This window comes from Diaphorobacter sp. C33 (assembly GCF_030503915.1).
GTDB lineage: Bacteria > Pseudomonadota > Gammaproteobacteria > Burkholderiales > Burkholderiaceae_C > Diaphorobacter > Diaphorobacter nitroreducens.
The window spans coordinates 2,856,244-2,912,138 of record NZ_CP129980.1 but is presented as its reverse complement, the minus strand read 5'-3'; the positions used below and the strand labels follow the sequence as shown (position 1 = coordinate 2,912,138).

At 69.1% G+C, this 55,895-nt stretch carries 49 protein-coding genes (2 of these 49 only partly in view); 20 read left to right on the top strand and 29 right to left on the bottom strand.

Translation table 11 applies throughout. The features are described 5' to 3' along the window. Positions 1–1,135, bottom strand: partial view of an aminoglycoside phosphotransferase family protein gene (locus tag QY917_RS13655; protein WP_123675454.1) — the 5' portion only. It extends 29 nt beyond the left edge of the window; only the first 1,135 of its 1,164 coding nucleotides appear in the window; it begins with the start codon at positions 1,133–1,135; the stop codon falls past the left edge of the window. 86 nt (positions 1,136–1,221) lie between these two features. Between QY917_RS13655 and QY917_RS13650 the strand changes: the two genes are divergently transcribed. Genes QY917_RS13650 through rsmA form a run of 3 tightly spaced genes read left to right on the top strand, consistent with a single transcriptional unit; the run spans position 1,222 to position 5,894 of the window. Further along, positions 1,222–3,675, top strand: coding sequence for an LPS-assembly protein LptD (locus tag QY917_RS13650; protein ID WP_123675455.1), 2,454 nt, complete (start codon positions 1,222–1,224; stop codon positions 3,673–3,675). 45 nt (positions 3,676–3,720) lie between these two features. Then, a complete protein-coding gene (locus QY917_RS13645; RefSeq protein ID WP_123675580.1) occupies positions 3,721–5,136 on the top strand; it encodes a peptidylprolyl isomerase in 1,416 nt (471 codons plus the stop codon). After that, positions 5,133–5,894 carry a 16S rRNA (adenine(1518)-N(6)/adenine(1519)-N(6))-dimethyltransferase RsmA gene (rsmA, locus tag QY917_RS13640; RefSeq protein ID WP_123675456.1) on the top strand — a complete coding sequence of 254 codons (762 nt, stop codon included), beginning with the start codon at positions 5,133–5,135 and terminating at the stop codon, positions 5,892–5,894. Before QY917_RS13645 ends, rsmA begins: the two co-directional genes overlap by 4 nt. A gap of 294 nt (positions 5,895–6,188) precedes the next feature. On the opposite strand, the gene QY917_RS13635 is transcribed toward rsmA, so the two are convergent. The 10 genes from QY917_RS13635 to QY917_RS13590 all read right to left on the bottom strand — a co-directional run bounded on the left by QY917_RS13635 (position 6,189) and on the right by QY917_RS13590 (position 17,237). After that, a complete protein-coding gene (locus tag QY917_RS13635; RefSeq protein ID WP_011807186.1) occupies positions 6,189–6,614 on the bottom strand; it encodes a barstar family protein in 426 nt (141 codons plus the stop codon). 139 nt (positions 6,615–6,753) lie between these two features. Continuing rightward, a complete protein-coding gene (locus QY917_RS13630) occupies positions 6,754–7,158 on the bottom strand; it encodes a ribonuclease domain-containing protein (RefSeq protein WP_011807185.1) in 405 nt (134 codons plus the stop codon). A gap of 154 nt (positions 7,159–7,312) precedes the next feature. Continuing rightward, complete coding sequence (locus QY917_RS13625; protein ID WP_123675457.1) at positions 7,313–9,622, bottom strand: NADP-dependent malic enzyme; 2,310 nt, start codon at positions 9,620–9,622, stop codon at positions 7,313–7,315. Between the two features lie 166 nt (positions 9,623–9,788). Beyond that, the gene (locus tag QY917_RS13620; protein WP_123675458.1) at positions 9,789–11,255 is read right to left on the bottom strand and encodes a M81 family metallopeptidase; all 1,467 of its coding nucleotides are present in this window, start codon (positions 11,253–11,255) and stop codon (positions 9,789–9,791) included. Then, positions 11,252–12,508, bottom strand: coding sequence for a Zn-dependent hydrolase (locus QY917_RS13615; protein WP_123675459.1), 1,257 nt, complete (start codon positions 12,506–12,508; stop codon positions 11,252–11,254). The genes QY917_RS13620 and QY917_RS13615 overlap by 4 nt, the downstream gene beginning before the upstream one ends. 80 nt (positions 12,509–12,588) lie before the next feature. After that, positions 12,589–13,296 carry an ABC transporter ATP-binding protein gene (locus QY917_RS13610; RefSeq protein WP_123675460.1) on the bottom strand — a complete coding sequence of 236 codons (708 nt, stop codon included), beginning with the start codon at positions 13,294–13,296 and terminating at the stop codon, positions 12,589–12,591. Continuing rightward, positions 13,293–14,072 (bottom strand): ABC transporter ATP-binding protein, encoded by a 780-nt coding sequence (locus QY917_RS13605; RefSeq protein ID WP_088888031.1) that lies wholly within the window; start codon positions 14,070–14,072, stop codon positions 13,293–13,295. The genes QY917_RS13610 and QY917_RS13605 overlap by 4 nt, the downstream gene beginning before the upstream one ends. Then, positions 14,069–15,076: a branched-chain amino acid ABC transporter permease gene (locus tag QY917_RS13600; protein ID WP_123675581.1), complete on the bottom strand. Its 1,008-nt coding sequence runs from the start codon at positions 15,074–15,076 to the stop codon at positions 14,069–14,071. Before QY917_RS13600 ends, QY917_RS13605 begins: the two co-directional genes overlap by 4 nt. 11 nt (positions 15,077–15,087) lie before the next feature. Beyond that, positions 15,088–15,948, bottom strand: coding sequence for a branched-chain amino acid ABC transporter permease (locus QY917_RS13595; protein ID WP_088888032.1), 861 nt, complete (start codon positions 15,946–15,948; stop codon positions 15,088–15,090). Between the two features lie 83 nt (positions 15,949–16,031). Further along, positions 16,032–17,237, bottom strand: a complete 1,206-nt coding sequence (locus tag QY917_RS13590; RefSeq protein ID WP_015914667.1) for an ABC transporter substrate-binding protein — start codon at positions 17,235–17,237, stop codon at positions 16,032–16,034. 245 nt (positions 17,238–17,482) lie between these two features. Here QY917_RS13590 and QY917_RS13585 point away from each other — a divergent pair, with 245 nt between their 5' ends. Next, entirely contained in the window at positions 17,483–18,355 is an 873-nt protein-coding gene (locus QY917_RS13585) for a FadR/GntR family transcriptional regulator (protein ID WP_302077347.1), read from the top strand. A 103-nt stretch (positions 18,356–18,458) separates the two neighbouring features. Here the strand turns inward: QY917_RS13585 and QY917_RS13580 are convergent, their stop codons facing one another. Beyond that, positions 18,459–19,976, bottom strand: a complete 1,518-nt coding sequence (locus QY917_RS13580) for a CoA-acylating methylmalonate-semialdehyde dehydrogenase (RefSeq protein WP_123675462.1) — start codon at positions 19,974–19,976, stop codon at positions 18,459–18,461. A 68-nt stretch (positions 19,977–20,044) separates the two neighbouring features. Further along, positions 20,045–21,403: an aspartate aminotransferase family protein gene (locus tag QY917_RS13575; protein ID WP_123675463.1), complete on the bottom strand. Its 1,359-nt coding sequence runs from the start codon at positions 21,401–21,403 to the stop codon at positions 20,045–20,047. Positions 21,404–21,489: 86 nt separating this feature from the next. Between QY917_RS13575 and QY917_RS13570 the strand changes: the two genes are divergently transcribed. Further along, positions 21,490–22,428 (top strand): LysR family transcriptional regulator, encoded by a 939-nt coding sequence (locus tag QY917_RS13570; protein ID WP_011807181.1) that lies wholly within the window; start codon positions 21,490–21,492, stop codon positions 22,426–22,428. Between the two features lie 54 nt (positions 22,429–22,482). Next, positions 22,483–22,788 carry a flagellar basal body protein gene (locus QY917_RS13565; protein WP_123675464.1) on the top strand — a complete coding sequence of 102 codons (306 nt, stop codon included), beginning with the start codon at positions 22,483–22,485 and terminating at the stop codon, positions 22,786–22,788. Positions 22,789–22,958: 170 nt separating this feature from the next. On the opposite strand, the gene QY917_RS13560 is transcribed toward QY917_RS13565, so the two are convergent. After that, positions 22,959–23,225, bottom strand: coding sequence for a DUF2061 domain-containing protein (locus QY917_RS13560; protein WP_011807179.1), 267 nt, complete (start codon positions 23,223–23,225; stop codon positions 22,959–22,961). Positions 23,226–23,384: 159 nt separating this feature from the next. On the opposite strand from QY917_RS13560, the gene QY917_RS13555 reads away from it, so the two are divergent. From QY917_RS13555 to QY917_RS13535, 5 genes are all read left to right on the top strand, one after another. Further along, positions 23,385–24,446 carry an SPFH domain-containing protein gene (locus QY917_RS13555; protein ID WP_123675465.1) on the top strand — a complete coding sequence of 354 codons (1,062 nt, stop codon included), beginning with the start codon at positions 23,385–23,387 and terminating at the stop codon, positions 24,444–24,446. A gap of 82 nt (positions 24,447–24,528) precedes the next feature. Further along, entirely contained in the window at positions 24,529–26,025 is a 1,497-nt protein-coding gene (locus QY917_RS13550; protein WP_123675466.1) for a DUF4178 domain-containing protein, read from the top strand. A gap of 49 nt (positions 26,026–26,074) precedes the next feature. Beyond that, positions 26,075–26,296 carry a DUF350 domain-containing protein gene (locus QY917_RS13545; protein ID WP_011807176.1) on the top strand — a complete coding sequence of 74 codons (222 nt, stop codon included), beginning with the start codon at positions 26,075–26,077 and terminating at the stop codon, positions 26,294–26,296. A gap of 157 nt (positions 26,297–26,453) precedes the next feature. Then, positions 26,454–27,986, top strand: a complete 1,533-nt coding sequence (locus tag QY917_RS13540) for a polyamine aminopropyltransferase (protein ID WP_302077337.1) — start codon at positions 26,454–26,456, stop codon at positions 27,984–27,986. A 100-nt stretch (positions 27,987–28,086) separates the two neighbouring features. Beyond that, positions 28,087–29,817 carry an FAD-dependent oxidoreductase gene (locus QY917_RS13535; protein ID WP_302077335.1) on the top strand — a complete coding sequence of 577 codons (1,731 nt, stop codon included), beginning with the start codon at positions 28,087–28,089 and terminating at the stop codon, positions 29,815–29,817. Positions 29,818–29,863: 46 nt separating this feature from the next. Here QY917_RS13535 and QY917_RS13530 read toward each other — a convergent pair whose 3' ends face one another. After that, the gene (locus QY917_RS13530; RefSeq protein WP_123675468.1) at positions 29,864–32,443 is read right to left on the bottom strand and encodes a cation-translocating P-type ATPase; all 2,580 of its coding nucleotides are present in this window, start codon (positions 32,441–32,443) and stop codon (positions 29,864–29,866) included. A 327-nt stretch (positions 32,444–32,770) separates the two neighbouring features. Between QY917_RS13530 and QY917_RS13525 the strand changes: the two genes are divergently transcribed. Beyond that, entirely contained in the window at positions 32,771–33,238 is a 468-nt protein-coding gene (locus tag QY917_RS13525; protein WP_123675469.1) for a hypothetical protein, read from the top strand. A gap of 36 nt (positions 33,239–33,274) precedes the next feature. On the opposite strand, the gene QY917_RS13520 is transcribed toward QY917_RS13525, so the two are convergent. From QY917_RS13520 to QY917_RS13495, 6 genes are all read right to left on the bottom strand, one after another. Next, positions 33,275–33,592 carry a hypothetical protein gene (locus QY917_RS13520; RefSeq protein WP_123675470.1) on the bottom strand — a complete coding sequence of 106 codons (318 nt, stop codon included), beginning with the start codon at positions 33,590–33,592 and terminating at the stop codon, positions 33,275–33,277. Positions 33,593–33,694: 102 nt separating this feature from the next. Further along, positions 33,695–34,678, bottom strand: a complete 984-nt coding sequence (locus tag QY917_RS13515) for an FAD:protein FMN transferase (protein WP_123675471.1) — start codon at positions 34,676–34,678, stop codon at positions 33,695–33,697. Beyond that, positions 34,659–36,836, bottom strand: a complete 2,178-nt coding sequence (locus tag QY917_RS13510; RefSeq protein ID WP_123675472.1) for a PepSY domain-containing protein — start codon at positions 36,834–36,836, stop codon at positions 34,659–34,661. The genes QY917_RS13515 and QY917_RS13510 overlap by 20 nt, the downstream gene beginning before the upstream one ends. Before the next feature lie 14 nt (positions 36,837–36,850). Next, a complete protein-coding gene (locus tag QY917_RS13505; protein ID WP_047349248.1) occupies positions 36,851–37,333 on the bottom strand; it encodes a DUF2271 domain-containing protein in 483 nt (160 codons plus the stop codon). Positions 37,334–37,372: 39 nt separating this feature from the next. Then, positions 37,373–37,792 (bottom strand): PepSY domain-containing protein, encoded by a 420-nt coding sequence (locus QY917_RS13500; protein ID WP_123675473.1) that lies wholly within the window; start codon positions 37,790–37,792, stop codon positions 37,373–37,375. A 20-nt stretch (positions 37,793–37,812) separates the two neighbouring features. Beyond that, positions 37,813–39,195: a ferric reductase-like transmembrane domain-containing protein gene (locus QY917_RS13495; protein WP_123675474.1), complete on the bottom strand. Its 1,383-nt coding sequence runs from the start codon at positions 39,193–39,195 to the stop codon at positions 37,813–37,815. 147 nt (positions 39,196–39,342) lie between these two features. Between QY917_RS13495 and QY917_RS13490 the strand changes: the two genes are divergently transcribed. From QY917_RS13490 to QY917_RS13470, 5 genes are read left to right on the top strand one after another with little or no spacing between them, the layout of a single operon-like run. Next, complete coding sequence (locus QY917_RS13490; RefSeq protein ID WP_284466492.1) at positions 39,343–39,672, top strand: PepSY domain-containing protein; 330 nt, start codon at positions 39,343–39,345, stop codon at positions 39,670–39,672. Further along, positions 39,672–40,343, top strand: coding sequence for a response regulator transcription factor (locus QY917_RS13485; RefSeq protein WP_011807163.1), 672 nt, complete (start codon positions 39,672–39,674; stop codon positions 40,341–40,343). The genes QY917_RS13490 and QY917_RS13485 overlap by 1 nt, the downstream gene beginning before the upstream one ends. Beyond that, positions 40,340–41,722 (top strand): sensor histidine kinase, encoded by a 1,383-nt coding sequence (locus tag QY917_RS13480; protein WP_123675475.1) that lies wholly within the window; start codon positions 40,340–40,342, stop codon positions 41,720–41,722. The genes QY917_RS13485 and QY917_RS13480 overlap by 4 nt, the downstream gene beginning before the upstream one ends. A gap of 47 nt (positions 41,723–41,769) precedes the next feature. Next, positions 41,770–42,486, top strand: coding sequence for a riboflavin synthase (locus QY917_RS13475; protein ID WP_015914639.1), 717 nt, complete (start codon positions 41,770–41,772; stop codon positions 42,484–42,486). Next, entirely contained in the window at positions 42,483–42,983 is a 501-nt protein-coding gene (locus QY917_RS13470; protein WP_123675476.1) for a GNAT family N-acetyltransferase, read from the top strand. The genes QY917_RS13475 and QY917_RS13470 overlap by 4 nt, the downstream gene beginning before the upstream one ends. A gap of 106 nt (positions 42,984–43,089) precedes the next feature. Here QY917_RS13470 and QY917_RS13465 read toward each other — a convergent pair whose 3' ends face one another. Together QY917_RS13465 and QY917_RS13460 are read right to left on the bottom strand one after the other, a co-directional pair. Then, a complete protein-coding gene (locus QY917_RS13465) occupies positions 43,090–45,186 on the bottom strand; it encodes a TonB-dependent copper receptor (protein ID WP_123675477.1) in 2,097 nt (698 codons plus the stop codon). Between the two features lie 100 nt (positions 45,187–45,286). After that, the gene (locus QY917_RS13460) at positions 45,287–45,673 is read right to left on the bottom strand and encodes a hypothetical protein (protein WP_123675478.1); all 387 of its coding nucleotides are present in this window, start codon (positions 45,671–45,673) and stop codon (positions 45,287–45,289) included. Positions 45,674–45,776: 103 nt separating this feature from the next. Here QY917_RS13460 and QY917_RS13455 point away from each other — a divergent pair, with 103 nt between their 5' ends. Further along, complete coding sequence (locus tag QY917_RS13455; RefSeq protein ID WP_123675479.1) at positions 45,777–46,262, top strand: NUDIX hydrolase; 486 nt, start codon at positions 45,777–45,779, stop codon at positions 46,260–46,262. A gap of 145 nt (positions 46,263–46,407) precedes the next feature. Here the strand turns inward: QY917_RS13455 and QY917_RS13450 are convergent, their stop codons facing one another. The 4 genes from QY917_RS13450 to QY917_RS13435 all read right to left on the bottom strand — a co-directional run bounded on the left by QY917_RS13450 (position 46,408) and on the right by QY917_RS13435 (position 51,273). Next, positions 46,408–47,385 (bottom strand): tripartite tricarboxylate transporter substrate binding protein, encoded by a 978-nt coding sequence (locus QY917_RS13450; protein ID WP_123675480.1) that lies wholly within the window; start codon positions 47,383–47,385, stop codon positions 46,408–46,410. Positions 47,386–47,469: 84 nt separating this feature from the next. Next, positions 47,470–48,696, bottom strand: a complete 1,227-nt coding sequence (gene tcuB, locus QY917_RS13445; RefSeq protein ID WP_123675481.1) for a tricarballylate utilization 4Fe-4S protein TcuB — start codon at positions 48,694–48,696, stop codon at positions 47,470–47,472. Positions 48,697–48,701: 5 nt separating this feature from the next. Then, complete coding sequence (gene tcuA / locus QY917_RS13440; protein WP_123675482.1) at positions 48,702–50,141, bottom strand: FAD-dependent tricarballylate dehydrogenase TcuA; 1,440 nt, start codon at positions 50,139–50,141, stop codon at positions 48,702–48,704. A gap of 157 nt (positions 50,142–50,298) precedes the next feature. Then, positions 50,299–51,273 carry a LysR substrate-binding domain-containing protein gene (locus QY917_RS13435; RefSeq protein ID WP_088888058.1) on the bottom strand — a complete coding sequence of 325 codons (975 nt, stop codon included), beginning with the start codon at positions 51,271–51,273 and terminating at the stop codon, positions 50,299–50,301. 149 nt (positions 51,274–51,422) lie between these two features. Here QY917_RS13435 and mnmA point away from each other — a divergent pair, with 149 nt between their 5' ends. After that, positions 51,423–52,535: a tRNA 2-thiouridine(34) synthase MnmA gene (gene mnmA, locus QY917_RS13430; protein WP_123675483.1), complete on the top strand. Its 1,113-nt coding sequence runs from the start codon at positions 51,423–51,425 to the stop codon at positions 52,533–52,535. A 238-nt stretch (positions 52,536–52,773) separates the two neighbouring features. After that, positions 52,774–54,435 (top strand): L-lactate permease, encoded by a 1,662-nt coding sequence (locus QY917_RS13425; RefSeq protein ID WP_088888060.1) that lies wholly within the window; start codon positions 52,774–52,776, stop codon positions 54,433–54,435. Between the two features lie 107 nt (positions 54,436–54,542). Here the strand turns inward: QY917_RS13425 and ssb are convergent, their stop codons facing one another. Next, complete coding sequence (gene ssb / locus QY917_RS13420; RefSeq protein WP_123675484.1) at positions 54,543–55,085, bottom strand: single-stranded DNA-binding protein; 543 nt, start codon at positions 55,083–55,085, stop codon at positions 54,543–54,545. 134 nt (positions 55,086–55,219) lie between these two features. Beyond that, positions 55,220–55,895, bottom strand: the 3' portion of a protein-coding gene (locus tag QY917_RS13415; protein ID WP_302077305.1) for an MFS transporter. It continues 581 nt past the right edge of the window; only the last 676 of its 1,257 coding nucleotides appear in the window; its start codon lies off the right edge, out of view; it ends in the stop codon at positions 55,220–55,222.

Here is a 55,895-nt window from a genome sequence, read left to right as displayed (position 1 = left end):
CGGCCTGGGTGCCTTCCAGTTCGTCCACCAGCCGCAGCAGCGGCGACAGCTCGCGGTAGCGGCCGGCCGTCTGGCGGATGTAGGCGATAAAGCGCGGCGCGTCGGCCAGGTACTTGGGCTTGCCGTCGCGCAGCGTCAGGCGCGCGAAGATGCCGGCCACCTTCAGGTGGCGCTGCAGCGCCATGAAGTCCACCGCGCGGTAGAAGTCGCCGAAGTCCGCACCCCAGCCGCTGCCGCTCGCGGCGCCGAGAATGCCCGCACGGCGGGCCTTCTCCCAGTAACGCACGGTAATGTCGATGACGAAGTCTTCTTCCCAGCTGATGAAGGCGTCGCGCATCAGGCTGGCGATGTCATAGGTCACGGGGCCGTAGACCGCGTCCTGGAAGTCCAGCACGCCCAGGTGCTCGTCCGTGCCCACCATCAGGTTGCGCATCATGAAGTCGCGGTGCACGTACACGCTGGGGGCCGCCAGGTTCTGCGCCACGATCGCGTCGAAGGCGCGGGCCAGCGTGGTCTGCTGCGCATCGGTCAGCGTGGCCTGGCGGTGGCGGGCGATGTACCAGTCGGGAAAGAGCTGCAGCTCGCGGCGCAGCAGCGGCTCGTCGTAGGCCGGCAGCACGCCGGGGCGCGAGGCGCGCTGCCAGTCGATGAGCAGGTCCACGGCCTGCAGGTACCAGGCGTGTGCGGCGGCCGGGTTGGCGGGGTCCAGGCGTTCGATGGCGGTCTGCGCGCCCAAGTCGGACAGCAGCATGAAGCCGTGCGCCTCGTCCCAGGCTTGGATCTGCGGCACGCGCAGGCCGGCGGCCTGCAGCAGCGCCTGCACTTGCACGAACGGGCGGCAGTCTTCCTTGTCGGGCGGCGCGTCCATGACGATGCGGCTGGTGCCATCAACAGCGTCCAGGCGCAGGTAGCGGCGAAAGCTCGCGTCCGCGGACGCCGGGCGCAGGGACTCGGGCCGCAACTGGAGCGAGGCGGCCAGCGGGGCCAGCCAGGCGTTGAAGGCTGCCAGGCGGGCCGGGTCGGTCCAATGCACGGCGCTCGCATGCACGGCGCGCGTATGCACGGCGCCCGTGTGCACGGCGCCCGTGGCCGGCTCGGATGTGCCCGCCGGAGTGGGGGAAGAGGGGTGGCTCATGGATAATCGGATTCTACAAACCCGGCCTTCCCCGGCGGGGTGGCCCGCGGTGCCCGTGCCCAGCGGCCCGCCGTCCGTCGCAATCCATGGATCGTCTCCCCTTGCCCCACGCCCTGCACGTCCCGACGCACCGCCCATTCGCCGCGCCCCTGCCTCCGCGCCGCATGCTGGCGCGGCTGGCGGCCCTGATGCTGTGCGGCGTGCCACTGGCCGTGCTGGCCCAGGCACAGCCCGCGGCGGACGCTGTCCCGACCGAGCCTGCACCGGCGCTGCGCTCCAGCCCGCGCCTGCAGGAGGTGCTGCCCTACGGCATCCGCCAGCAACTGCCGGTGTTCGTGCGCGGAGACCGCGTGACGGGCCAACCGGACATCCAGGCCACGATCGAGGGCAACGCCGAGCTGCGCCGCGGCGACACGGTGGTGCATGCCGACCGCATGCAATACGACGTGGCCGATGACCGCGCGCGCGCCAGCGGCAACGTGCTCATCAACCGCGCGGGCAACCGGTACGAAGGCTCCCAGCTGGACTTGCGCGTGGAGGCCTTCACCGGCTTCTTCAGCGACGCGCGCTATCGCTTCCTGGAGACCGCGGCGCATGGCGAGGCCTCGCGCGTGGACTTCCTCGACCGCGACCGTTCCGTGGTGCACAACGCCACCTACACCACCTGCGAGCGCACCGACGAGGCCAGTTGGCAGCCCGACTGGATCCTGCGCGCCGAGCGCATCCACCTGGACCGCGTGGAGGACGTCGGCACGGCCGAGAATGGCGTGCTGGAGTTCAAGGGCGTGCCGGTGCTGCCGATTCCGCACATCACCTTCCCGCTATCGGACCGGCGCAAGTCCGGCCTGCTGCCGCCCACGCTCGGGCTGGACAGCGTCAGCGGCTTCGAGTACGCGCAGCCGTACTACTGGAACATCGCGCCCAACCGCGACGCCACCATCACGCCTACGGTCATGACGCGGCGCGGCGTGGCCCTGGGCACGGAGTTCCGTTACCTGGAGCCGCGCTACAGCGGCGAGCTGACGGCCGACTACATGCCCAACGACCGGCTGCGCGACCGCGACCGCTGGGCCTATGGCATCAAGCACCGCGCTACCTTTGACACGCCCGCAGGCGGCGTGGGTCTGGGCATCGACATCAAGCGCGTGAGCGACGACAACTACTGGCGCGATTTTTCCCAGCGCAACAGTGGCCGCAGCGGCGTGAACGACCAGCTCACCCAGCGCCTGCTGCCGGGCGACGCGACGCTGAACTGGGCGCGCGGCGAGCATTCGCTGCTGCTGCGCACCCTCAAGTGGCAAACGCTGCAGGACGTGAACGCGCCCATCATCCCGCCCTACGACCGCATGCCGCAGCTGCGCTGGGAATACCGGCCGCTGCAGCTGGCCGGCGGGCTGGATGCGAGTGTCGAGGCCGACTACACCAGCTTTCACGCCGACCGCGCCTACACCGGCCAGCCCAACGCCAAGCGCAGCTACACCATGGCGCAGGTCAGCCGGCCGTTCCTGGCGCCGGCGGGTTTCATCACACCGCGCGTGCAGTTGCACAGCACGCACTACGAGTTCGATGCGCCGCTGGCCAACGGCCAGCGCACCGCCAGCCGCACGCTGCCCACGTTCAGCTTGGACAGCGGCCTGGTGTTCGAGCGCGACGCCCGCTATTTCGGCCGCGACTTCCTGCAGACCCTGGAGCCGCGCGCCTTCTATACCTACACCCCGTACCGCGACCAGCGCCTGCTGCCGATCTACGACACCGCGGTGAACGACTTCAACTTCGCGTCGATCTACACCGAGAACGCCTTTGGCGGACAGGACCGGCTGGCCGACAACAACCTGCTCACGCTGGGCGTGACCACGCGCCTGCTCGACCCCGACACCGGCGCCGAGGCCGCGCGCTTCGGCGTGGCACAGCGCGTGCGCTTTTCCGACCAGGAAGTCACCATGCCCGGCGGCTCGCCGGTGAACGAGCGGCTGTCGGACGTGCTGCTGGGCGCGGGCATCAACTGGACGCCGCAGTGGGGCTTCGACTCCACGGTGCAATACAACCCCAAGACCGGCCGGTCCCTGCGCACCACGGTGGGGGCGCGCTATTCGCCCGGCAACTACCGCACGGTGAGCGCGGCCTACCGCATGCAGAAGGTCACCGGCCTGATCACCGAGCCCAGCGAGCAGATCGACGTGGGCTGGCAGTGGCCGCTCAACGACCTGTGGGGCGATCGCGGCGACAAGCCTTCCTCTGCCGGGGGGCGCTGGTACAGCGTGGGGCGGCTGAACTACAGCCTGCAGGACCGCAAACTGGTGGACACCGTGGTGGGCCTGGAGTACGAGAGCTGCTGCTGGATCGGCCGCGTGGTGCTGGAGCGCCTGCAGCGCAGCGTCACGTCGTCCAACACCCGGCTCATGTTCCAGATCGAGTTCATCGGCTTCTCGCGCCTGTCGCTGGGCTCCAACCCGCTGTCCAGCCTCAAGCAGAATGTGCCGCGCTACCAGTTCCTGCGCGAAAGCGTGTCCACCCCCAGCCGCTTCACCCAGTACGATTGATCGCCTTGCGCGCCGCCCCGCTTGGGCGACGCGCCGCCTTGCACCATGAATTTGCACCACGCCATGAAACACCGTGCCTTGACCCTGGGCCTGGTCTGCCTGACCGCCGTCGCACCGCTGGTGCCCATGAGCGCCCATGCGCAGGGGCTGCGCCCGTCGGCCTCCGGCCAGCCGCGGCTGCCCTCCGCGGCGACGCTGCTGCCGCCGGCCGGTGCGACGGCCTCCAATGCGCCGCGGCAGGCGGATTACATCGTCGCCGTGGTCAATTCCGAGCCCATCACCAACAACGAGGTGCGCCAGCGCACCGAGCGCGTGGTGCAGCAGATCGCCAGCCAGGGCGGCAAGGTTCCGCCGCAGGAGCTCCTGGCCAAGGAGGTGTTGGAGCGCCTGATCCTGGAGAAGATCCAGGTGCAGCAGGCCAAGGAGACCGGCATCAAGGTGGACGACTATGCCGTCAACCAGGCCGAGCAGTCGGTGGCGCGGCAGAACAGCATCAGCGTGGACGAAATGCACCGGCGCCTGGCCGCCGATGGCATCAGCAAGGAGCGCTTTCGCGAAGAACTGCGCAACCAGCTGCTGGCGCTGCGCCTGCGCGAGCGCGACGTGGAGTCGCGCGTGCGTGTGAGCGACCTGGAGGTGGACCAGTACCTGCGCGAGCAGCGGCAGGCCGCCGGCCCGGGCAAGCTGGAACTCAACCTGGGCCACATCCTGGTGAAAGTGCCCGAGAACGCCGGCCCGGACGAGGTGGCCCAGCGCTCGGCGCGCGCACAGGAGGCGCTGGCCAAGGTGCAGGCGGGCGGCGACTTTGGCGCCGTGGCGCGCGAGTATTCCGATGCGCCCGAAGGCGCCAACGGCGGACTGCTGGGCCTGCGCCCGGCCGACCGCTATCCGGAGTTGTTCGTGAACGCCACGCAGCAAGCCAGCGTGGGCAGCGTGGTCGGCCCGGTGCGCTCGCCTGCGGGCTTTCACATCCTGAAGGTGGTGGACAAGACCCAGAGCGGCGTGCCCACCACGGCCGTGCAGAGCCACGCGCGCCACATTCTGCTGCGCACCAATGCCAACCTGTCGGAACGCCAGGCGGCCGAGCGGCTGGAGGATCTGCGCGATCGCGTCGCGCGCGGCGGCGCCGACTTCGCGGCGCTGGCACGCGAGTATTCGCAGGACGGCAGCGCCAAGGACGGCGGCGACCTGGGCTGGGCATCGCCCGGGCGCTACGTGCCCGAATTCGAAGAGGCGCTCAATGCCCTGCGCCCTGGCGAGATCAGCCGCCCCGTGGTGTCGCGCTTTGGGGTGCACCTGATCCAGCTGCTGGAGCGCCGCGAGGCCAAGCTCACCCAGCGCGAGCAGCGTGACATGGTGCGCGACACCGTGCGCGAGAAGAAGCTCGACGAGGCCTTCGCCACCTGGATCCAGGAAGCCCGGGGTCGGGCCTACGTGGAATACCGCGACGCTCCGCAATGAAGCACATCCCGCGCAAGCGCTTCGGCCAGCACTTCCTGAGCGACCAGGGCATCATCGATGCGATTGTGCGCGCCATCGCGCCCGAGCCCGGGCAGCCCATGGTGGAGATCGGCCCGGGGCTGGCGGCGCTGACCCAGCCGCTGGTCGAACGCCTGGGCCGGCTCACGGTGGTCGAGCTGGACCGCGACCTGGCCGCGCGGCTGCGCCAGCACGGGCAGCTCGATGTCATCGAGTCCGATGTGCTGAAAGTGGACTTTGCGCAGGTAGCGCAAGCGCTGAATGCTCCCAAAATAAGAGTAGTAGGCAACCTGCCCTACAACATCTCCACGCCCATCCTGTTCCATCTGCTGGCGCACGTGCGGGTCATCGCGGACCAGCATTTCATGCTGCAAAAGGAAGTCATCGACCGCATGGTGGCCGCGCCGGCGACCAGCGCCTATGGCCGGCTGTCGGTGATGCTGCAATGGCGCTACGCCATGGAGAACGTGCTGTTCGTGCCGCCCGAGAGCTTCGATCCACCGCCGCGCGTGGACAGTGCGGTGGTGCGCATGGTGCCGCACGAAGCGCCCGAGGCGCTGTCGGTGCCCGTGCTGGAGGAGTTGGTGCAGGTGGCCTTCAGCCAGCGGCGCAAGCTGTTGCGCCACACGCTGGGCCGCTGGCTCGAAGCGCGGCAGTTTGCCGGCACGTTCGACACCCAGCGCCGGGCCGAGGAGGTGCCAGTGAGCGAGTACGTCGCATTGGCGCAAAAATGCTCCTGAAATAGGAGCTGCTCGCGCTTATCAGTAGGGTGCTAGCGCCCGATTTGTTTCAAAGCGCAAAACCGTGACCGGCCGGGGCAGGACAGCGGCCGGTGACGCTTCATCACGCGGCCGTGAGCCAGTAGCCAGCGTTGAAGGGGCTGCTCATGCGCAGCGCCATGGGGGAGACGTCCACCAGCTTGTCGGTGGGCATCTTCTCGCCCACGGGATCGATCGCGATCTCTATGGCCTGGGAGGCGGCACTGCCGTGCTCCTCCTGCGCCCGTTCCGCCTGGCCGGCGGTTGCAGAACGGGCTACAGAAAAGAATAGAAGCAGCGGAACGGGATCTTGCGGTCGCCCCAGTAGTCGGCGGCATCGCGGAAGATGTCCAGCAATTGCTCGCGGGCTTCCTTGTCGAACTTGGCCGTGATCGGGATCTGCTCCAGCACCACGATGAAGCCCGGCTGCGGGCCCGACTTGTGCAGTGGATCGGTCATGCAGTCGTACAGCGCGTCGAAGTTCTTGCCGAAGTGCGCCGGGAAGGTGAACTGCGTGGCGATCAGGTCCAGGATGTCCTGCTTGGACTGCGCATGTGCCAGGTTGGCATACAGGAAGTGGTGGCCCATGGCGCGCGCCGTGTCCTGCAGGTCGTGCACCCGGAAGGCACGGATCGACTGCACGATATTGGGGCGCACACCGCGCAGAAGCGTTTCCTGGTCTTTACGAAGTGGCGTTTCCATCTCCGTTGCTCTTTCTTTTAGAGGTCCACGAATAGAAGTATCCGACAGCCTGGCGAAGGCGGCTAGCGGAAGAAAAACCGTTGGTGCGATGCATCAGGGGCCTTGCCAGGGGATTTGCCGCAAGGGGCATTCCTGGCGTTCATTCCCTGATTTCTCGAAAGCTCGCGTAATGGTCGCTGGTGAAATAGCAGGCGTCCGGTGTGCGGGGAGCGCCCCCGCACACGATGCGCCGCGCTCCCCGGTGGCGCACGCCGGGCGTGCGCACCGTGTATTCGCGGTAATAGCCGCGTTTCTTCAGGGGGAGCAGACGCTCGCGGTTGCCGAATACCGAACCATCCTTGTCGTACGGGAACGGCCCACCCTCATGGATCAGCGCATAGGTGGCCCGCCCCTGCGGGGGGAGCTCAGCCAGCGAGATGGGAGGGTTGGCGGCAGTGTCAGGGAGCTGCCGCGCGGACACCACCACGGGCGCAAGCGTGACCGCAGCACCCAGAACGCACGCCCCCATTGCCTTGTACGCCCGGATGGCGACAGCCTGCAACATCCACTACACCTTTCAGAAACTACGGGTTAACCCGAAATTTCGACCCGCTAGTGTGACAAAAAGGCGCACATAAGGCAAGCGCCTGCCCAAAAAATGGGCAGGAACGAAGGGCAATTGTCAGCGCCCACTCGTAGAGCGGCGCTTGTCATGGCCGTTATCGGGCCGCGTTGGCATCCGCCACGGTGAGGGCGGTCATGTTGACGATGCGGCGCACCGTGGCGCTGGCGGTGAGAATGTGCACAGGCTCAGCCGCGCCCAGCAGCACCGGGCCAATGGCGATATTGCCGCCAGCGGCGGTCTTGAGCAGGTTGTAGGAGATGTTGGCCGCGTCGATGTTGGGCATGACCAGCAGGTTGGCGTCGCCCGCCAGCGTGCCATGGGGCATGAGGGCCGAGCGGGCCTTGCCGTCCAGCGCCACGTCGCCGTGCATTTCGCCGTCCGCCTCCAGCCAGGGCGCCTGCACGCGCAGCAGGTCCAGCGTCTGGCGCATCTTCACCGCGCTGGGTTGGTTGCTGGACCCGAAGTTGGAGTGCGACAGCAACGCTGCCTTGGGCTTGATGCCAAAGCGCATCATCTCCTCGGCCGCCATGATGGTGATCTCGGCGAGCTGCTCGGCCGTGGGGTCGTAGTTCACATGGGTGTCCACCACGAAGACCTGGCGATCGGGCAGCAGCAGGCCGTTCATGCAGGCGTAGGTGTTCACGCCGGCGCGCTTGCCGATCACCTGGTCGATGTACTGCAGATGGTGCGATGTGTGGCCCCAGGTGCCGCAGATCAGGCCGTCCACCTCGCCCTTGTGCAACAGCATCGAGCCGATCAGCGTCAGGCGCCGGCGCATCTCAATCTTGGCGATGGGCACCGTCACGCCCTTGCGCTCGGTCATGCGGTGGTAGGTCTGCCAGAAGTCGCGGTAGCGGTGGTCCTGCTCCACGTTGACCACGTCGTAGTCCTGGCCCTCTTTCAGGCGCAAGCCGAATTTCTCGATGCGCTGGGCGATGATGGCCGGGCGGCCAATGAGCGTGGGGCGCGCGATCTTCTCGTCCACCACGATCTGCGCGGCGCGCAGCACGCGCTCTTCCTCGCCCTCGGAGAAGGCTACGCGCTTCTTGGGAGCCACCTTGGCCGCCGTGAAGATCGGCTTCATCGTCGTGCCGGAGGCGTAGACGAAGGTCTGCAGATGGTCGCGGTAGGCGTCCATGTCGGCCACGGGGCGCTGCGCCACGCCGCTGTCGGCCGCGGCCTGCGCCACCGCCGGCGCGATCTTCATCATCAGGCGTGGGTCGAACGGCTTGGGAATCAGGTAGTCCGGGCCGAATGCCAGCGGCTCGCCGACATAGGCGGCAGCCACCACTTCGCTCTGCTCGGCCTGGGCCAGCTCGGCGATGGCATGAACGGCGGCGATCTCCATCTCGGTGGTGATCGTCGTGGCGCCGCAGTCCAGCGCGCCGCGGAAGATGTACGGGAAGCACAGGACGTTGTTGACCTGGTTCGGATAGTCGGTGCGGCCGGTGGCGATGATGGCGTCGTCGCGGACCGCCTTCACGTCTTCGGGCGAGATCTCGGGGTTGGGGTTGGCCAGCGCGAAGATCAGCGGGCGCGCGTTCATCTTGCGGACCATGTCTTGCTTGAGCACGCCGCCGGCCGACAGGCCGAGGAACACGTCGGCACCCTCGATCACCTCTGCCAGCGTGCGGGCGGACGTCTTCTGGGCGTATTGCACCTTGTCCTCGTCCATGAGCTCGGTGCGTCCTTCGTAGACCACGCCGGCCAGGTCAGTCACCCAGATGTTTTCCCGTGGAATGCCCAGCTTGACCAGCAGGCCCAGGCAGGCCAACGCGGCCGCGCCGGCGCCCGAGGTCACGAGCTTGATCTTCTTTGGGTCCTTGCCGGCCACCTTCAGGCCGTTGAGGATGGCGGCGCCTACGACGATGGCCGTGCCGTGCTGGTCGTCATGGAACACCGGAATGCTCATGCGCTCGCGCAGCTTGCGCTCGATGTAGAAGCAGTCTGGGGCCTTGATGTCTTCTAGGTTGATGCCACCGAACGTGGGCTCCAGCGAGGCAATGATCTCGATGAGCTTGTCCGGGTCCTTCTCGTTGATCTCGATGTCGAACACATCGATGCCCGAGAACTTCTTGAACAGGACGCCCTTGCCTTCCATCACCGGCTTGCCGGCCAGCGGGCCGATATCGCCCAGGCCCAGCACGGCCGTGCCGTTGGTCACCACGCCGACCAGGTTGCCGCGGGCGGTGTAGCGGAAGGCAGCGGCGGGGTCCTTGACGATTTCTTCACAGGGCGCGGCCACGCCGGGGGAATAGGCCAGTGCCAGGTCATGCTGATTGACCATCTGCTTGGTCGCAGCAATCGTGATCTTGCCGGGCTGGGGAAACTCGTGATATTCGAGTGCGGCACGACGCAGCAGGGCGCGCTTGTCGGTAGGGTTGTGGGCCGTGTTGTCGGACATCAAGCGTCTCCAATCGTCAGCGAAGGCATGGCCGACGTGGCGGCATGCGAGCACTGCGCCCCGTCGGCGATATGTAAGGGGAGCCGATTGTAGGACGCGAGGCTGTCAGTCTGCCGTCAAGTGAAACACTTGTGATCGCAGTGCAGGCAGTTCCATGTGCCGGTGTTCACGCCGGATCGAGCGGGTATACCGGCCGGCGCACCCGCTTGAAAGGGAACCGCGCATAGTCCGATGTGGTTACGCCCGGGCTGTCGCACTCGACGAGGCCCTCGGAAAGGGGCGTGAACACGGGCCGGCAGTACATCCGTGACTTGAGCAGCAGGAACCGGAAGCGCGTGGGATCCAGCCCCACGCAGTGGAACACACCGAGGTCCCACGGCTCATGGGTCTGCTCGGACACCACGATCTGCGCGCTACCGGTATCGAACAACACCGTGCGCCCCATATGGCAGCGCTGGCCCGTGTAGATCGGGCCCGTGACGGTGTAGCTGCCATCGCTCACGGCGCGCACCGTGCCGTGCAGGCGCAGTGGCTTCTTGTGCAGGCCGATGCGGTCGAGTGGCACCTTGTTGCCAAGGTCGACGTCCACCTCGCCACCCTCGCCGGCTGCGATGAGCCGGGCCACGGCCTCCGGGTCGCACAGAGGCCCCATGGCGATGCCGGTGAGGCCCCGCTCCAGCGCGGCCTGCAGCACGTCCATGGTGTCGCAGGTGCCGCCCGACATGCAGTTGTCGCCGTGGTCGAGCAGCAGCACGGGGCGGGTGGCGCCTTGTGCCATGTCCTGCGCGCGGCGCAGAGAGTCTTCCAATGGGTCGCTGCGGTAGACATATTCCGTCCGCCGCTGCCATATCTGCCGCGCCAGCCCGTCTACGGCATCCTGGGTGGCGGCCGCATCCTCCGCGCGGCAGGTGGCGACGACGCTCACGCAGGGTGCCTCGATGTCAGCCAGCGAGAAGCCGCCGAACACGGAGACGGCGGGCAGCCCGCTACGTTCGAGGCCGCGCGCGGCCTCCACGGCATCGCGCATCGGGCCCTCAAGCGTGGTGCTGCGCAGCGTGTGGCTCATGAGCGGCAGGCGGTGCCAGCACACGCGAAAGTGCGCCTCGCCGCGCAGCATCTGCAGCAGCAGGCGACCTGCGTGCTCTCCGGTTTCGTACATGTCGATGTGCGGGTAGGTCTTGAAGCCCACCATCACGTCGGCGCTCTGCACCATCTGCTCGGTGATGTTGCCATGCAGGTCCAATGCCACGCCTATGGGCACGCCGGGCGCTGCAGCGCGCACGCGCGCGAGCAGATCGCCCTCCCCATCGTCGGTGTGCTCGGCCACCATCGCGCCGTGCAGGTCGAGCAGGATGGCATCGGAGCCGGGAGCTGCCTCGACGATACGGCGCGTGAGCTCGTCGTAGGCCTTCGCGTGCACGGGACCGCTGGGGTTGGCCGTGGCGGACACGGGCGTGACCAGCGTGGCCCCCATCCTCTCGGCCAGGTCGATGAAGGCCGCCATGGCCGTGCGCATGCCCTTGTTGGCGCGCAAGGCCGCCTCGCCAAAAGCCGGCGAGAACGCCTCCAGGGGCGTGGGTACGGGCGAGAAGGTGTTGGTCTCGTGGTTGAGCCGTGCGATCAGGATCTTCATGCCACCACCCCGGCACTGGCGAGCATGGCGCGCAGCAGCACGTTGCATCCGGCCTCCAGGTGGGCGGGATCTGCGTCTTCGATCTCGTTGTGGCTGATGCCGTCAGCGCAAGGCACGAAGACCATCGCCGCGGGCGCCACGCGCGCCACATAGACTGCGTCATGGCCCGCTCCGCTCACCACATCCATGCAGCTGTAGCCCAGGTCCGCGGCGTTGGCGCGCACGGCCTCCACCAAGTGCGGCGTGAACGGCTGCGGTGGGAAGTACACCACCTGCTCCACGTCGATGACCAGGCCGCGCTCGGCGGCGATGCGCGCGCAGGCGGCGCGCAGCGCGGCGTCCATGTCCAGCAGCTGGGCGTCGTCGGGCGCGCGCAGGTCCACGCTGAGCTTCACGCGGCCCGGGATCACGTTGCGCGAGTTGGGATGCACCTCCAGCGAGCCCACCGTGCCGCGCGCATGCGGCAGGCGGTCCAGGGCGATGCGGTTGACCTCGGCCACCAGCGCACTCGCGGCCAGCAGCGCATCCTGGCGCAATTCCATGGGCGTGGGGCCGGCATGCGCCTCCATGCCCTGCACGGTGACGTCATACCAGCGCTGGCCCAGCGCCGCCTGCACCACGCCGATCACGCGTTCGTGGTTCTCCAGCACCGGGCCCTGCTCGATGTGCGCCTCGAAGTAGGCCCCCACGGCGGGTGCTGCGCCGGCCTGGCCCGCGTAGCCGATCGCGGCGAGGGCTTCGGCCACGCTCACGCCCTGGGCGTCACGCTGTGCAAGGGCATGCTCCAGCGTGAAGGCGCCCGCGAACACGCCCGAGCCCATCATCACGGGCACGAAGCGTGAGCCTTCCTCGTTGGTCCACACGGCGACCTCGATGGGCGCGCGGGTGCGCACGCCAGCGGCATTGAGCGTGCGCACTACTTCCAGGCCGGCCATCACGCCGTAGTTGCCGTCGAACTTGCCGCCGGTGGGCTGGGTGTCGATGTGGCTGCCCGTCATCACCGGCGCCAGGCTGTCGTCCGCGCCTGCACGGCGCGCGAAGATGTTGCCGATGGCATCGATGCGGATGCTGCAGCCGGCCTCGCGCGCCCACTGCACGAAGAGGTCGCGGCCCTGGCGGTCCAGGTCGGTGAGGGCGATGCGGCACACGCCGCCCTTGGGGGTGCCGCCGATGCGCGCCAGGTCCATGAGCGATTGCCACAGGCGTGCGCCGTCGATGCGCAGCGCGGTGGCGGGGGAGGTTTGCATGTCCATGAGAGAGTCCTTCACTGCTGTTCGCAGCGCGATGCGGCCTCCGCGTTTGCTGGACGGGCCGCAGGGGCTGCCGTTGGATGTCAGGCCATGCCTACGCCGAGGTAGCGGTCCTTCACGGCGTCGTCCGCCAGGAAGTCCGCGTTGCTGGCCTCGTGCACGATGGCACCCTGTTCGATGACGTAGTGGCGGTCGGCGAGCTGGGTGCAGACCTCGAGGTTCTGCTCCACCAGCAGGATGGACACGCCCGCGGCCTTGATGGTCTGGAGTTGGGCCACGATCTCCTCGACGATCACGGGCGCCAGTCCCTCCACGGGCTCGTCCAGCATCAGCAGGCGCGGCGCGTTCATGAGCGCGCGGCCGATGGCCAGCATCTGCTGCTCGCCGCCCGAGAGCTGGCCACCGCCATTGGCGCGGCGCTCCTTGAGGCGCGGAAAGATGCGATAGACGTCGGGCAGCTGCCAGGGCGAATGCTTGCGCTGGCCCAGTAACAGGTTCTCTTCTACCGTGAGCAGCTTGAAGATGCCCCGATGCTCCGGCACCAGGCAGATGCCGCGTTGTGCCACCAGATGGGTGGCCAGCTGGTGCACGGGCTCGCCGCCGAAGCGGACTTGCCCTTGCGTGGGCGCCATCACGCCGGCGATGGTCTTGAGCGTGGTGGTCTTGCCCGCCCCGTTGCGGCCCAGCAGCGTGACGAGCTCGCCGTCGCCGACATGCAGCGACACGCCCTGCAACACATGGCTTTTGCCGTAATGCGCGTGAACGGATTCCACGGACAGCAATGTCTTCATGCCTTGCCTCCGGTGATCATGTTGCCCAGGTAGGCGCTGCGCACACGCTCGTCGTTGCGGATTTCGTGCGGCAGGCCCTCGGCGAGCACACGGCCTTGCTGCATTACGGTGATGGTGTCGGAGATGTCCATGACGATGCCCATGTTGTGTTCGATGAGCACCACGGTGTGCTCGTCCTTGAGGCCCTGGATCAGCCGCTTCATCTCCTCGAGGTCGTCGATGCCCATGCCCGAGGTCGGCTCGTCGAGGAAGATCGCCTTCGGGCGCGCGGCCAGCGCCATGCCCACCTCCAGGCGCCGCTGCTGGCCATGCGAGAGATTGCCGGCGGGTGTGTCGGCGTAGCGCGCGAGGCCCAGGCGTTCGAGCACGCTGGCCACCGTGTCGGCGCAGGAGCGTCGGCCCTCGGGGGCGTTCCAGCAGTCCAGCGCCTTCTTGGGGGCCACACCCTGGGCGGCCAGGCGCAGGTTCTCGCGCACCGGCAGGGTGAGGAACAGGCTCGTGACCTGGAACGAGCGCGCCATGCCCCGGCGCACGCGCCGGTGGTCGGGCTCGCGCGTCACGTCGTGACCGTCGAACAGGATGCGCCCGCCGCTCACCTGCTTGGTCCCCGTGAGCATGTGGAACAGCGTGGTCTTGCCCGCCCCGTTGGGGCCGATCACCGAATGCACGGTGTTGGCGCGCACCTTGAGGTTTACGCCGCCCAGGGCGACGAACTTGTCGTAGCGTTTCTCGACGCCCTGGGCTTCGAGCAGGATGGGGGATGCGGTGGCGCTCATGCCTGGCCTCCCTGGGTGTTGGCCTGGGACGCCGCCCCGTTGCGTTGTGCGTCGGCCCCGCCGCCCTTGCGGCGCAGCAGGCTCCACAGAGACTCGCCCAGGCCCCACAGGCCGCGCTGCAGCCCCAGGCTGACGACCATCAGCACCACGCCCAACAGCAGCAGCCAGCGCGGCCACAGGGTGGAGAGCCAGTCGCCCAGCAGCACATAGAACGCCGCGCCCAGCACCGAGGCCAGCAGGTTGCCCGTGCCACCGATCACGGTCATCACGAGGATCATCTCGCTCGTGTGGTATTCGGCATTGGACAGCGGCGCGATGCCGGTCATCATGGCGTGCAGCGCGCCGGCCAGGCCGGTGACGGCGCCCGAGATCACGAAGGCCTGCAGCTTGAGCAGGCGCAGGTCATAGCCCACGGCCGCGGCGCGCTCCTCGTTGTCGCGCACGGCCAGCAGCGTACGGCCGAACACCGAGTCGCACACGCGGCGCAGCAGCCAGAACGCCGCAAGAAACAGCACCGCGACAAAGCCGTAGTACTGCCAGGGCGAGTCCAGGGGCCACAACGTCTGGCCGGCCACGGCCAGCGAGGGACGCGGAATGTCGAGCAGGCCGTTGTCGCCGCCCGTGAGGCCCGTGGCGGTGTAGGCCAGAAAATAGAACATCTGCGCGAACGCGAGCGTGAGCATCACGAAGTAGGTGCCGCGCTGGCGGATGGCCACCCAGCCCACGATGGCTGCACCCGCGGCGCCCATGGCCACGGCGGCCAGCAGCGCCAGCGGCATGGGCAAGGTCCAGCGCGTGAGCAGCAGCGCGATGGTGTAGCTGCCCAGCCCGAAGAAGATGCCCTGCCCGAACGACAGCAGCCCGGTGTAGCCCAGCAGCAGGTTGCAGCCCATGGCGGCGAGCCCGAAGATCAGCACTTCGCTCGCGAGCGAGCCCGACTGCATGCACAGCGGCATGGCGACCACGATCGCCAGCGCGAGAAGGAAATGGGAATGTCTGGACATGTTCATCGTGTTCATCCTTTGCGGCCCAGCAGGCCGTGGGGGCGCAGCAGCAGCACGGCAGCCATGGCCACGTAGATCATGAGACGAGCACCCTCGGGCCACAGCGTGCTCATCACGCTCTGCACGATGCCGATGAGCAGGCCGCCCACGAGCGCACCGCCGAAGCTGCCCAACCCGCCCACGACCACGATCACGAAGGCCACGCCCAGGGCCTCGATGCCCATGAACGGCTCGGCGCCGCGGATCGGCGCCGCGAGCACGCCCGCCAGGGCCGCCGTGGCCGCGCCCAGCGCGAACACCAGGCTGAAGATGCGCAGCACGTTCAGGCCGAGCAGCGAAACCATCTCGGTCGACTCGCTGCCGGCGCGCACCGCGCTGCCCAGGCGCGTGCCTTCGAGCACCCACCACAGCAGTACCGCGAGCACGGCGGTGAAGCCGATCACGAACAACCGGTACTTCGGATAGACGAAGCTGCCCCACATCACCACGCCCTGCAGCAGGTCGGGGACGGCCACGCTGTCGCCCAGCGGCCCCCATTGCAGGATCACGAGTTCCTGCACCACGAGCGCGAGGCCCACGGTGATGATGATGTGGAACTCATGGGCCTTGGCGTACACATGGCGCAGCATGAGCTTCTCGGTGAACCAGCCGATCGCGCCCACGGCCAGCGGCACCACGACCAGGGCGAGCCAGAAGCTCAGGCCCCAGCGTGTCATCTGGTAGCAGAAATACGCGCCCAGCAGGTAGAAGGCTCCGTGCGCGAAGTTCACGAAGCGCAGCAGGCCGAACACGATCGACAGGCCCACGGCCAACAGGAAATACAGCATGCCGATGCCGATCCCGTTGATGGTCTGTAGCAGGTAGATGCTCATACTCGACTATCAAAAAAATAGCTGCTAGCGCTTGCTGGTCAAGCGCTAGGTGGTCTTTTGGCTTGAGGCCCGGGGGCGGGCGGTCAGGCCAGCTTGCAGCCGGTGCGGTCGATGGGCAGGAACGACTTGCCGGAACTGACCACGTCCACGTAGTCGTCCTTGTTCTTCATCTTGGCCTTGGCCTTGCCCTTGAGCAGGTAGTAGTTCTTGAGCACCTGGTGGTCGGCCTTGCGCACTTCCTCCTCGCCCGTGAGGCCCTGGTACTTCATGCCCTCCAGGGCTGCCACCACGGCCTTCTGGTCCACCGTGCCGGCCTTGAGGATGGCGTCGAGGAGCAGCTTGGTGCAGATGTACGAACCCGCCAGGCTGTAGTTGGGGTTGGACTTGAACGCGGCCTGGGTGCGCTTGACCAGGTCCTGGTTGAGCGGCGTGTCCACCGTGTGCCAGTACTGCGCGCCGAAGTACACGCCATCGCACAGATCGGCGCCCAGCGATTCGAACTGCTCCAGGCCCGAGGCCCAGGCGATCAGGATGGTCATGTTCTTGTGCATGCCAAAGCTGATGGCCTGGCGCAGCGCGTCGGACGACTGGGCGCCGAAGTTCAGCAGCAGCAGCACGTCGGGCTTGGCGGCCATGGCGTTGGTGAGGTAGCCGCTGAACTCCTTCTCGGTCAGCGAGTGGTAGCTGTTGCCCACGTGCTCGATGCCCTTTTCCTTGAAGATGTTCTTGGCAGCGGTCAGCAGGCCGTCGCCGAACACGTACTGCGGCGTGATGGTGTACCAGCGCTTGGCTTTCGGGTGCGCGTCGAGCAAGGGGCGCACGGTCTGCTCGATGGCGCCGAAGGTCGGTACCGACCAGCGGAACGTGGCGCCATTGCAGTCGGAGCCGGTGAGCTCGTCGGCCCCTGCGGTCGTGATGAAGATGCCGCCGGCCTTCTCGGCTTCCTTGCCCATGGCCAGCGCTTCTGACGACAGGATGCCGCCTGCGAAGAAGCGCGCGCCCTTTTGCTGAGCCGCCTCCTGCACCTTGCGCACCGCGGTGGCGGGCTTGCCTTCGGTATCGAGCAGCGTGTAGGCCAGCGGCCGGTCCAGGGCCTTGCCGTACTGCTCGATGGCGAGCTTCATTCCCAGGTCCGCGAACTTGCCGTTCGCGGCGAATGCGCCCGACATGGGCACGGGGCAGCCGAACTGGATCGCGTCCTTGGACTGTGCCCAGGCGCTGGCGCCCAAGCCCAGGGAGGCGGGCAGCGCGCCGAATGCGGAGAGTTGCAGGAGGTGACGTCGTTGCATAGGGGACTCCGTGGTGAGGCTGAAGAACAGTGGGTGGTACGGGTCTCAGAGCACGATGCATGCCAATTTGTCGGAATGCGTGCACGCTCCTTAATTCATATTTATAGTGACAAATAGAATGAATATGACGCGTACAAACCCTAGACGCTTCCGGCATGCCCCTGGGCGGTGCATACTGCACCACGACAGCGAACACCGGGGTGGCGGTGGTGGTACCGGACTATCCCGAGGAAAGACAACAAGCCATGGCAATACAGAAGCCCGCTCCCCTGGCGATCAAGCAGCTCAAGCGCTCCGATCTCGTGGCCCAGGAGATCAAGCGGCTGATTACCGAGAAGAACCTGAGTCCCGGTGACCGCCTGCCGCGCGAGATCGAGCTGCAGGCGCAGTTCCAGGTCAGCAAGGGCACCATCCGCGAGGCGCTCAAGTCGCTGGAGGTGCAGGGCCTCGTCACCATTTCCACGGGCCCCTCGGGCGGCGGCACCATCGTCGAAGTGCCTCTGGACCGCACCTTGCAGTTCATGCAGAACTACCTGTTCTTCCAGGAAGTGACCATCGACGACATCTATGCCGTGCGCCAGCAGCTCGAGCCCATGCTGGCGGCGGGTGCCGTGCCGCACCTGACGGAGGCCGACTTCGAGGCGCTGGAGCACAGCATCGCCTGCTGCGACCCCACCCAGAGCCAGGAGGACCTGGTGAGCCAGCGGCGCGAAGACGTGAACTTCCACGACATCCTCGCGGCGGCCAACCCCAATCCGTTCCTGCGCTTCACCTGTGAGCTGATCAACGAGATGATTCGCCAGCTCATCGTGTTCGGCAATCGCACGCCGCAAACCGAGCACCGGCGTTTTGGCGAGGCCAACGCGCAGTTCCACCGCGCCATCGTGCAGGCCGCACGCGCGCGCGACGCGGAGAAGGTGCGCACGCTCATGCAGAGCCACATGCAGGATGCGGCGAGCAGCGTCAAGCGCATGAAGGGCCGCATTCAGGGGCGCCTGATCCTCGACGCAGACACGCTGCGGCGTCCGCGTGCGGCGCCTGCCGTGTCCACGGCAGCCACGGCCGCCGCAGGGGCCAAGCGTCCGCGCAGGCGCGCCGCCGGCGTGGGAGCGGAATAGGCAGGCCAGGCCGCCTCCCTCACAAAAGACAAAGCCCCTGCGGCCGCAAGGCCCAGGGGCTTTTCGCAAACGGCGCGGGGCAGGGCCGCCCCGGCCGCCCGGATCAGCGGCTGCTCGGGAAGCTGAACACCGCCCCCTCGCGCACGCCGGCCGAGGGCCAGCGCTGGGTGATCGTCTTGCGCTTGGTGTAGAAGCGCACGGCGTCCGGCCCGTAGGCGTGCAGGTCGCCGAACAGGCTGCGCTTCCAGCCGCCAAACGAGTGGTAGGCCACGGGCACGGGCAGGGGCACGTTCACGCCCACCATGCCGACCTGGATGTGGTCGGTGAAGTAGCGCGCGGCTTCGCCGTCGCGCGTGAAGATGCAGGTGCCGTTGCCGTATTCGTGGTCGTTGATGAGCTGCATGGCTTCCTGTAGCGTCTTCACGCGCACCACGCCGAGCACGGGGCCGAAGATCTCTTCCTGGTAGATCTTCATGCCGGGCTTGACGTTGTCGAACAGGCATGCGCCCAGGAAGTAACCCTCCTCATGGCCGGCCACCTGCACGCCGCGGCCGTCCACCACCAGCGTGGCGCCCTCGGCCACGCCGCTGTCCACATAGGCCTTCACCTTCTCGAAGTGCTGCTTCGTCACCAGCGGGCCCATGTCGTTGCCGTTGTCGGTGCCCGGGCCCACCTTCATCTTGGCGATCTCGGCCTTCAGGCCCGCGATCACGGCATCGCCCACTTCGTCGCCCACGGCCACGAGCAGCGGGATCGCCATGCAGCGTTCGCCGCACGATCCATAAGCGGCACCCATCAGCGCGCTCACGGCGTTGTCCACGTCCGCGTCGGGCATGAGCACCGCATGGTTCTTGGCACCGCCCAGGGCCTGCACGCGCTTGCCGTGCTTGCAGCCTTCGGCGTAGATGTACTCGGCGATGGGGGTGGAGCCCACAAAGCTCACGGCTTTCACGCGCGGGTCTTGCAGCAGCGTATCGACGGCCAGCTTGTCGCCGTTGACCACGTTGAGCACGCCGGGCGGCAGGCCCGCTTCCAGCGCGAGCTGGGCCACGAACAGGGTGGAAGACGGGTCGCGCTCCGACGGCTTGAGCACGAAGGTGTTGCCGCAGGCCACGGCCATGGGCCACATCCACAGCGGCACCATGGCCGGGAAGTTGAAGGGCGTGATGCCTGCCGTGACGCCCAGCGCCTGGAACTCGCTCCACGAGTCGATGCCGGGGCCCACGTTGCGGCTGTGCTCGCCCTTGAGCAGCTCGGGCGCATAGCTGGCGTATTCCACGTTCTCGATACCGCGCTGCAGCTCGCCATGCGCATCGCTGAGCACCTTGCCGTGCTCGGCGGTGATGAGGGCGGCGATCTTGTCGGCGTTTTCTTCGAGCAGCACCTTGAGCTTGCTCATCACGCGGGCGCGCTTGAGCGGCGGCGTGTTGCGCCAGGCGGGGAAGGCGGCCTCGGCAGAGGCAATGGCGGCTTCCACCGTGGCCTGGCTCGCCAGCGCCACGCTGGTGGTCGATTGGCCGGTGGCGGGATTGAACACGGGCTGCGTGCGCTCGGTGTCGGCAACAAGCTTGCCATCGATCAGGTGGCCGACGGTGGTGGTGACGTTCTTGTCGTGGTGCATGATGTTCTAAGATAAAAACGGGCTCTAGCGCTTATCTATCAAGCGCTAACAGCTATCAAAACAGGAGTTCAAGCGGTCTCGTGCAGAGCGTCGCCCAGGGCGCTGACCAGGCGGTCGATCTCGGCCTGGGTGCTGATGAACGGGGGCGCGAGCTGGATGGTGTCGCCACCGTAGCGCACGTAGAAGCCCTTCTCCCAGCACTTCATGGCGATTTCGTAGGGGCGCTTGGCGGGTTCGCCGGGCAGGGCGCTGATGGTGATGCCGGCGGCCAGGCCATAGTTGCGGATGTCGGCCACATGCTTGGCCCCTTTCAGGCCGTGCACGGCGTTCTCGAAGTAGGGCGCCAGCGCCTTCACGCGGCCGGGCATGTCTTCCTTTTGCAGGATGTCGAGCACCGCGTTGCCCGCCGCGCAGGCCACGGGGTGGGCCGAGTAGGTGTAGCCGTGCGGGAACTCCAGCATGTACTCGGGGCCGCCCTGCGCCATGAAGGTGTCGTAGATCTCCTTGCTGGCGATCACGCCGCCCAGCGGCTGGGCACCGTTGGTCACCTGCTTGGCGAAGTTCAGGATGTCCGGCGTCACGCCAAAGGCCTCGGCCCCGGTCCAGGTGCCGCAGCGGCCAAAGCCGGTGATGACCTCGTCAAAAATCAGCAGGATGTTGTTCTGCGTGCAGATCTCGCGGATGCGCTCCAGGTAGCCCTTCGGCGGGATCACTACGCCGGCCGAGCCCGAGAAGGGCTCCACGATCACGGCGGCGATGTTGCTCGCGTCGTGCAGCGCGATCACGTCGAGCAGCTTGTCGGCCAACGCGCGGCCGCCGTCCTCGGCCATGCCCTTCTGGAAGGTGCCGGCCGGCGGCTGGGTGTGGGGAATGTGGTCCGCCTCCACGCCCTGGCCGAACAGCTTGCGGTTGCCCACGATACCGCCCACCGAGATGCCGCCGTAGTTCACGCCGTGGTAGCCCTTCTCGCGGCCGATCAGGCGCGTCTTGGTGCCCTGGCCCTTGGCACGCCAGTAGGCGCGCGCCATCTTGAGCGAGGTGTCGGCCGACTCGGAGCCCGAGCCGGTGAAGAACACATAGTCCAGCCCGGCGGGCGTCAGTTCCTTGAGCTTGTTGGCCAGCGCGAATGACGCGGGGTGGCCGAACTGGAAGGCCGGCGCGTAGTCCAGCGTGGCGGCGGCGCGGCCGATGGCCTGGGCCACCTCCGTGCGGCCGTGGCCCAGGCCCGAGCACCACAGGCCCGAGAGGCCGTCAAAAATCTTGCGCCCTTCGGCGTCGGTGTAGTAGGCGCCCTGGCCGCTCACGATCATGCGCGGCTGGGCCTTGAAGTTGCGGTTGCCGGTGAAGGGCATCCAGTGGGCTTCCAGCCAGGCGGCGTCGGTGCGTACGGCGGCTGCGGGGTTAGGGTCAATGACGGCGAAGCTCATGGCGATCTCCTGAAGGGAATGCGCGCATTGTTGGTCACGGTAATAATCCGTTGAAGCAACAAATATCCACATTCACTTAGCAATCCATGCAAGTAAAAAACGCCCGCCGTCCGCGCGCCGTGCTGGGGCAGCTGTCCGACATGGACCTGCGCCTGCTGCAGGTGTTCAAGGCCGTGGTCGAGTGCGGCGGCATGGCCGCGGCCGAGCTGGAGCTGAACATCGGCACCAGCACCGTGAGTCGTCACGTGAAGGATCTGGAGACGCGCCTGGGCCTGACGCTGTGCCGGCGCGGGCGCGCGGGCTTTGCGCTCACGCCCGAGGGACAGCGGGTCTATGAGGAGACGCTGCGCCTGCTGGCCTCGGTGCGCGGCTTTCTGGGCAGCATCGACGACATCCACGACCGCATGGGCGGACAACTCGCCGTGGCGGTGTTCGACAAGACGGCGAGCAACCCGGCCGCGCGCATCGGCGACGCCATCGCCACTTTTACGGCGGAAGCGCCCGACGTGCAGCTGCAGCTGCATGTGGGGTCGATCAACGCCATCGAGCGCGGCGTGATCGACGGCAGCTTCCAGGTGGGCATCATTCCCGCCCACCGCAGCTCGCAGAGCCTGGTCTATTCCGATCTGTTCGGCGAGACCATGCTGCTGTATTGCGGCGCGGGCCACCCGCTGTTCGGCGCACCCCACGACGATCTGGACTGGGACGCCGTGCGCCGCTACCCGTTCGCGGGGCTGGGCTACCACTCGCCCAACATGGAGCTGAGCCACGAGGCGCGCCTGACGCGCGCGGCCACGGGGTTTGACCAGGAGTCCATTGCCACGCTGGTGCTGTCGGGGCGCTTTCTGGGCTTTCTGCCCGACCACTATGCCGAGAGCTTCGAGCGCCAGGGCCGCATGCAGCCCGTGCGGCCCGCGCTGTTCCGCTACGACTGCCGCTTCGTCAGCCTGGTGCGCCGCTCACCCGCGCCCAGCCGGGCCGCGCAACTGCTGCAGCGCTGCCTGCTGCAGGCGCATGGGGCCTGACGGCCCGCCCGGGTCGCTCAAGCGCCGGGCCGCGCTGCCGATAATGCAAGGCATATGACCACCCTTGCCGCCATCGCCCAATCTGGTCTGCAGGCCGCGCAGCTGCGCCTGGACAGCAGTGCCCACAACGTGGCCAACCTGAACACCCCGGGCTTTCGGCGCCAGACGGTGGACCAGCAGGCCGCACCGGCGCCGGGCGGCGTGCAGGCGCGCGTGGCAGCGCCTGCGGCCGCGACGGGCGTGGCGCTGGAAGCGGAGGCCGTGGAGCAGATCAGTGCCACCTATGCCTTCCAGGCCAACCTGCTGGTGTTGCGCCGCGCCGACGAGATGGCGGGCGCGTTGCTGGACGTGCGGGCGTGACGCTGTCGGTTTACATTAAAAGTGCCTCTGGCGCTTATCTGGCAAGCGCTAATAGCTACACAAATAAGAGCAATCGCAACCCGCTAGCCCATCATGCGGCCCGGGCGAGGTGCGCGAGTTGCTGCGCCAGCCAGTCGGTAAACGACTCCGACCGCAGGTGGGCCGGGGTCTCAGGCGGCATGCGCATGGGCGGCCTCCGCAGGGGCGTGTGCCTGTGCCTCGCGGCGCTGGCGGGCGCGCTCCCAGGCCTTTTCATGGAAGAAGAAGGCCACAGCCTGCACCGTGGGCTCCAGCAGGCTAAGGGTGAGCGACGCAATCAGATTGCCCGTGACGGCATACGCCACCAGGGCGGCCACGCAGATGTGGATCACGTAATAGCTGCCGGTCTTGGCCAGCGTGGGCAGGTTATGGCGGGCGGCGATGCGGATGCGGGACATGGTGCTCTCCTGTAACGGTATGTGGAGAATGCTAGTCATTCGCATTTGATTTGGCCAATTGTTCGTGGCTAAGTTGCAGATAGAAACTGTCGAATCGCCGCGGATATGATGGCCGCTCTCTTTTTTCAACCTCTCAACCGACCCGAACGGGAGCACCGCATGGCCCTCATGGACTTCATCAAGAAGCAGTTCATCGACATCCTCCAGTGGACCGAGGACGGCAACGGAACGCTGGCCTGGCGCTTCCCGATGGAGGGTATGGAAATCCAGAACGGCGGCACGCTGGTGGTGCGCGAGTCGCAGATGGCGGTGTTCGTCAACGAAGGCCAGGTGGCCGACGTGTTCGGCCCCGGCACCTACAAGCTGACCACGCAGACGCTGCCGGTGCTGACCTACCTGAAGAACTGGGACAAGCTGTTCCAGTCGCCGTTCAAGAGCGACGTGTACTTCTTCAGCACGCGCCAGCAGGTGGACCAGAAGTGGGGCACGCCCCAGCCCATCACCATCCGCGACAAGGACTTCGGCGCGGTGCGCCTGCGCGCCTTCGGCAACTATGCGTACCGCATCGCGGACCCGAAGCTGTTCCACACCGAGATCTCGGGCACGCGCGAGTCCTACCCCTCGGCGGACCTGGAGGGCCAGCTGCGCGGCCTGGTGCTGCAGAACATCAGCAACGCCATCGCGGGCAGCGGCCTGCCGTTCCTCGACCTCGCGGCCAACCAGGTGATGTTTGCCGACGCGCTGGCGCACGAACTGCAGCCCGCGTTCGCCAAGATCGGCCTGAAGCTCGAATCGATGACGGTGCAGAACGTCTCGCTGCCCGAAGAGCTGCAGAAGATCCTCGACCAGAAGATCGGCATGGGCATGGTCGGCAACGACATGGGCAAGTTCATGCAGTACCAGACGGCGCAGGCCATCCCGAAGTTCGCCGAAGGCGCGGCGGGTGGTGGAAACGGTGGCGGCAGCGTGGCGGGCGACGCCATGGGCCTGGGCGCCGGCGTGGCGCTGGGCCAGGTGCTGGCGCAGAACCTGCAACAGGGCCTGCAGGGCGGCGCTGCGCCATCGGCCCCGCAGGCCGCGCCTGCCGCCGCGCCGGTGGGTGTGCGGCCCGAGGAAGTGATGGCCACGCTGGAGAAGCTGGGCGAGCTCAAGTCCAAGGGCATCCTCACGCAGGAGGAGTTCGACGCGAAGAAGGCGGAGCTGCTGAAGAAGCTCATCTGACGCGCGTACACTCTCTTTTTAGTAGCTGCCAGCGCTTGCCACACAAGCGCTGGAGGCCAAAAACACCTTAGATCCACGACGCATGGCCGACAGCGGCACCCAGCGGACCTACCGCGCGCCCTGCCCGGGCTGCGGCGCGCCGGTCGAATTCAAGAGCGCGCAATCCACCCATGCCATCTGCGCTTACTGCCACAGCACCGTGGTGCGCAGCGGCGAGGTGCTGCAGCGCCTGGGCCGCATGGCCGAGGTCTTCGACGACCACAGCCCGCTGCAGCTCATGGCCAGCGGACGCATCGCGCTGGACGGCCAGACGCTGCCGTTCACGCTGATCGGCCGCCTGCAATACCAGGGCGAGGAAGGCCGCTGGACCGAGTGGGTTGCCTTCCTGCAGGACGGCAGCACCGCCACGCTCAGCGAGGACAACGGCGCCTATGTCTTCACCCGCCCGGCCACGCTGGGGCGGGAATTGCCCGAAGCCGAGCGCTTTCGCGTCGGCATGACCACGGCCGTGGCCGGCCAGCCGTTCAGCGTGGCGGCCAATGTGCGCGCACAACTCGTCGCGGCCGAGGGCGAGGTGCCGAAGCTGCCGCCGCTGGGCACTCCGTTCCAGGTGGTGGAGCTGCGCTCGGCCGACGGCGAGGTGCTCTCCATCGACTACGGCACCCAGCCCCCCCAGGTGCAGCGCGGCCGGGCGGTGCGGCTGGAGGATCTGCAGCTCCAGGGGCTGAAGGACGAGTCCGCCAAGGAGGAAAAGGGCCGCCAGTTCAGTTGCCCCCATTGCGGCGCGCCGGTGCAGGTGCAGCTGTCCAGCACCAAGAGCTGCACCTGCCCGTCGTGCCACAGCCTGATCGACCTGAGCGCGGGTTTGGGTGGCGAGCTGCGCCACGCCGCACAGTACGAACCGGTGCAACCGCTGATCCCGCTGGGCAGCGTGGGCCAGTTCGAGGGCGCGCCATGGCAGGTGGTGGGCTTTCAGCACCGCACGGGCGTGGAGCCCGGGGATGACGAGCACTTCGGCTGGGAGGAATACCTGCTGTACCACCGCCAGCGGGGCTTCCTGTTCCTGGTGGACGCCAGCGATGGCTGGAGCCTGGTGCGCCCTGCCACGGGCGCGCCGCAGCACAAGCCGGGCGCGCCCACCGCCACCTACCTGGGCACGCAGTACCGCCTGACCTCCACCTACCAGGCCGAGACCAACTATGTGGCGGGCGAGTTCTACTGGCCCGTGGAGCGCGGCCAGAAGACCAGCAACAGCGACTTTGCCGCCGTGAACGGCAAGGGCCTGCTGTCGCGCGAGCAGTCGCGCAGCGAGGTCACCTGGTCGCACGGCCAGCGCATGGACTCCAGCGCCGTCGCCCAGGCCTTCAAGCTGGGTGACAAGGCGGCGCTGTTCCGCCGCCAGGACGCGGGGCCCGTCGCCGCGGGCTCTGGCATCGGCTGCGGCACGGTGATCGTGATCCTCATCGTGCTGATCATTCTGCTGGTGCTCATGAGCAACTGCTCGGGCTCTTCAGGCGGGTACTACCGCAGCTCGGGCGGCTCGTTCGGTGGCTACAGCACGGGCGGCGGCCACAAGTGACGACTTTTGTGACACCTTTTTCTCTCAACCCCTCCAAGGAGCAAACGCCATGATGGGAATCGAATGGCTTCGGCCCGCGGCCTTCCTCGGGTCCATCCTCTACGCGCTGATCGGCGTGGTCATCTTCTGGCTGTGCTTCTGGCTGATCGACAAGGTCACCCCGGCCGACCTGTGGGCCGAGATCGTGGAAAAGCAGAACCGCGCCCTGGCGATGGTGGTGGCCGCCATGTGCCTGGGCATCAGCATCATCGTGGCGGCGGCGATCCATTGAAACAGCCCCCTGAGCGGTTGCGCCGCTTCCCCCCGCTCCCGCATCGCTGCGCGATACGGGCAGGGAGACGACGCCAGCGCGGCGGGGCGGCGCGGCCGGCCCAGGCCCTTGTGCGGCGTCTGCTGGCATCGGTTACGCCCACGGCATGCGCACTCCCATGAAGGACACCAGCACTTCCGCCCCGCGCCCCATCGACGTCGCCCTGCTGGCCAGCGTGTTCGTGATCGCCGCTTGCGGGCTGCTGTACGAGCTGGCGGCCGGGGCGCTGGCGTCGTATGTGCTGGGCGACTCGGTGCTGCAGTTCTCCACCGTCATCGGCACCTATTTGTTCGCCATGGGCGTAGGCTCGTGGCTGTCGCGTTACTTCGAGCGGCAGTTGCCCGCGCATTTCCTGCGCATCGAGTTGCTGGTGGCGCTCATCGGCGGGGCGCTGCCTGCCGTGCTGTTCCTGGCCAATGCCTACGTGCCTAGCGCCTTCCGCGTGCTGCTGTACGGCATGGTGCTGCTGGTGGGAACGCTGGTGGGCTTGGAGATCCCGCTGGTCATGCGCATCCTCAAGCGCAATGTGCAGCTCAAGGACCTCGTGAGCCAGGTGCTCACCTTCGACTATCTTGGCGCGCTGGCGGTGTCGCTGGCGTTTCCGCTGCTGCTGGTGCCGCAGTTGGGGCTGGTGCGCACGGGGCTGCTGTTCGGCTTCATGAACGCCGCCGTGGCCGTGTGGGCGCTGTGGCTGTTCCGGCATGAGCTGCGGCGCTTTGGCGCGCACGCGCTGGCCTGTGCGCTGGTGCTGGCGGCCCTGCTGGCGGGGCTGCTGGGGGCCGAGCACATCACCCGCTTCGCCGAGGACAAGTTCTACCAGGACCGCATCGTGCTCAGCAGCGCCTCGCCCTACCAGCGCATCGTGGTCACGCACGGGCGCGCGGGGCATCGCCTGTACCTGAACGGCAACCTGCAGTTCGCCGAGCGCGACGAATACCGCTACCACGAGGCCTTGGTGCACCCCGTGATGGCCGCGCACGGTCATCCGAAGCGCGTGGCGGTGCTGGGCGGCGGCGACGGCATGGCCGTGCGCGAGGTGCTCAAGTACCCCTCGGTGGAGTCGGTCACGCTGGTGGAGCTGGACCCGGCGATGACGCAGCTCTTCGGCAGCCACCCCACGCTGCGGCAGCTGAACGGCGATGCGCTGGCGTCACGCAAGCTCACCATCGTCAACACCGATGCCTTCCAGTGGCTGCAACAGGGAGATGACACCTATGACGTGATCGTGGTGGACTTTCCCGACCCCACCAACTTCGCCATCGGCAAGCTCTACACCAACAGCTTCTACGCCCTGCTGGACCAGCGCCTGGCCGCCAGCGGCTACGCGGTGGTGCAGACGACCTCGCCGCTGGTGGCGCGCAGGAGCTTCTGGACGGTGGTCACGACCATCGAGTCCGTGGGCCTGCAGGCGCGGCCCTACCACGCGCATGTGCCGAGCTTTGGCGAGTGGGGCTTCGTCATCGCCAGCCGCCGCCCCTGGCGCGTGCCGGCCGAGCTGCCCGCGGGACTGCGCTTTCTGGACGCGGCCGCGCTGCCCCTGCTGTTCGACTTCCCGCGGGACATGGCGCGCGTGCCCGCCGAGGTCAACCGCCTGTCCAACCAGGTGCTGGTGCACACCTACGAACAGGAGTGGGGCCAGGTCGCCCACTGATCCCTGGGCCGATGCTGCGGGACGACCCTGCCCCGCCCTTGCCCCTGCCGGCGGTGTCTGACGAACCCGGCCGGGGCCGATGCCGTACAGTGGGCGGCCCATGTCCCACCCCGCCCACACTCCTTTCTCTCCCCGCCGGCGCCAGTTGCTGCAGGCCGGCGCCGCCCTGGCCGCGGGGCTCGGCCTGTCCGGCTGCGACAAGCCTGCGCCGGCCGACGTGCTGGGCGGTTACACCGGCATCGACATGGCGCGCGGCCATGCGCTGCGCGACCGGCTGGCCGAGGGCGCGCCCTACACGCCCGACATCGTGCGCCGCACCGAGGTGGTGATCGCGGGTGGCGGGGTGGCCGGGCTGGCGGCCGCACGCGCGCTGCGCCTGGCGGGTGTGGATGATTTCCAGTGCCTGGAGATGGAGGACCAGCCCGGCGGCAACAGCCGCGCCGGCAGCGTGAACGGCATTGCCTGCCCGCTGGGCGCGCATTACCTGCCCGTGCCCGGAGAGCATGCGCGCGAGGTGCAGGACCTGCTGGAGGAGCTGGGCCTGCGCCAGCGCGTGGCCGGCCGCTGGCGGTATGACGAACGCCACCTGAGCCACAGCCCGCAGGAGCGCCTCTACTTCCAGGGCCACTGGCAGGAGGGCCTGCTGCCCGTCGCCGGGGTGGGGGAGTCCACGCTGGCGCAGTACCGGCGCTTTGCCGAGCAGGTGGCCGCGCTTTCGCGCGGCGTGCGCTTCACCATGCCGGTGCTCAAGAGTTGGGCGCCCAATAAGCCGTTGGCGCCCGCCCATCAAGCGCTGGATGCTATGACTTTCGATGCGTGGCTGGCGCAGCAGGGCCTGGATGACGCCCACCTGCGCTGGTACCTGGACTACTGCTGCCGTGACGATTACGGCGCCGGCACGGCGCGCGTGTCGGCCTGGGCGGGCATCCACTATTTCGCCAGCCGCCACGGCTTCCATGCCCCGGGCCTGGAGGCCGATGCCGGCGATGGGCGCGAGGGCGTGCTCACCTGGCCCGAGGGCAACGGCTGGCTCACCCAGCGCCTGGCCGCGCCGCTGGTGCAGGGCGGCCAGTTGCGCACCGGCGCCAGCGTGCTGCGCATCGCCGAGACGCGCCGCGGCGTGGAGGTGGACGTGTACCTGCATGCCACCGACAGCATCGAACGCTGGCAGGCGCGCCGCTGCATCGTGGCGCTGCCGGTGTACGTCGCCGCGCGCGTGGTGCAGCCTGCGCCGGACTTCCTTGCCCAGGCCGCGCGCCGCCTGCAGTGGGCGCCGTGGCTGGTGGCCAATATCCATGTGAGCGCGCCGCTGGCCGACCGCGAGGGCGCCGCGCCCGCGTGGGACAACGTGCTCTACGCCGACCCCGTGCCCGGCGGGCTGGGTTACGTGCATGCCGGCCACCAGCGCCTGGACCCGCGCGCCGCCGCCAGCGGCCCCACCGTGCTCACCTACTACCAGGCGCTGGGCGACGTGCCGGGCGCCCGCCAGCAGCTGGCAGAGCAACCCTGGACGCACTGGCGCAGCGCCATTCTGGCGGCCCTGGCCGTACCCCACCCGGACCTGCCCGAGCGCGCCACGCGCATGGAGATCACACGCTACGGCCATGCCATGTCCATCCCCGTACCGGGCACGCAGGCATTTTTAAGCCAAATCGGCCTCTCGCGCTTGTCTGGCAAGCGCTACCAGCTATTAAATGGAGAGCGTGTTCCCGTGCCGCCCACGCCGGGCACGCAGCGCCTGCTGTTCGCGCACGCCGACTGGTCGGGCTACTCGGTGTTCGAAGAAGCCTTCACGCGCGGCCATGCGGCGGGGCTGGCGGTGCGCTGGTAGGCAAAGCACGGAGCGCTGAGCCATCGTTGCTTTGCGCACGCGCGCTTCAGCGGGCGTTCTCTTTGCGGCGGGCGATCCGCCGCAGCCCTTCCAGCCAGACCACGCTCAAGACCAGCACCCCTGCGCCGGCGCCCCAGGCTGCAAGGCCTGCGGGGGCCAGACCCATCAGGTCGCGCAGCGCCGGAATTCCCAGCATCGCCGCCAGCAGCAGCCCCACGGCCGCCGCCATGGGTGCCAGCCAGCGGTTGGCGCGTGCCTGAAGCACCAGCAGCGGCCGCGTCGGGTCACGCTGCGCCTGGATGAGCAGCAGCACGCACACCAGCAGCGTCCCCAGCACCACGGCGCGGCCCTGGGCGGCCTCCCAGCCCTGGGCATGCAGCCAGGCTTGCGCCGCCAGCAGCAGCGCGGCCACGCCCAGGCCTTGTGCCAGGGGCCACAGCAGCGCACGCAGGGCAAAGGGCGAGTCCTGCACCGGGCGGGCAGGGCGTTGCATGGTGTCGGCCTGCTCGGGCTCGGCCTCGAAGACGACGGAGCAGGCCGGGTCGATGAGCAGCTCCAGCAGCACGATGTGCACCGGCAGCAGCAGCGCGGGCCAGTGCAGCAGGGTAGGCACCAGCGCTAGCGCGACGATGGGCACGTGCACGGCGAAGACGAAGCGTGTGGCCTTGCGCACGTTGTCGTCAATGCGCCGCCCCTGGCGGATCGCGGCGACGATGTGCGCAAAGCTGTCTTGCAGCAGCACCAGGGCCGCGGCCTCGCGCGCCACATCGGTGCCGCGCTCGCCCATGGCGATACCCACGTCGGCGGCCTTGAGCGCGGGGGCGTCGTTCACGCCGTCGCCGGTCATGGCCACCACGGCACCATCGGCGCGCAGGGCCTGCACCAGGCGCAGCTTGTGCGCGGGCTTGAGGCGCGCACACAGGTCGGTGTGGCGCAGGCGCTCGCGGAGCGTGGCGTCGTCCAGCGCTTGCAGCTCATCGCCCGTGAGCACCTGGGGCCGCTCGGACAGGCCCACCTGCCGCGCGATGGCGCGGGCGGTGGCCGGGTGGTCGCCCGTCATCATCACCACGCGCACGCCCGCGCTGCGGCATTGGGCGATGGCCTCGGGCACCTCGGGCCGGGGCGGATCAGCCAGCGCCACGAGGCCGAGAAATTCGAAGTCGAAGTCGTGCTGGCTGCCGGGCCATGCCGGTGGCTGGCCCGGCGAGGCGCCCTCCCCCACCCACTGCCCGCGTGCCACGCCGAGCACGCGCAGGCCGCGCTCGGCCAGGTCTTCCACCTGCCGGCGCAGCGCCGCGCGCCGGCCCGCGTCCAGGTGGCACAGGTCGGCCACGGCCTCCGGGGCGCCCTTGGTGGCCAGCAGGTGCCGTTGGGGCGCGCCGGTGGCGTACACGCGGGTCATGGCCAGGATCTCGCCCGACAGGTCGTAGGCGAACTCGGGCTCGCGCCCGTCGTGCACATGCTCCGTCCCCTGCAGCCAGGTATGGCCGAAATGCTGAATGGCCTTTTCCATGGGATCGAACGGATCGCCCGGCGTGGCCAGCATGGCCCATTCGACCAGCGGGTGCAGCGCCTCGGGCAGCGTTTGGGCGCCCTCGGCGCGCCATTGCAGCGTGGGCGTGGCCAGCTCGGCCACGGCCATGCGGTTCATGGTCAAGGTGCCGGTCTTGTCCACGGCCAGCACGGTGACCGCGCCCAGGGTCTCCACGGCCGTGATGCGCCGCGTCAGCACCTGCCGCTGGGAGATGCGCCATGCCCCCAGCGCTAGGAACACGGTGAGGATCACCGGGATTTCCTCGGGCAGCAGCGCCATGGCCAGGGCAATACCCGACAGCAGGCTGTCCAGCAGCGGGCGGCCCGCCCAGCCCCAGCCCAGCAGCACCTGGGCGCCTGCCAGCGCGAGGGCCAGCAGCCCCAGGCTGCGCACCAGCCGGCGCGAGCGCTGCTGCAGCGGCGAGGGCGGTGTCTGCGTGGTCGCCAGGTCTGTGCCGATGCGTCCCACGGAGGTATGCCCCGCCGTGGCATGCACCCGCGCGAGGCCCGTTCCGCGGGTGACCACGGTGCTGGCGAACACGCGGTCGCTATCGGTGTCAGCCTGCAGGGTGGACGCGCTTTCGCTGGCGCAGGGGTGCTTGGCGGCGGGTACGGATTCCCCTGTGAGCAGGGATTCATCCACCTCCAGCTGGCCGCTGAGCAACTGGGCATCGGCGGCGACCCGGTCGCCTTCGCGCAGCACCAGCAGATCGCCACACACCACATCCCGCCCCGCAATGCGCAGTTGCGCTCCATCGCGCAGCACGAGGGCGCGGGGTGCGGACAGGTCGCGCAGCGACTCCAGCGCGCGCTGGGTACGACGCTCCTGCACCAGCGTGATGCCGATGACCACGAAGACGAAGCTGAGCAGGAACAGCGCCTCGCCCTTGTCCCCCAGTGCCAGATAGACGCCGCCCGCGGCCAGCAGCATGAGGAACATGGGCTCGGTGAGCACCTCGCGCACGATGGCGAACGTCGACTTGGGTGCGTTGCCGGGTAACTGGTTCGGTCCGTCGCGTGCCAGGCGTTCGGCGGCTTCGGCACTGCTCAGGCCCTGCAGGCCGTGGCGATGTGAGGAGGACTGTTCTGCCATGCAAGAGCGCGCCAGAAGTACGAGGGATGGCGGCAGTGTAGGTGCTTGCGCCGGGGGAGTGGGGTGAACTTTGGATCGCCGGCCCCTGTGTGGCACGGGGCAAAGAACCCGCCGTGATCACTGGCGCCCCCCATCAATCGATGAGGTTGGGTCACGGCGATCTTTCGCCTCGTGATCCGGTGTTGCAATGGGCCGAGGCGGGGGAATGGCCCATGGGCCCATTCCTTGGCAAAAATCAGGATTCGGATTCCATGCATGCGGCCAGGCCGGAGCGTGCGAGGCCGCGGTGTATAACCTCAGCGCCGGTCTTTGCGCCATTCCTGATCTATGCAAGTGAGCAGTTCCCCTCCGTTTTTTGAACATCAGCATGAGCGCCTGGAGGCGCAGCTGCACGCCCATCTGCTGGATGTCGTGGGTGCGGATTTCGATAGCGCGCTGCAACGCTTGCAGCGCTGGCGCGCCGACCTGGCCCAGCACATCGAGATCGAAAATACGCGGCTACTGCCCCATGTGCCGCCGGGTGCCCGCTGGGCCGCGCGGGTGTACCTGGTGGAGCACGACCGTATCGCGCTGCTGGCCGACGAGTACCTGCTGAAGGTGCGGGCAATGGCGCAGCAGCCGCCGCAGGGCGAGCAGGCCCGCCGCGCTGCGGTGCTGGGGCTGCTGGATGCGGCACACGCGCTGCGGCATGTGCTGGAGCATCACCATGAGCGCGAGCACCAGGCGCTGGCGCATGAATTGCCCGAAAGCCTGCAGGCTGCGGCGTGGAATGGCGTGGAGCCCGGCGGCGCATAAGCGGCCTCGTGGGTTCCAGCTCCTTGCCTCGTCCCGTCAGACCTCCGTCTGCGCCGCGGCCACCCAGCGCAGGCCCCTGCCGCGGCTGAAGTAGTAGTCGCCCTGGGGGCTGATGACGACGGCGCGGCAGGCGGCAGGGTCCGAAAAATACTGCCACCCGTGGGCGCGCTCCTGGGCGCTTGCATTGTTGGAGATGGCCTGCATGCCCTGGCCTGCGTTGTCGTTGCAGCGCGTGACCATGGCGCGCTCACGCGGGTGGCGGCGGTCCTGGTGGTCGCGGTCCCCGGCAAATGCGGGGGCGCCGAGGGCGGCCACCAGCATTCCGATCGCGGCGAGAGAGAAGGTGGTGCGCATGATGAACTCCTTTGTGCCCGGTGATTGCAGCCGAAAGTGACTGTGCCTGCAGTCTGCGCGGGAGGCGGTGAATCAGTGCTGAACGCTGGATTCACCTGCCGTTCATACCCCGCTCGCCGGTGCGCCCGAGCCGAACCGGCCCAGCCCCAGCGTGACCAGTCCGTTGCCGCGCCTCAGCATCCACAGCACCTCCAGCCCCATGCGCTGGGCCAGCGCCAGCCCTTCGCCAGGGCCGGCCACCAGCAGCGCGGTGGCCCAGGCGTCGGCGTGCATGCACTGGCGTGCCAACACGGTGACAGAGGCGACTTCGTTGCGCACGGGGGCGCCACGGCGCGTGTCCATGGTGTGCGCCAAGCGCGCGTCGCCTACCTGGAGATAGTGCCGGTAGTCGCCCGAGGTCGCCACAGCCAGGTCCTGCAGTTCGACCACGCTGTGCACGGCGCGGCGGCCGGTCTCGGGGCTTTCCACCGCGACGGCCCAGGGTTGGCCATCGGCCTGGCCGCCCACGGCGCGCAGCTCGCCGTCCAGCGCCACTAGGGCGTGCGGTACGCCGTTCTGCCGCAGCACGTCGGCCATGCGGTCCACGGCGTAGCCCTTGGCGATCCCGCACAGGTCCAGGTGCATGGGTGCGTGCTTGCGGGCACGCAGCATGCCGCTGTCCAGCTCTAGCGCCTCGTACGTGGGGGTGCGCGCGAGTGGTGCCGCGCTGGTGGCTGTGCGGATCGCCTCGGCGTCGGGAGCGTCGCGCACCGCTCCAAAGCCCCAGGCATCGACCAGCGCACCCGCAGCCGGGTCGAAGGCGCCCGCACTCAGGCGGCAGGCGTCCAGCGCGCAGACCAATACCTCCAGGATTTCAGCGGGCAGCGTGACCCAGGCCCCCACGGGGGCGTGGTTCAAGCGGTTGAGATCGCTGCCCGGCAGCCAGGGCGACATCTGCGCATCCACCCGTTGCACGGCGGCTGCCAGCGCGGTTTGCAGCGCCTGCACATCGGTGTCCGGCGCCGCATCGCAGGTAACCGACCAGCGCGTGCCCATGGTGGGGCCATGCAGCGCCAGCCGCCGCGGGTCAGAACAGGTCTTCGGCATAGCGTCCCTGCTCTTTCAGTTGCGCCAGGCTCTGGCCCTGCGGGCCCAGCAGCGCATCCAGCACCTGTGCCACGCCCTGGGCCATGGCGCGGCTGCCGCACACACGCACGAGGGCGCCCTGCGCGATCAGTGCAAGCACCTGCGTGGCATCGCGGCGCAGGATTTCCTGCACATAGCCACCGCCCGGTGTACGGGAGAACGTGGTGTGCAGCCCGGCCAGGCGGCCGTCGGCCTGCCAGGACGGGAGCTCGGTGCCGAAGTAGAAGTCCCGTTCGGGGTGGCGCGCGCCGTAGTACAGGTGCATGGGGCGGCGGCGCGTGTTGTCGCGTATGAAGCCTGCCAGTGGCGCCACGCCCGTCCCCGCGCCGATCAGCAGTACCGGCGCGCGGCCCGCGGGCAGCACGAAGCCCGGGTTGGAGCGGATGAACGCCTGCACACTGTCGCCCGCTTGCAGTGCATGCAGGTGGCTGGAACACACGCCGCCGGGCATGCGGCGCACGCAGATTTCCACGAAGCCGTCGCGCGTGCCGCTGGCCAGCGAGTAGTAGCGCGGCACGGCCTGGCCGGGCGCGACGATGCCGATCAGGTCGCCCGCGGCGAAGCGGGGCAGGCCGCGGGCGGGCAGGGCAAAGCGCAGGATGGCCGCGGGTTCGCCCGCGCCGCCCGGAAAGTCCTGTCGCGCGGCGAGCGTCAGTGCCACCGTGCGCGGCAGGCGTGGCTGGTAGTCGATCTGCAGGGGCAGACCCAGTGCTTGCGACAAGGTCCGTCCCCAGCGGGCGAACTCCTGCGCGGACTGTTGGTGGATGCGCTCCAGCGGCAGCAGCGAGGGCCAGCCCTGCGCGCGCAGCGCCTGCTCCAGCGCCTCGGCATACGCGCAGAAGGCGGGGAACTGCCGGTCGCCAAAGCCCAGTACCGTGACTTGCGCTCCCGTGACAGGCTGGCGCGTGATGGCGTCCAGCGCGCGCGCCGCATGGGCCGGCGGCTGGCCGTCGCCATAGGTGGCCGCCAGCACATAGACCTGGCGTGCGGTCGGTGGCACGCGCCAGTGCTCCAGGGCCGTGGTGTGCACGCGCTGGCCTGTGGCGACCAGTGCGGCATGCAGGGCCTGGGCAAAGCCCCAGGTGGTGCCGCCTTCGCTGGCCACGAAGACCAGGCTGTCGGCTTGCGCGAGCGGGCTGTTGTTGGCCATGCGGGGGCGGCTGCGACGGGCCTGCCACCACAACACCACGCCCGTGATCCAGAACAGCGGGATGCTGGCTCCCATGACGCCCAGCACCAGCGCCCAGACCCACGCGCCTTCGCCGGTGTGCAGCAGCAACGCCCAGTCGTGTACGCGCTGCGCCGCCGTGGCGTCCTGCCAGGCCAGGGTCTGGCCACTGTAGCGGTCTACCCAGCCCTGGCCCTGCGCGGTGGTCACGCGCCAGGTGTCTTGCGGATCGTCGGCCGCCGGCAGATTCAGCTTGCGCAGGTCCTGAACGCGCAGCTCCTGCAGCAGGGGCAATTGGTCGGCGCGCAGGGCGACCTGGCTGCCCTGTATGGAGGCCACGTCGGGCTCTGCCACGGCATCCAGCGGCAGCAGGCCGAAGGTGGCGGCGCTCATGACCAGGGCGGCAGCGGCGGACACCGCCAGCACCAACAGGATGACCCGCCCCGCCAGCACGTGCAGGCGCTGCGCCAGCGTGCCGCGCACCGGGCCGGCCAGTTGCCGCCATCCGCCCATGCGGCGCAGCAGCAGCACCAGCCCCGAGACCGAGAGCACCAGCATGGCGAGCGCCACTACGGCCGCGGTCATGCGCCCGGCGTCGCCCAGCAGCAGGGATCGGTGCAGGTTCTTCACCCAGCGTGGCAGCAGCGAGGGCTCGTAGTCCCCCAGCACGCGGCCGTCCGCGGGGTCCACGCGCAGGGCCTGGGCCTGGCCGTTGTCGAAGGCGTGTACCACGATGCCACCCGAGGGCAGGTGGCGGATTTCCTCCGCGCCGGGCACGCTGGCCTGTACGCGCTGCACGAGGGTGGCCACGGGCAGGTCCTGCGCCGGGGAAGCCGCCTGCCAGGCGTTGCGCAGCGGGTCGAGGGCCAACAGCGTGCCCGTAATGCCCAGCACCAACGCGAGCGCGCCGGCCATCAGGCCCAACCAGCGGTGGATCTGCCGCCAAACCATGGATGCCCCCTCGCTTATTTCAGTTGGTAGGTGAATGACTGGATGTACTGCTTGCCCGCCTGCGGCTTGCCGGCCTGGGCGGTAGACAGGGGCACCCGGATTTCCGACGGGCTGTCGCGCATGTCCTCGGCGGCAGCGTCGATGCGGATCTCGTAGCCCGCGTCGAGCAGCGCGTCGGCCAGGTCGGCCGTCACCTTGAGCGTGCGGCCCGCGCCCACGCTGGCGCCGGTCACGCCTTGCAGGCGCTTGCCGTCCTTGGCGGACAGGCGGTTCCAGTCGGCCAAGTGCTTGTAGTACTTGGCCTTGCCGCCGGCCACCCACAGCGTGCCCGCGTAGGCGCCCTTGGCGTCGGTGAGGTAGACGGCGAGGTAGGCGCCGTCGCCTCCGTAGTTCTTGAGGGTGGTCGAGAGCGTGACCTCGCGGCTGTGTGCCAAGGCGGGCAGGGTCAGCGCGCAGGCGGCGGCCACGGTGGTCAGCAGGGGTTTGGTGCTGGACATGGAGGTTCTCCGGTAAGAGCGTGTGGACGATTCAAAGGGTCATTCGATCTGGCCGCGTGGCGTGGTGCCGGGCGTCAGTACGGGGCTTTTGGGGGCCGCGACGGGTGCCGCGACGTCCTGGGCGGGAGCCGCATCGGGGGCCGGGGTGCGATCGCGCTCGCGCCGGCGTTCGCGCTCAGGTTCATGGCTGTCATCGCGCAGTTTCATCTTCACCACGCGCAGCGTCTGGGGGTCCAGCTTGGCCTTGAAGGCGCGGCCCTGGGCGTCGCGGCCGCGCACTTCGTAGCAGCCGTCATCGATCTTGAGGCGCTGCACCTGCCAGCCCTGAGCGGCCGCGTGCCGCATCACGGCGTCGCGTGACTGCCAGTGCTGCACGGGGGCCTCACAGTCATCGTCCGCCAGCGCAGGGGCTGCTGCCAGGGCCAGGCACAGGGCCAGCAACGGGGTCGGGTATTTCATGGAAAGCTCCTTTCGGTGGATCAACGCATGGCAAAGGACTCGCGGTGCACGCGCCACGGGCGGGGGCCACTGGCGTGCGCGTGCAGCGCATCGCCCAGACCCTGGGGGCCGCAGAACCAGATGTCCAGCGGGCCGGGGGTGGCTTCCAGGTCCTGGGGCCTGAGGCGCTGGCCCTGGGCGTCGCCGTGCACCGTGAGCGTGACCGGTGGTTGGGCCTGCGCGCACAGCGTGCGCAGGCGCGGCAGCAGCGGATCGGTGGCGGCGTCGCGGGTGCAGTAATGCATCTGCACGGGCTGCAGTTTGGAGGGCCCCGGCGTGGCGCCCGGCTGCCGGGCTTCCAGCAGTGCCAGGAAAGGCGTGATGCCCACGCCACCCGCCACCCACACCTGTTGGCGGCGGTGGCGGCCCCGGCCGTCGAAGCGGCCGTAGGGGCCTTCGATGTCCACGCGCTGCCCGGCCTGCAGGCGTTGGCCCAGGGTGCGGGTGTAGTCGCCCAGTGGCTTGATGACCAGACGCAGCAATGGCTCGCCTTGCGCACTGGTGCCCAGGCTGCCCGGTGCGCTGGCGATGGTGAAGGGGTGGGCGCCTTCCGACGCATCAAAGCGCACGAAGGCGAACTGCCCCGCGCGGTGGCCCGGCCAGCTTGCCGGCAGGGCGCAGATCACCTCAATGGGCGCCGCCGCGCTGCCATCGCCCAGCGTGCGCACCGCATGGATGTGGCCGGCGTGGCTGCGTGCGCGGCCGATCCAGCCGGCCAGCGACCACACGGCGGCCAGGCTGCCCAGCGCCAGCAACGTGCCCATCAGCAGGCCCAGCGGGAGCGTCCAGAAGGTCAGCGGCATCAGCGCCACGGTATGCAGCGTGAGCGCCAGAAACACCAGCGGCATGGCGCGGTGCAGGAAGCGCCACGGCTTGTAGGCCAGCAGCCGGGTCAGCAGCGTGATGGCTACCATGACCAGCAGCAGGTAAAAAGCCATCTCGCCCAGGTCCTTGGCAAAGCCCCGGGCGTCGGTGAGCCAGGGCAGAACGGCGTCGCGCGCCGGCCGGCCGGCGCGGCCCCACAGGCCCTTGATCCAGTCGCTGGATTCATCGGCGCCCCAGTGCAGGACGGCCGTCAGCGCCGCACTGATGCCGGCCCACTTGTGCAGGCGGTAGACCTGGTCCATGCCGCCCAGCGGGCGCTCCAGCCAGGGCAGGCGCAGCGCCAGCACCATGGCCAGTGCCATCAGGCCGATGCTCCACAGGCCCGAGAGATACAGCGCCTGTTGGCGCAGCTGCCACCAGCCAGTGCCTGCCCCCTGTGCATCCACAAGGGGAGAGACGCCCAGCTCGGGCGGCAGTACCGCGAGCCAGGCCAGGGTGATGGCCAGCAGCCAGCCTCCCAGGACGATCTTGATGCGCATGGCGTTTCCTTCTTGTACGTTGAGCAAGTGGCCCGCCACGGGTGTGTGGCGAGCGGCTTGGCAACGATTCTGGAAAAGCCACGATGAACTCGTGCTGAAGGCCGCGTTCATGCGACATTCATCGCCGTGCACGTATAAAAAACGCCCATGAACGCATTGCGCCGCCCCTTCGTCCTGATGGCCCTTGCGGTGGCCGCCGCCACCGCGGGCCCTGCCGCGCAGGCCGCCGAGCGCGGCCATGGCGACCATGACCTGGCGCGCCAGGCCCTGGAGCGCGGCCAGGTGCTGCCGCTGCGTACCGTGCTCGAGAAGGTCGAGCGCGAGTACCAGGGCCAGGTGCTCAAGGTGGAGTTCGAGCATGATGACGGTCGCTTCATCTACGAGATCCGCCTGCTGCAGCAGGACGGCCGCATGGCCAAGCTTAAGATCGACGCGGTCGATGGACGTGTGCTGCAGATCAAACGCAAGGAACATTGATGCGCATCCTCGTCGTGGAAGATGAACCTACGCTGCGGGACCAACTGGTGCAGGCGATCGCCGCGGCGGGCCACACGGTGGAAGCCGCCAGCGACGGCGCGCAGGCCCACTACCTGGGCGAGGTGGAGGACTTTGACGCCGTGGTGCTGGACCTGGGCCTGCCCGTGCTGGACGGCCTGTCGGTGCTGCGCCGCTGGCGCGCCGCGGGGCGCAACATGCCGGTGCTGATCCTTACCGCGCGCGCCGCCTGGCATGAGAAGGTGGCGGGCATGGACGCGGGCGCGGACGATTACCTCGCCAAGCCCTTTCACATGGAGGAGCTGCTCGCGCGCCTGCGTGCGCTGCTGCGCCGTCTGGGGGAGCACGCCAGCGCGCAGTGGCAGTGCGGCCCGATCTGGCTGGACACGCGCCAGGCGCGCGTGCTGGTGGACGGCCAGCCGCTCACGCTCACCAGCCACGAGTTCAAACTGCTCTCGCTCCTGATGCAGCGCAAGGGGCAGGTGCTGTCGCGCACCGAGCTGTCCGAGCACATCTACCCGCACGACAGTGATCGTGACTCCAACACCATCGAGGTCTTCGTGGGCCGCCTGCGCAAGAAGCTGCCGCCGGGCAGCATCGAAACCGTGCGCGGCCTGGGCTACCGCCTGGCCGAGGCCGGCGCCACGGCATGAGGGTGGGCGGCTCTCTGCGCCTGCGCCTGCTGGCGGGCACGCTGGCGTGGATGCTGATCAGCGTCGCGCTCGCGGGCTGGGCGCTGCGCACCTTGTTCCAAGACCACATCACCCAGCAGCTACAGGCGCAACTGGTGGTGCAGCTCGACCAGCTCAGCGCCTCGGTGGAATGGACCCCGCAGGGCGGCACGGCCGTGGCGCCGCTGGCCGGTGATGCGCGGCTGGCGCAGCCGCTGTCGGGCCTGTATTGGCAGGTGGACCAGGTGGGCGCGGCGCCGCAGGCCGCCGTGGCGCGCTCGCGCTCGCTGTGGGACCAGGTGCTGGCGCTGCCGCCCGTGCCGGGCGACTACCCCGCGCGCGGCTACCGCGTGCTGCAGCTGCACGATGCGCAGGGCCATGCGCTGCTGTCCGTGGCGCGCACTCTGCAACTGCCCGAGGACGACGCCCCGCCGCTGCGCCTGGTCGTGGCGGGCGACACCGCCCTGCTGGCCGAGCCGCTGCAGCGTTTCACCCACCTGCTGTTGATCGCGCTGGGCCTGCTGGCGCTGGGCCTGGCCGTCGCCGTGGCGGTGCAGTTGCAGCTGGCACTGCGCCCGCTGCAACTGCTGCGCGAACAGCTGGCCACCGTGCGCGGCGGGCGCGCCACGCGGCTGGAGGGGTGCTTCCCGCAGGAGCTGCAGCCGCTGGTCAATGAGTTCAACCATGTGCTGGCCGAGAACGCCGACATGGTGCAGCGCGCGCGCACCCAGGCGGGCAACCTGGCGCACGCCGTGCACACGCCGCTGTCCATCCTGGCGAACGCCGCGGCACAAGAGAGCACGCCGCTGGCGCAGCTGGTGACCGAGCAGGTGGCCAGCGCGCGCCGCCAGGTGGACTACCACCTCGCCCGCGCCCGTGCCGCCGCGGCCGTACGCGCCACCGGGCTGCGCACGCCGGTGCTGGCGCCGCTGCAGGCCCTGCTGCGCACCATGCAGCGCCTGCATGCCGACCGGCAGCTCGCCTTCGAGCTGGCGCCGCAGGCGCAGGACGGCGCCTTTCGCGGCGAGGAGCAGGATCTGTACGAACTGCTGGGCAACCTGATCGACAACGCCGGCAAGTGGGCGCGCACGCGCGTGGTGGTGGATGTGCGGCGCGAGGGCGATCTGCTGTGCTTCACCGTGGACGACGACGGCCCCGGCATTCCGGAGGCGCTGCGCGACCGCATGTTCGAGCGCGGCGTGCAGTTGGACGAGCAGCGCCCCGGCTCGGGCCTGGGGCTGGACATCGTGCGCGCGCTGGCGCAGACCTATGGCGGCAGCGTGCAGGCGCAGGCCTCGCCGCTGGGCGGGGCGCGGCTGCGCCTGTGCCTGCCGGCGGCGGAGGGCGGCGGCGCTGCGTGAGTGCGGCTGGCACAATCCCGGAGTCTTCCGCTATCTGAATCCGCGCCATGTTCACAGGCATCGTCCAGGCCACCGCGCGCATCGCCGCCATCGACGACCGCGCCGGCCTGCGTACCTTCACCCTCGAATTCCCCGCTGGCTTCTGCCAGGACCTCGCCATCGGCGCCAGCGTGGCGACGGACGGCGTGTGCCTCACGGTGACCGAGATCCTCTCGCCCACGCGCGCCACGTTCGACGTGATGCTGCAAAGCCTGAACATCACCACGCTGGGCAGCTACGCCGTGGGCGACCGCGTGAACGTGGAGCGTGCCGCCAAGGAGGGCGCCGAGATCGGCGGCCACCCCCTGTCGGGCCACATCGACTTCACCGGGCAACTGGTGCAGCGGCGCGAACTGGACAACAACCTGGTGTGGCGCGTGGCTGTGCCCGAGGCGTTTCGGCGCTACGTGTTCGCCAAGGGCTACATCGCCCTCCACGGCGCCAGCCTCACCGTGGCCGAGGTGGACCGCGCCGAGGGCTGGTTCGAGGTCTGGCTGATCCCCGAGACGCGCCGCGCCACCGTGTTCGAGGACGTGCAGGTGGGCGATCGTCTGAACATCGAGATCGAGCGCAGCACCCAGGTGGTGGTGGATACCGTGCGCGAGGCCGTGCAGGAAAGCCTGGGCCGCCTGGCGCCGGTGCTGGAGGGGCTGCTGAAAGAGAAGGGCCTGTCGCTGGACGACTACCTTCCGCACCCGTCCAGGGCCCTGCCGCCGCAGCGATGACCGGCGCGCCGCGCGCCCTCACGCGCGCCGACCTGCCGGACCTGCTGGCCGTGCAGCGCGCCTGCTACGGCGACGCCTACGTCGAAAGCGCCGAGGTGTTTGCCCGCCGCCTGGCCAGCCCCGTGAACTGCTCGCTGGTGCTGGAGCATGAGGGGCGCGTGGCCGCCTACCTGGCGGCCTACCACTCGCTGCTGGGCAAGGTCACGCCGCTGCACGGTGACTTCGATGCCGTGCCGGCGCCCGACACGCTGTACCTGCACGACATGGCGGTGCTGCCCGCCTGCGCCGGCCGGGGCCTGGCGCGTGCGTTGCTTGCGCGGCTGCTGCCGCGGGCCCGCGCGGCGGGGCTGCGCCACACGGCACTGGTGTCGGTGCAGGGCTCGCAGGCCTACTGGGCGCGCCAGGGCTACGCCCTGCACCCGGTGCAGGACGCCGCGCAGCGGCGCCACCTGGACAGCTACGGCGCTGGCGCGGTGTACATGGCGCAGGCACTGTAAAAATGATAGCTGTTAGCGCTTGCCATCAAAGGATTACAGCATGTTTTGTGCCTGAAACTCCCATGCAGCAAGCGCGACCAGCTATCTTTTTAATTACCTCCGAAGCCTAGAACTGCAGGTCCGCGCGCAGCCACAGCGTGCGGCCGGGTTCGTTGATGCGCACGCCGCCCGGGTAGCCGAAGCCGGCGTTGCCCGCCAGGTTCAGGTGCTCGGCGTAGTTCTTGTCCAGCAGGTTGTCCACCCCGGCGGCAAGCTTCAGCTGTGCGTTGATGCGGTAGCCCGCGTGCAGCGACAGCACGCCGAAGCCGGCGCTTGCGCCCAGGTCGCGGCCCACCACGTTGCCCTGGCCGTTGGCATGGCGGTGCTGCGCGGCCACCAGGCGCCACAGGCCGCCGGCGCTCCACGGCCCCTGGGCGTATTCCAGGCCCAGGCGCGCCTCCAGCGGCGGCATCTGCGGCAGCGGGCGGCCTTCACTGGTGTTGCGGCCCCAGCTGTAGGCCAGCGTGCCCTGCGCCGTCCACGCCGTGCCCAGGCGCTGGCTGGCGCCCAGCTCCAGCCCGGCGGTGCGCGCGTCGACGTTGCGCACGGCCGATTTCATGCCGGTGTAGTCGAACAGGATGTAGTCGCGCACCACGCCCACATAGGCCGAGGTCCACAGCTGCCAGTCCGCGCCCTTCCACTGCGCGCCCATGTCCAGCTGCGTGGTCTTCTCGGGGCGCAGCGTGGCGAAGGCGTTGCCGGCGCTGGCCGCGCTGTTCCCGGGGGAGATCAGCTCCCAGTAGTCCGGAAAGCGCTGCACGTGCCCCAGGCCCGCGTAGACCAGCGCGCCCTGCGGCGCCAGCGTGCGTTCCCAGCGCACGAAGCCGCTGGGCATGGCCGAGCGCGTGCGGTGGTCCGCGCCGGCCGCCGGGGCCATGCCGCCCATGCCGCTCGGGGCAGGGTAGCGCCAGGCCTCGGCGCGGTCCAGGCGCAGGCCGCCCACCCAGCGCGTGTCGGCCTGGGCCTGCCATGACAGCTCGGCAAATGCGCCCAGGTTCTCGAACTTGGCGTCGCGCATCCAGGGCTTGCTGTCGTAGGGCACGCTGGGCGTGCCGCTGCGCTTGTCGTGCGGGCTGCGCTGTGCGTCCAGGCCCGTCTCCAGCTGCCAGTCGGGCTGCCATTGCAGCGTGGCGGCCACGCGCGCGCCCTCGGTGGTGCGCCGCACGTTGCTGGCCATGGGCATGGACATGCTGCCGCCAGGCTGGAAGGTGCGCAGCGTGAAGTTGTCCATCACGTGGTCGGCGCGGTTGCCGTAGACCTGTGCCTGCAGCTTGGCCAGCCAGGGCGTGAGGTGGCGCTTCTCGAAGCGCAGGCCCCAGCTCTCGCGCTTGAACTGCGTACCGTCCATGCCGCGCCCGCCGTAGCGCGCCTCGCCGTCGCCCGTGCCGGCGCTCAGCTCCAGCAGCGTGTCCGCGTCGGGCGTGAAGCCCAGCGCCACGTCGGTGTTCCATTTGTCCCAGGCCGAGGGCACGCGCCGGCCGTCGCCGTCCTTGTAATCCTGGCCGTGGGAATGGTTGGCGGTCACGCGCACGTACACCTGCGCGTTGCCGGCCTGAAAGTCCACGTTCTGGTCGTTGCGCCCGGCGCTGGCGCCCAGCAGGCTGGCGCTGAGGCGCACGCCGGGTTCGGTGAGGTCAGGGCGCTCGCGGTCAAAGCGCACCACGCCGGCCGAGGTGCCCGGCCCCCAGACGACGGTCTGCGGCCCCTTGACGACGGTGAGCGTGTCGTAGGTCTCGGGCGAGATGTAGGAGCTGGGCGCGTCCATGCGCCCCGGGCAGGCGCCCAGCAGCTGCGTGCCGTTGGTCAGCAGCGGCAGGCGCGAGCCGAACTGGCCGCGGAACACCGGGTCGCCGTTGGAGCCACCGCTGCGGATGGCCGAGAAGCCCGGGATGGTCTTGAGGTAGTCGGCCGCGTCGCTGGCCGGCACGGGCTGGCGCGGCTGCTTGGGGTCGGCCACCACCTGAAGGGGCGAGTGGTCGTGCACGGCCGTGACGACCACGTCGCGCAGCGTGTGCTCGGGGGCCGCGGCCGCGTTGTTCACGGCGTCGCTCGCGGCCAGGGCCGGGCCGGCCAGCAGCAGCGCGCAGGCCAGCGCGCAGGGGGTGAGGTGCGAGGACAGGGGCGCGCACCGCAAGGCAGGCGCGCGGAAGGAATATGCAGTCATGAGAAATCCACGCCCGGCGCTGCTCGGCCGCGGGGCGGCAGATCAGCGCGCAGGCAAACAACGGAAGGCGCCAGCCCCACGGGCCGGCGGGTGGTTGCAGTCAGGCGTGGGTGGAAGGCGGGCCGCGCGGTGGCAGCGGCGCCTGGGCGCGCCAGGCCGCCACGGCCGGCGCGCGGCTGCGCTGTGCGGGGTGCACGCGCGGGGCGGGCGGGCGCAGGGCGGCCAGTGCCAAGGCTGGCGGCGTGGCCAGGGCAATGCACAGCAGGCAGCCGGGGTCGGCATGGTGGCTGTCGTGCGCAGCCGGGTCGGCGTGCGGCGCAGGGCCACCCGCAGGTGCAGCGAAGCAGACGTCCAGGTGCGCCAGGTCGACTGCCGGCAGCGCCTGGCGCACCTGCACGTTGGCCCACAGCGCCACCAGCCACGCACACACGAACACCGCGAGGACCGCGGAGCCCAGGCGTCGGTGGTGGCGAATGCGCTGCAGCATGGGGTGGGGATTATCCCGAGCGCTGCGCGTTCGGGGCGCGCCGGAACTTGACCCAGCGCAAGCCGTCAGAAAGTGTCCACATGCGCTGGTGATAATCGCGGCCATGCCAAACCGCTGGAAACCCAACGTCACCGTGGCCGCCATCGTCGAGCGCGAGGGCCGCTTTCTGTTCGTCGAGGAAGACACGGCCGACGGGCTGCGGCTGAACAACCCCGCGGGCCACCTGGACCCGGGAGAGTCGCCCATCCAGGCCTGCGTGCGCGAGGTGCTGGAGGAGACGGCCTACGACTTCGAGCCCACGGCGCTGGTGGGCGTGTACCTGAACCGCTTCACGCGCACGCGCACGGGGGATGACATCACCTACCTGCGCTTTGCGTTTGCGGGCAATGTGGGCGCGCACCACGCCTGGCGGTCGCTGGACGACGGCATCCTGCGCGCCGTGTGGCTCACGCCCGAGGAGCTGCGCAGCTGCAGCGCGCGCCACCGCAGCCCGCTGGTGCTGCAGTCCGTCGAGGATTACCTGGCCGGCCGGCGCGCGCCGCTGGACTTGATCCACACCGACGCCAGCGTGCTGCAGACGCCGGGCTGAGGATCAGGGCGCTGGGCTTGGCTTGGCTTGCAGCGCCAGCCAAGCCAGCAGACGCCGTGGCGCGGGCTTGGCACGGTCACTGGCCGTCGCCCCTCCTTCCGCAAAGCGAGAGCAGGGGGACGCGGCGCAGCCGCTCATGGGGAGGTCACTGCGCGGTGATCTTGCGCTCGCGCACGATGGCGCCCCACTGGTCGTATTCCTTCTTCATGAAGCTGGCGAGCTCGGCGCGCGTGGTGGGGTGGGGCGACAGGCCGTGCTTGTTCAGGGCCTCCTTCACGCCGGCGTCGTTGAGCGCCTTCACGATCTCCTTGTTCCAGCGGTCCAGCAGCGGCGCGGGCGTCTTGCCCGAGGCCACGAAGGCATACCAGTTCAGCGCCTGAAAGCCCGGGAAGCCCGACTCCGCCACCGTGGGGATGTTCGGCAGATAGGCCGGGCGCGTCAGGCCCGTGGTGGCCAGCGGAATCAGCTTGCCCGCTTCCACGTGCGGCATGGCGGTGGGCGGCGCGGCGAAGTAGCTGGTCACGCGCTCGCCCAGCAGGTCCTGCAGCGCGGGGGCGCCGCCCTTGTAGGGCACGTGGACCATGTCGATGCCGGCGCGCTGGTTGAACAGCTCGCCCGCCAGGTGCGAGGCCGAGCCCGCGCCGGTGGAGGCATAGTCCACGCTGCCGGGTTTGGCCTTGGACAGTTGCACGAACTCGGCCAGGGTCTTCACGCCCGCGCCCTTGTGCACCACCAGCACGTTGGGGAAGTACACCCCGCCCGAGATCGGCGCCAGGTCCTTGAACGGGTCGTAGGGCAGCTTCATGAGGTGCGGCGCGATGGTCAGCGGACCCACCGAGCCGAACAGCAGCACCGTGCCATCCGATGCGCCCGCGGCCACCTGCTGGTGGGCGATATTGCCGCCCGCGCCGCCCTTGTTCTCCACCACCACGGACTGGCCGATGTTCTCGGCCAGCTTCTTGGCGATCAGGCGGGCCGCCGCGTCGGCTGCGCCCCCGGGCGCAAAGCCCACGACCAGCGTGACCGGCTTGGCCGGAGGAAAGTCCTGCGCCAGTGCCGGGCCGGCCCAGGCGACGGAGGTGAGGGCCACGGCGGCGGCCTGGATCAGGGTGCGTTTTTTCATGGCGAGGCTCCTTTAGTCGTTGTAGATCAAATGGTGCTCTAGCGCTTATCCATCAAGCGCTAACAGCTATGGTTTTAGAAGCAATCAATCGCTGCCCAGCCCGATAGGGTTGGGCTGGCGCTTTTCGGTGGTGTGGCGCAGCAGCGCGGCAGTGCGGAACACGCCGTGGGCGAACTTGCCGTAGGGCAGCGTGGCAAAGAGGGCCATCACCGCGCCCAGGTGCAGGCACAGCACCAGGGCCAGCGCGGGCGCGGCCGGCGGGGTGATGCGCACCAGCCACAGCGCCAGGCCGCTTGCAGCCACCAGGAACAGCAGGGCGATGAAGCCCAGGTCCATGGGTTTTTGCGCGGCGTCGCCATGGTCGGGGTGGCGCGTGCGGTTCAGGTACCACAGGCCGATCGTGCCCAGCACCAGCATCACGCCGCCCGCCACGCCCAGCAGTTTGGGAATGCTGGGTGCCTCGTAGGGCGCCGGCCAGCCGAAAACGTAGTGGTACACCGTGGCCAGCGAGGTCGCGGCAAAGCACAGCAGGAAGCCGTAGAACGTGAGGTGGTGCGCGCGGCGGCGCTTGAGGGTGTAGGCGTCGTCCTCGTTGTGGCAGCCGTCGCCATGGCCGCCGTCCAGGTACTTCAGGCGCAGCACGTCGTGCGCGGCCTCGGTGGCGGCGGGGGCGCTCACGTCGGCGCCGCTGGTGGCGGGCTTCACGTCCTTCCAGAAGCGGCGCACGCCCATGGACAAGGCCAACACCACGAACAGGAACACCGGCGCGAACAGGCCCACCAGCAGGTTGTGCGGGAACAGGCGGTAGAAGTTGCCGCCCAGGTCCGCGCCCCACAGCGCGCCGAGCCCGCCGCCCTGCAGCGCGGCGCCCAGCACCAGGAACAGCGTGAGCGCGACCACGAGGGCCAGCGACAGCGTGAGGCCGTTGCGGCGGTACAGCCGGCCCAGCGCGGGCGGCCAGGCGTAGTCGGCGTAGGTCTGGCCGCGCACCTGGGCCATGGCCTGCGGGATGTTCACGGCGAATTCGTGCGGCGGCGCGTACTGGCAGGCGTGCAGGCAGGCGCCGCAGTTGTGGCACAGGTTGGCCAGGTAGTGCACGTCGGCCTGGGTGAAGTCCAGACGGCGCGTCATGGCCGGGAACACGGCGCAAAAGCCCTCGCAGTAGCGGCAGGCGTTGCAGATCTGCATCTGCCGCGCCACCTCGGTCTCGGCGGCGCTCTGCGCCGGCACGGGCACGATGGGAATCACGCGGGCGGGCCCGCCCTGGGCCAGGCCTATCGCTTCGTCGGTCAGGGATTTCAGGGTTTGCATGGTGTTCAGCCCTCGTCGTTCACCGCGCCGTGCGCGGCAGCCTGGCCCGCGGCGGCCAGCGCGGCGTTGCGCCCGGCGATGCGGCCGAAGGCCGTGCCGATCGACATGCCCACGCCCGCGGTGTAGCCCTTGCCCAGCACGTTGCCGGCCATCATTTCGCCCGCCACGAACAGGTTGCGGCTGGGTTGGTCGGCGAAGCGCACGGCGGCGGTGTCGTCGGTGTGCAGGCCCAGGTAGGTGAAGGTGACGCCGGGCTTGAGCGCGTAGCCGTAGAACGGCCCGGTGTCGATGGGCCGCGCCCAATGGGTCTTGGGCGGTGTCAGGCCCTCGGTGTGGCAGTCGTCCAGCGTGGTGTGGTCGAACTGGCCCACGCGGCAGGCGGCGTTGTAGGCGTTCAGCGTCCGCATGAAGGTCTCTGTGGGCAGGCCGAGCTTTTCGGCCAGCGCAGGCAGGCTGTCCGCCTTCACGCCGGGGAACACCGGCGGCATGAAACGGCCGATGGCCTTGCTGTCGATGATGGAGTAGCCGATCTGCCCCGGCTGCTGCGCCACCAGGCGGCCCCAGATGGCATAGCGCTTGGGCCAGAAGTCCTCGCCCTCGTCGTAGAAACGCTCGCCATTGCGGTTGACCACCACGCCCAGCGACACGCAGTCGATGCGCGTGCAGATGCCGCCGTCGTACAGCGGCGCGCGCGCGTCGATGGCCACCATGTGCGCCTGCGTGGGGTCGCCAATGCGGTCGGCGCCGTGGTCGTCGAGCAGGTGCTTGAGCAGCACGCCGCGGTTGTAGGCCGTGCCGCGGATCAGGAAGTTGTCCGCCGGCCACTCGCCGCGCGCGTTCTGGCCCCAGGCCTCGCGCAGCCACTCGCGGTTGGACTCGAAGCCGCCGGCGGCCAGCACGCAACTCTTGGCGGTGATGCGCTGGCCCTTCACCCAGGCGGCCTGGAAGGTGCCGTTCTCGATCTCGATGCGCTCCACGGCCGATTCGTAGCGCACCTGCACGCCCAGCGCCTCGGCGCTGCGGTAGTAGGCATTCACCAGCGCCTTGCCGCCGCCCATGAAGAAGGCATTGGTGCGCGCCACGTGCAGCGTGCCGGCCAGCGCGGGCTGAAAGTGCACCCCGTGGCGGCGCATCCAGGGGCGGCAGGTGCTGGACGCGCGGATCACCAGGCGCGCCAGGTGCTCGTTGGTCTGGCCGCCGGTCACCTTCAGCAGGTCCTGCCAGTACTCTTCTTCAGGGTAGGCATCGACCAGCACGTCCTGCGGCGCGTCGTGCATGCAGCGCAGGTTGCGGGTGTGGGCGGAGTTGCCGCCGCGCCAGGCGCGCGGGGCCGATTCCAGCAGCAGCACGCGGCTGCCGGCCTCGCGGGCCATCAGCGCGGCGCACAGGGCGGCGTTGCCGCCGCCGATGACCAGGACATCGGTGTCCATCGGGGGAGATTGCATAGATTTCGCTCGTGGAGGCGCACCCGGTAGGGGCGAGGGGCGCAGCAGTCGAGCGGACTGTAGGCAGCGGCCCGCCAGCCGTGCAGCCGCGGGCGGGTATGGGGGTATCACGAACGGTGATGGCTGCGCGCCCGGGCGCGACGCCCGGAAGCAGCCGCTACGGGGCGGGAACCCCTGCCGGTGCCTGCGCCAGCAGTGAGGTGCCGATCCAGCGGCCCTCGGTGACCAGACCGCGGGCACAGTCCAGCAGCACCACGCGCGCAGCCAGTGCGGCGGGGGACAGCTCTTCGTCCGGCAGGCTGCACAGCAGGTTCACGCGCCGCGCCGGCGCGCCCGTGAGGCGCGCGCACTGAAAGCGCGTGGCCGCGTCCGGGTAGCGGCCCAGCGCCGCCCAGGGCTGCAGCGTGGAGCCCAGGCCGGCGTCCACCGCGGCCATCACCATGGCCAGCGAGTCCACTTCCAGCACCACATGCGGGGCGATGCCCGCGCTGGCAAAGGCCGTGTCCAGCGTGCTGCGCAGGCCGTGCGGGCCGGTGGGCAGGATGAGCGGCTCCTCGCGCAGCTCGGTGATCGCCACCTCGGCGGCCAGGCGCGGGGCGGCGGCGCCGCGCATCAGGAACAGGTCTTCCTCCAGCAGTGGCTGGATTTGCCAGCGCTGGGTGCGCCCGGCCAGCTGCGCCTGGTGCAGGCGCGAGTCGAACAGCACGGCCAGGTCCAGCTCGCGCGCATGCAGCATGGCCGAGAGGTGGCCCGACATGCCCTCCACCATGTGCAGCCGCACGTCGGGGTAGCGCGCGCGCATGGCCTGCATCAGCGGCAGCCCCAACAGCGCCGAGGTGGTGGGCGCCAGGCCCACGGTGACGGTGCCCGACAGCCGCGCCTGCTGGGCGGCGCGCACGGCCTGCTCGGCATGGCGCAGGGTGAGCTGCGCCTCGCGGAAGAACGCGGCCCCGGCCTCGGTGGGGGCCACGCCGCGCGGCGTGCGGTGCAGCAGGCGCGTGGCCAGCTCGCCCTCCAGCCGCGTGATCTGCTGGCTCAGCGCGGACTGCACCAGGTTCAGGTCGAGCGCGGCGCGGCTCATGGAGCCCAGCTCCACCACCCGCACGAAATATCGCAATTGCCGCAGTTCCATCGTCTCCAACACCCGGTTGACCCCAGGCGCCGCCCGGCCGGGGTGGGCTGGGATAATCGCACACCTATGAAATATGCCCCCCACGCTCCCCACTTCGTGTGGTCGCTGCCCCCCAAGGGGGCCGCTTTTCATCTTGGGGCGGCCCGGCGATGAAAAAACACCGGGTCGTGGTGGGCCTGTCGGGGGGCGTGGACTCCGCCGTCACGGCGCACCTTCTCAAGCAGCAGGGCCACGAGGTGGTCGGCATCTTCATGAAGAACTGGGAAGATGACGACGACAGCGAGTTCTGCTCCAGCCGCCAGGACTTCCTGGACGCGGCCAGCGTGGCCGACGTGATCGGCATCGAGATCGAGCACGTCAACTTTGCCGCCGAGTACAAGGACCGGGTGTTCGCCGAGTTCCTGCGCGAGTACCAGGCCGGCCGCACGCCCAACCCGGACGTGCTGTGCAACGCCGAGATCAAGTTCAAGGCCTTCCTGGACCACGCCATGCGCCTGGGCGCCGAGAAGATTGCCACCGGCCACTACGCGCGCGTGCGGCAGAACCCGGCCACGGGCCTGTTCGAGCTGCTCAAGGGGTTGGACCCGTCCAAGGACCAGAGCTACTTTCTGCACCGCCTGAACCAGGCGCAGCTATCCAAGACGCTGTTCCCCGTGGGCGAGCTGCACAAGACCGAGGTGCGCCGCATCGCTGCCGACATCGGCCTGCCCAACGCCAAGAAGAAGGATTCCACCGGCATCTGCTTCATCGGCGAGCGGCCGTTTCGTGAATTTCTCAACCGCTACATCCAGCATGCGCCCGGTCCCATCCTGGACGACCGCGGGCGCAAGCTGGGCCGCCACGTGGGCCTGTCGTTCTACACGCTGGGCCAGCGGCAGGGCTTGGGGATCGGCGGTGTCAAGGAAAAAGGCGCGCAGCGCGGCGCGGGCGACCATGCGCCCTGGTTCGTGGCCCGCAAGGAGCTGGAGACGAACACCCTGCGCGTGGTGCAGGGCCACGAGCACCCGTGGCTGCTGTCGCGCCGCCTGGATGCGCAGGACGCGAGCTGGATTGCCGGCCATCCGCCCGCTGCAGGCGCCTGCGCTGCCAAGACGCGCTACCGCCAGCAGGACGCCGCCTGCACGGTGCTGGCCGCACAGGGCGACGCCTTCAGCCTGCACTTCCCTGAGGCGCAGTGGGCCGTGACGCCGGGCCAGTCGGCCGTGCTGTACGACGGTGAGGTGTGCCTGGGCGGTGGGGTGATCGCGGCCGTGAACGGCTGAAAGCCCGCCCCGGGGGGCGTAGGCGGCATCAGGGGATACCCGAATAGCCGGGATGCCGGACCTGCGTCCTTGCTATGGTGTGAAATTGCTTCAGTACCGGTCTCCGGTTTTTTCACGCTGCGTCGCGGGCGGGCTTTCTACAGTCTCGTCCGCGCCGCTCCAGCCGGTTGACCTCCGGTACTGGGCGTGCGAGGCATTTCTCCTTCCAAAACCGGGACAACAACAGGGGGCACAGGCTATGGTCTGGCAACAAATCTACGACCCACTGGGCAATATGGTCATCTCCACCGCACTGGCCGCGCTGCCGGTGGTGGTCATGCTCGCGGCCTTGGGCTTTTTCCACATCAAGGCGCATATCGCGGCAGGCATGGGCCTGATCACGGCGCTGCTCGTGGCGGTCTTCGTCTACGGCATGCCGGGCGACATGGCCGGCCGTGCGGCGCTGTTCGGTGGTTTCACCGGCCTGCTGCCCATCGGCTGGATCGTGCTGAACATCATCTTCCTGCACCAGCTCACCGAGCAGAACGGCAGCTTCGCCGTGCTGCAGGACTCGCTGTCGGGCATCACGGAAGACCGCCGTATCCAGCTCTTGCTGATCGCCTTTTGCTTCGGCGCGTTCTTTGAAGGCGCGGCCGGCTTCGGCACCCCCGTGGCGGTGACGGCGGCCATCCTGATCGGCCTGGGCTTCTCGCCGCTGGCGGCCTCGGGCCTGTCGCTGATCGCCAATACGGCGCCGGTGGCCTTTGGCGCCCTGGGCACGCCGGTGATCACGCTGGCCAAGGTGCACGGCTACGACCTGATGGAGGTGACGGCCATGATCGGCCGCCAGCTGCCCTTCTTCTCGCTGCTGGTGCCGTTTTGGCTGATCTGGGCCTTCGCCGGCCGCAAGGGCATGATGGAAATCTGGCCGGCCATCCTGGTGACGGGCGTGTCCTTCGCCATTCCTCAGTTCCTGGTGTCCAACTTCATCGGGCCCGAACTGGTGGACATCATCGCCGCCATCGTCTCCATGGTCTGCCTGGTGGCCTTCCTGCGCGTGTGGAAGCCCAAGACGGTGTGGACGTCGCCCTCGCTGCGCGGGCATGACCCCAGCGCCGCAGAGGCCAAGCCGCCGCAGCCGGTCAAGCGCCACAGCACCCAGGCGCTGGTGGCCGCCTGGACCCCCTGGGTCATCCTGTCGGTGTTCGTGTTCATCTGGGGCCTGCCCTCGGTCAAGGCCTGGCTCAATGGCATCTTCGCGCCGGCCTTCCCCATGGCCGGGCTGCACAACCTGATCGAGAAGGTGCCGCCCGTGGTGCCCGCGCCGCACAAGGAGGCCGCCGTCTACACGCTGAACCTGCTGTCGGCCACCGGCACGGGCATCCTGCTGTCGGCCGTGGTGAGCGCGCTGGTCATGAAGTACAACCCGGTGGCCATCGTCACCACGTTCTTCCGCACCTTCTGGCTGGTGCGCTACTCGCTGCTCACCATCGTGCTGATGCTGGCGCTGGGTACGCTCACGCGCTATTCGGGCACCGACACCACGCTGGGCCTGGCTTTTGCCAACACCGGCGTGCTGTATCCGTTCTTCGGCACGCTCATGGGCTGGATCGGCGTGGCGCTCACGGGATCGGACACGGCCTCCAACGTGCTCTTCGGTGGCATGCAGAAGGTGGCAGCCGAGCAATTGGGCCTGTCGGCCAACCTGATGGGCGCAGCCAACAGCTCGGGCGGCGTGATGGGCAAGATGATCGACGCGCAGTCCATCGTCGTGGCCTCCACCGCCACCCGCTGGTTCGACCACGAGGGCGACATCCTGCGCTACGTGTTCTTCCACTCCATCGCCCTGGCCTGCCTGGTGGGCCTGTACGTGACGATGCAGGCCTATGTCTGGCCGTTCTCCCTCATGGTGGTGCACTGATTTGAGTGTTTTTGGGCTGCAGCGCTTGTCCATCCAGCGCGAGCAGCTATCACTGCAATAGCAAACGGGCGCCCTGGGGCGCCCGTTGTGCTTGGTGCGAGGCCGAATCAGAACGGAATGTCGTCGTCCATGTCGTCAAAGCCCGATGCAGCGCGCGGCGGCTGTGCCACGGGCGCGGGGGCGGGGCGGGCCGCGGGGGGGGCGGGGCGCGGCGCGGGTGCGGCGCGGCGCGGGGCCTCGTAGCCGCCACCACCGCCGCCGTTGTCGCCGTAGCCGCTGTCGTCATAGCCGCCGCCCTGGCCGCCGCCCATGCCCTGGCGGCTGCCCAGCATCTGCATGGTGTCGGCGCGGATTTCGGTGGTGTAGCGCTCCTGGCCGCTCTGGTCGGTCCATTTGCGCGTGCGCAGGCTGCCTTCCACGTAGACCTGGGAGCCCTTGCGCAGGTACTGGCCCACGATCTCGGCCAGGCGGCCGTTGAAGACCACGCTGTGCCATTCGGTGGCTTCCTTGTTCTCGCCGGTGTTCTTGTCGCGCCAGCGGTCCGTCGTGGCGATGCGCACGTTGGCGACCTGGTCGCCGCTGGGGAAGGTGCGCATCTCGGGGTCGCGCCCCAGGTTGCCGACGATGATGACTTTGTTCACGGATGCCATGAAAAATCCTTGTGCTTAGCCCGGACGGCAGGGAAGGGTTCCGGGCCAGATGAGTCCAACAGGCGACCCCTGCGAGGCCGCAGGTGCGCAGCATAGCGGCTTGCACGCCGCCGGTGCGCCGGAGGGGGAAAAAATCAGTGGCCGCCGCCGCGTCCCACCGGTCGCAGTGGCCAGGTGATGAGCAACCACAGGGCCGTGAGCACGGCGGTGGCGGTGAACAATCCCGGCGCGCCCGCCCACTTCGCCAGCGCGCCGCCCAGCGCACCGCCCGCGAACAGGCCCAGCGACTGCAGCGTGTTGTAGGCGCCCAGCGCCGCGCCGCGCAGGTTGGCCGGCGCCATGCGCGACACCAGACTGGGCTGCGTGGCCTCCAGCGCGTTGAAGCCGCAGAAGAAGATGAACAGCAGCGCCGCCACCGGCATCAGCGATGGCGCAGCGCCTCCGGCCGCCAGCAGGCCAAAGCCCATCTGCACCACCAGCACCAGTCCAATGGCGACCAGCAGCGCCGCGCGCAGCCGTCCGCGCCGCTCCATGGCAAACAGCCCGCCCATGGCGACGAAGGACAGCACCACGGCCGGCAGGTACACCTGCCAGTGCGCGTCCTTGGGCAAGCCGGCCTGCACCAGCAGGGCCGGCACGGCCACCCACATGGCCATCTGCACCGTGTGCAGCACGAACACGCCCAGGTTCAGGCGCAGCAGGTCGGCATGGCGCCACACGTCGGCCAGGCGCCCGCGCGGTGCGTCGGCATGCTGCACTGGCTCGGGCGGCACCATCCACAGCACTACGGCCACACCGCCCAGCGCCAGC

Excerpts from the sequence above, each read along its gene's own strand:
- QY917_RS13645 (WP_123675580.1), top strand. The coding sequence starts at position 3,721 with ATGAATTTGCACCACGCCATGAAACACCGTGCCTTGACCCTGGGCCTG.
- rsmA (WP_123675456.1), top strand. The coding sequence starts at position 5,133 with ATGAAGCACATCCCGCGCAAGCGCTTCGGCCAGCACTTCCTGAGCGAC.
- QY917_RS13545 (WP_011807176.1), top strand. The coding sequence starts at position 26,075 with ATGATGGGAATCGAATGGCTTCGGCCCGCGGCCTTCCTCGGGTCCATC.
- QY917_RS13550 (WP_123675466.1), top strand. The coding sequence starts at position 24,529 with ATGGCCGACAGCGGCACCCAGCGGACCTACCGCGCGCCCTGCCCGGGC.
- QY917_RS13540 (WP_302077337.1), top strand. The coding sequence starts at position 26,454 with ATGAAGGACACCAGCACTTCCGCCCCGCGCCCCATCGACGTCGCCCTG.
- QY917_RS13650 (WP_123675455.1), top strand. The coding sequence starts at position 1,222 with ATGGATCGTCTCCCCTTGCCCCACGCCCTGCACGTCCCGACGCACCGC.
- QY917_RS13595 (WP_088888032.1), bottom strand. The coding sequence starts at position 15,948 with ATGAGCATCTACCTGCTACAGACCATCAACGGGATCGGCATCGGCATG.
- QY917_RS13615 (WP_123675459.1), bottom strand. The coding sequence starts at position 12,508 with ATGGACATGCAAACCTCCCCCGCCACCGCGCTGCGCATCGACGGCGCA.
- QY917_RS13525 (WP_123675469.1), top strand. The coding sequence starts at position 32,771 with ATGCAAGTGAGCAGTTCCCCTCCGTTTTTTGAACATCAGCATGAGCGC.
- QY917_RS13500 (WP_123675473.1), bottom strand. The coding sequence starts at position 37,792 with ATGAAATACCCGACCCCGTTGCTGGCCCTGTGCCTGGCCCTGGCAGCA.
- QY917_RS13535 (WP_302077335.1), top strand. The coding sequence starts at position 28,087 with ATGTCCCACCCCGCCCACACTCCTTTCTCTCCCCGCCGGCGCCAGTTG.
- QY917_RS13530 (WP_123675468.1), bottom strand. The coding sequence starts at position 32,443 with ATGGCAGAACAGTCCTCCTCACATCGCCACGGCCTGCAGGGCCTGAGC.
- QY917_RS13580 (WP_123675462.1), bottom strand. The coding sequence starts at position 19,976 with ATGCACCACGACAAGAACGTCACCACCACCGTCGGCCACCTGATCGAT.
- QY917_RS13505 (WP_047349248.1), bottom strand. The coding sequence starts at position 37,333 with ATGTCCAGCACCAAACCCCTGCTGACCACCGTGGCCGCCGCCTGCGCG.
- QY917_RS13450 (WP_123675480.1), bottom strand. The coding sequence starts at position 47,385 with ATGAAAAAACGCACCCTGATCCAGGCCGCCGCCGTGGCCCTCACCTCC.
- QY917_RS13605 (WP_088888031.1), bottom strand. The coding sequence starts at position 14,072 with ATGAGCGCCACCGCATCCCCCATCCTGCTCGAAGCCCAGGGCGTCGAG.
- QY917_RS13480 (WP_123675475.1), top strand. The coding sequence starts at position 40,340 with ATGAGGGTGGGCGGCTCTCTGCGCCTGCGCCTGCTGGCGGGCACGCTG.
- QY917_RS13435 (WP_088888058.1), bottom strand. The coding sequence starts at position 51,273 with ATGGAACTGCGGCAATTGCGATATTTCGTGCGGGTGGTGGAGCTGGGC.
- QY917_RS13475 (WP_015914639.1), top strand. The coding sequence starts at position 41,770 with ATGTTCACAGGCATCGTCCAGGCCACCGCGCGCATCGCCGCCATCGAC.
- QY917_RS13565 (WP_123675464.1), top strand. The coding sequence starts at position 22,483 with ATGACCACCCTTGCCGCCATCGCCCAATCTGGTCTGCAGGCCGCGCAG.
- QY917_RS13620 (WP_123675458.1), bottom strand. The coding sequence starts at position 11,255 with ATGAAGATCCTGATCGCACGGCTCAACCACGAGACCAACACCTTCTCG.
- QY917_RS13610 (WP_123675460.1), bottom strand. The coding sequence starts at position 13,296 with ATGAAGACATTGCTGTCCGTGGAATCCGTTCACGCGCATTACGGCAAA.
- QY917_RS13510 (WP_123675472.1), bottom strand. The coding sequence starts at position 36,836 with ATGGTTTGGCGGCAGATCCACCGCTGGTTGGGCCTGATGGCCGGCGCG.
- QY917_RS13465 (WP_123675477.1), bottom strand. The coding sequence starts at position 45,186 with ATGACTGCATATTCCTTCCGCGCGCCTGCCTTGCGGTGCGCGCCCCTG.
- QY917_RS13575 (WP_123675463.1), bottom strand. The coding sequence starts at position 21,403 with ATGAGCTTCGCCGTCATTGACCCTAACCCCGCAGCCGCCGTACGCACC.
- QY917_RS13560 (WP_011807179.1), bottom strand. The coding sequence starts at position 23,225 with ATGTCCCGCATCCGCATCGCCGCCCGCCATAACCTGCCCACGCTGGCC.
- QY917_RS13625 (WP_123675457.1), bottom strand. The coding sequence starts at position 9,622 with ATGTCCGACAACACGGCCCACAACCCTACCGACAAGCGCGCCCTGCTG.
- QY917_RS13460 (WP_123675478.1), bottom strand. The coding sequence starts at position 45,673 with ATGCTGCAGCGCATTCGCCACCACCGACGCCTGGGCTCCGCGGTCCTC.
- QY917_RS13630 (WP_011807185.1), bottom strand. The coding sequence starts at position 7,158 with ATGTTGCAGGCTGTCGCCATCCGGGCGTACAAGGCAATGGGGGCGTGC.
- QY917_RS13590 (WP_015914667.1), bottom strand. The coding sequence starts at position 17,237 with ATGCAACGACGTCACCTCCTGCAACTCTCCGCATTCGGCGCGCTGCCC.
- tcuB (WP_123675481.1), bottom strand. The coding sequence starts at position 48,696 with ATGCAAACCCTGAAATCCCTGACCGACGAAGCGATAGGCCTGGCCCAG.
- QY917_RS13485 (WP_011807163.1), top strand. The coding sequence starts at position 39,672 with ATGCGCATCCTCGTCGTGGAAGATGAACCTACGCTGCGGGACCAACTG.
- QY917_RS13515 (WP_123675471.1), bottom strand. The coding sequence starts at position 34,678 with ATGCCGAAGACCTGTTCTGACCCGCGGCGGCTGGCGCTGCATGGCCCC.
- QY917_RS13570 (WP_011807181.1), top strand. The coding sequence starts at position 21,490 with ATGCAAGTAAAAAACGCCCGCCGTCCGCGCGCCGTGCTGGGGCAGCTG.
- QY917_RS13585 (WP_302077347.1), top strand. The coding sequence starts at position 17,483 with ATGGCAATACAGAAGCCCGCTCCCCTGGCGATCAAGCAGCTCAAGCGC.
- QY917_RS13495 (WP_123675474.1), bottom strand. The coding sequence starts at position 39,195 with ATGCGCATCAAGATCGTCCTGGGAGGCTGGCTGCTGGCCATCACCCTG.
- QY917_RS13600 (WP_123675581.1), bottom strand. The coding sequence starts at position 15,076 with ATGTCCAGACATTCCCATTTCCTTCTCGCGCTGGCGATCGTGGTCGCC.
- QY917_RS13470 (WP_123675476.1), top strand. The coding sequence starts at position 42,483 with ATGACCGGCGCGCCGCGCGCCCTCACGCGCGCCGACCTGCCGGACCTG.
- ssb (WP_123675484.1), bottom strand. The coding sequence starts at position 55,085 with ATGGCATCCGTGAACAAAGTCATCATCGTCGGCAACCTGGGGCGCGAC.
- QY917_RS13455 (WP_123675479.1), top strand. The coding sequence starts at position 45,777 with ATGCCAAACCGCTGGAAACCCAACGTCACCGTGGCCGCCATCGTCGAG.
- tcuA (WP_123675482.1), bottom strand. The coding sequence starts at position 50,141 with ATGCAATCTCCCCCGATGGACACCGATGTCCTGGTCATCGGCGGCGGC.
- QY917_RS13490 (WP_284466492.1), top strand. The coding sequence starts at position 39,343 with ATGAACGCATTGCGCCGCCCCTTCGTCCTGATGGCCCTTGCGGTGGCC.
- QY917_RS13635 (WP_011807186.1), bottom strand. The coding sequence starts at position 6,614 with ATGGAAACGCCACTTCGTAAAGACCAGGAAACGCTTCTGCGCGGTGTG.
- QY917_RS13555 (WP_123675465.1), top strand. The coding sequence starts at position 23,385 with ATGGCCCTCATGGACTTCATCAAGAAGCAGTTCATCGACATCCTCCAG.
- QY917_RS13425 (WP_088888060.1), top strand. The coding sequence starts at position 52,774 with ATGGTCTGGCAACAAATCTACGACCCACTGGGCAATATGGTCATCTCC.
- QY917_RS13520 (WP_123675470.1), bottom strand. The coding sequence starts at position 33,592 with ATGCGCACCACCTTCTCTCTCGCCGCGATCGGAATGCTGGTGGCCGCC.
- mnmA (WP_123675483.1), top strand. The coding sequence starts at position 51,423 with ATGAAAAAACACCGGGTCGTGGTGGGCCTGTCGGGGGGCGTGGACTCC.